We start from the raw sequence: 45923 nt of genomic DNA, 5'->3' as shown, positions 1-45923 counted from the left end.
TAGATCTCTTTCATAAATCAAAAAACGACCTTCTTTTTGGTTAATATTTGCACTCCGGATTTCTTGGCATTCGTGCATAATCTGCGGATGAAATACATCGATTCAAACAAGCTTTCTGATCCTCAGTTCAAGCGATACACAGGCATCTCATGGTCAACTTTCTATTTGATGGTTGAGCAATTGCAGAAGCATGTCTCTGCCAAAGGCAGACCGCCCAAGTTAAGCCTGGAGGATCAGGTTCTGCTCTGTCTGAGCTATTGGCGGGAATACCGAACCTTATTTCACGTTGCGACGAGTTACGGGGTTTCAGAGCCCACAGCCTCAAGAATTGTCCGTCATGTTGAAGACTGCCTGATTCGGTCCAATCTGTTTAATTTACCCAAAGATTTACCCGAGGGCGAAGGCATCGACTGGAATGTTGTGATCGTGGATGCCACGGAAATTCCAATCCAAAGACCTAAAAAAACAGAAGAAAAGCTATAGCGGCAAGAAAAAGACCTATACCTTTAAAGTACAGGCCATGATTCACTACAAAACTCAGCAAATTATGAGTTTATGTACCAGTCGCGGTGCAGTGCATGATTTCGAGTTGTTCAAACGCAATTTAAACCAGATTCCTTTTGGGGCTTTTATCCTTGCAGATAAAGGCTATCAGGGGATTTATGTGTTGTATCCGAATAGCCTGTTGCCATTAAAAGCCAAAAGACACTGTAAATTGGATCCTGAATTGAAAATCTATAATCAAGAAATCAATAAAAGAAGAATCGGAATTGAGCATGTATTTGGCAGCCTGAAAACCTTCAAAATTCTTGCTGAGCGTTATCGAAATAGAGGTAAAAGGCTTGGTTTGAGATTCAATTTAATCGCTGGAATCTACAACTTGGAGCTGAGTAAAAAATGATTTATGAAAGACATCTAATATAAGTGCTATCTGATTATAGTGGATTATCATAATAAATCACTAGGGTTATATTAATTTCATCGACCTAGTTCTTCTTTCGGAGAGAAGATGATGAAAACTGTAACTTTCAAAAATAAAAATATCGATGTTTCTGCAACTATTCGTTTTCCAAAAGATTTCGATGAAAACAAAACATATGCAGCAATTGTATGTGCGCATCCAATTAGTAGTTGTAAAGAGCAAACTGCAGGCGCAATCTATGGTGAAAAACTGACTGAAGCTGGTTTTATTACTTTAGCGTTTGATGCATCGTATCAAGGTGCTAGCGGTGGCGAACCTCGCTTTATTGAAGACCCTGCAACACGTGTAGAAGATTTCCGCTGTGCAGCCGACTATTTAACAACGCTTAGTTATGTTGATGAAAACCGTATTGGTGTATTAGGTGTATGTGGTGGCGGTGGTTATGCTGTCAATGCAGCTATGACTGAACGCCGTTTTAAAGCAGTCGCAACTGTTGTAGCAGCAAACTATGGCCGTTTAATGCGTGAAGGTGACCAAACGCCTGAAGCAGCTATTAAAACTTTAGAAGCAATTGCTGCGCAGCGAACAGCCGAAGCGCGTGGTGCGGAACCATTTATTACCCAGTACATTCCAAACTCACAACAAGAGCGTGAGCAAGCTGGAATCAATGATATTGATATCAAAGAAGCGATTGATTACTACAAAACCCCGCGCGGTCAGGCAGAAGGTTCACCAAATAAACTTCGCTTTTCAAGTTTAGCGGCTGCTGTTGGGTTTGATGCATTTCATTTGGCAGAACACTTACTCACTCAACCCTTGCAAATTGTGATTGGTGATATAGCGGGTGGATTCGGTTCTTATCGCGATGGTTATGAGCTATATAGCAAAGCGGCTTCTAAAGATAAGAACCTTTTTGTGGTTAAAGGTGCGAGCCATTATGACTTATATGATCAACCTGAACCTGTTGCTCACGCTTTAGAAAGAATTATTCCGTTCTTTCAAAAGTATCTTTAAACAAAATATTGGAAAGTTTCTCAATCGGGGAACTTTCCAAACCTTGTCATGAGTATTCAATTTCGCAAAAACAATTAATAAACTTATATATTGATTTTAAATTTCAATAGTTAGAGAATCACGCATACTTATAAATAACTACAATAGAGTTCTATATACTTCTTAAGAAGAAAAAGAATATAGTCCTTTCCTATATTCTTCCTTTGATTTTAGTTATTGGCTTCTTTGCCTTTTTCCGTGTATTTATTCTTCCTTATATTTATATCAAGCAAACAAAGCGATAACTTTTAGTCAGCAAAGCCTTATATCTTTATAAGGCTTTTTAAATTGACTCTAGTTTAGTAAAACAATAAATAAAGAACTTACTGAGGTAATTCCCTTTTTTTCATAGCAATATGAAGAAGAGCTGTCATAAAGGCCGCTAAGAAAAGGATACAACCCATAATCATAAATCCACTTGTGAAGGAACCCGTTGCTGTTTTTAAATAACCCATTAAATATGGACCAACAAATCCTAAACGAGTTAAATCAGCTTGTGCTGCCACTACGCCACTATGAGCTTCAGTAATTGAAGAGCGTGCAGACTTTTCATTTTGTTGTTGTACACCCAGCGCTGCCTCTTTTAAGCTGACTACTGAGCGGGCTTGGTCATAACGAGCTTGATAATCACGGTGATCTAATACTGCTAAAGTTTCCCCTTTTTTTACTACCTGATTATCGTTAATTAATAACTCCATCACTTCGCCCGAAATCTTTGGCATCACCCAAGTAACATCGGCTTGCACATAAGCATTATCAGTAGATTGATAGAAACGATATACAAAAAAATAATATAATATGCCAGCAAATAAAAATAACATCAGGACACTAAAAACACCCCAAGTTATTTTCTTTCGGCTTTGGAAATTAGTATCAGTTTCTAGCTGAGCTACGTTATCCATATTCATTCCGCTTATTTGTAATATTCGATTTTTTATTTAAGCCAATAAAATTATTGGTTTCTTTTTTACGTAACTTTTCACTTGGTTTTATTCAATGAATCGTGACAGCGTAAAATTTGGTGCAAATTATGGTTCTTAAGTTAATTAAATATCATTGACCTATTTACCAGATATTTTTTCTATTTATGTCAATAAAACATATTATATAAACTATATTAAAAAATTATGTAATTCTAATTTTTGGAGATTTTTGGTTAAAAAAATCACAAAAAACAAAGATAAGTATTTGTTAATAAATAATTTATAATAATAGCAATAAATAGAGATATATGTTTGAATAGAGTGATTTATTTCACTAATATTAAGAATAAGTTTTATTGTGTAATCATTAAGTATTATTAATTAAAATAATATTTAATTTAAAAATGAGTTAACAATCAAAGTTATTATACTTATAAATATAAAATATATATAAGTTATAAATATTATATTTTTCAAAAATAACAATATCCATAAAACAAATAAACGATATTTTTGATAAATAAGCCATCCTGATGACTAAAATGACCTATATTTTCCAGATAAAATAATTTCAAACTCTTTATTTAAACCTTTAAAAATAGTGATTTAAGTGATCTTTTACTTATATAAACCCTTAAAAATTTCTTCTAAAGTTATTCCAAATGAAAACCCACTCATTGAGTGGGTTTTTTATTACTAGCCGTTTTGCCTGAGGTGGTCTTGGAACTCTTGGTCGTGTATTTTGTCGTAATTAACAGGGTCGTAAACGCATCCAGTTAAAACAACAATTACAGTAAGTACAGCAACCAACTTTTTCATTGAGACAGCCTTTCCTTTAACGCAAAAGATTTGCTTTAAGTATACTCCTTGATAGCCATTTTGATTGGACATAATTAAGGCAAACAATTGTTATTTTTAAATTATCGCCGTGCTTTAGCATATCATTTGATTTTTTTAGCAAGATCAAATCAGCGGTTAATACAAAACTTAAGCCTCAGTCGCTAAATACCAGTTTTTCCAAGAACTGGTTCCTCTGGTTTCAATTGCTACTGTAGGAATCAATTTCTCTTTTAGTATTTCAGTTTGTGCAACTGCTTTTGCAAGTCTTGCTTTTACTGAGTGAATACATTCACGGTCACCAAATTCACAGCGGTCTAAAGTTGTTCCGCCACAGGGCCCATTGGCTAAACCTTTTGGACACGTTTCAGGGCAAATATATAAAGTATCGCTTAAGCGACACTGACCACAGCTTTCACAACCCACTAGGCTATGTTTACTTAATACTTCTGTTTTAATTAATACCTTAGCGACTAAAGCGTTTTCCCAAAAAGATGCTTTGAAAATAAAACGTCCGACGCCTTTAGCGATTTTTGATCCAAACATTGCTTCATGCATAACATGTAGCTGACGATATTTAATTAATTGTTTAGACGTTGGCTGACATGAAAAACGAGCAATCTCAGGGGTAAACTCGTTGCCTGACGTGACGTGCCAAAGTGAATTCCAAAGCTCTTCTAAGGCTTTAAGCTCCAAATGTCTGTATTGCTCAATGTAGCTCTCAAGCAACATTTGCTCTTCTGGCTTATGACAAGCAGATAAGTGAATTCCAGCAAATCCTAAATGTTTACATATTAAAATTTGTAAAGCACAGCGTACATAAACACGGTCTGTATGCCCTGCCTGTTTTTCATCTGCCAAAACTTTTAGCATATGCGGGGTAATCACAATACCTGCGACTTTATGCTTCACCATAAAATTGGCTCGGCCTAAAGTCAGAGGCATCACACAAGCCAGTATTTGCTGCGAATAATCATGCTTGGTTAAAAAGGATTTGGCTTGTTTTAAGGCTTCAATGTCATAGCCCAATTGGGTAATGATAAAGTCTGCACCTGCTTTAATCTTCTTATGCAGTTTTAAATACTGTGCATCACGCTCAGCTTCTACATATTTAAACGGATTAAAGGCAACGCCAATACGAAACCCGCCGTGTTGCTTGGCAGCCATTACGGCGTTTACTGACTCTAGGTAACGGCTACGAGGCTGCCCATCTCGACCATTATGGTGTTCTTTGAGTTTATCGCCTGTAAGCAATAACAAGTTTTGAATATTGGCTGTTTGAGCTTGCTCTAAAAAATGCTCAAAGTCTTGTATGTCTCTGGCCTTACCTGAAAAGTGTAAGACTTTATCAATTGTGTCAGGATAACTTTTGCTGGCCTCAAGCGGCGCAATATCATGATCTGAATGTACACGATCTGCCAATGTCATTGCAGCCGGATACCCTGCAAACTCATGTCTTACAGGATAAATTTCATGTAGTGAAGTGAGGTACTCCATCAACACAAAAAACTGGTTTTGCTGGAAGCAGGGAGAAACGTGTGACATAGGCAAAGCGCTTATCAAAACATGACATCAATCATAAGCGCGGCATTATAAATCAAAGTGCATCAAGATGCGCTAGTCAGAAAGCTCATTGTTTTGCTTGTCTTCACCCTCTTTATTTCTAGGTAATTCCAGTGAGCGAGGAAATATAAAATCAAAAGAATCGAGTGCATAGCGGTAAAGCTGAGCTGGTCGTTTGCCCACGATTTTACTGTGGTTGGTTTCTTCAACTGCACCCGCTTCTATCATACGGCGTCTAAACGCTTTTTTATCTAAAGATTGCCCAAGAATAATTTCATAAATGGTTTGCAGCTCAGTCAAAGTAAACAACTCAGGCATGAGACTGGCTGGCAATGCGGTATAGCGAGTTTTACTGGTTAAACGCTCCAAAGCTAAGCTGAGCAATTCATTATGATCAAACGCCAATGCTAAATCTTGTGCTTTTGCTACAGGCACCCATTCGCTGTATTCAGCCAAAGCTTGGTGTTGATAGGCATTAAAATCAATTAAAGCAAAATACAAAATAGTTACTGCCCAGCCACGCGGGTCACGTTTAGCATTACCTACAGAGGCAACTTGTTCCAAATAAGGTGAACTAATTCCTGTTTTTTCGACCAGCTTACGATAAGCCGTTGCCATCAAATCTTGATCGTGCTTTAAATCGGCAAAACCACCCGGTAAAGCCCATTGGTCTTTGGCTGGAAAGTTGGGTCGCTTAATGAGTAATACCTGCAACTGACCATTAAAAACCGAGAAAATAGCCATATCTACAGTGAGTAAAGGTGCGTCATAATCTCGGCGATCATAACTGGCAAGGAATTCTTGTTCAGTTTGAATAGTCACGTTCAGTCTCTCAATGAAAATGATGAGCCGATACTCATGCAACGGCTCATCTAAACTCAGTTATGCGATGGATAAACGCTCACGAATTTGATCCAAAGTACACTCATATTGAAGTTTACCATTTTCAAAGACAGTTTTAAGTGCTCCGCCTTGTTCTTGTTCGGCTGTTTGCTCATCAAACAAGGTAAAGCCATTTTCACTTTCTTCAATGCGTAATAGGCCTTTCGCCGATTTTTTTACACCTGAGTCAGTAATTGGGTCTTTAAACAACTCACGGCCTACACCATTCACTTGTCCCCAAGTTGCTTTCACAGCAAACCCAAAGGTATCGCGAGTTAAGTAGTTATAGGTAAAGCTGCCAATCCCAAACACCAAGTTGTTTGAAGCAAAGCTTTTAGCTTCAAGGCCCTCTAAAATACGCTGTGCACGGTCTAGGGTAATCGAGTCACCGTAAATTAAACCAACACGTTCATTCAGAACTTTATAGCCTTGGTCAGTTGTTGTACCGCCAAATACTTCCCATAAACATTCAACTGCACCTTTATATGCTGGGCTGCCGACTTCGGCGTCTGGGTCGCCGCAAATAATTTTGACAGGATCACCAGAGTCAGGACGGAAAACCAATTTAGCCAAGCCTAAAGCATTCAGTTGTCTTGCCAGAATTTCAGGTTTTAAAGCCACTGTAAACTCGGTAATCACTCGCCAAAAGTCCCAAGTATCAGACACGATGCTGACAACACCCGACGGATAAAGCTCACAAATTAAACGCTTAAATGTTTCTAGCTCGCTGTTTTCTGTGCCCATACACATCACACTGTGTTCGGTTGCTGGTACAGATACACCAATCACACCTGTTGCATTGTAATATTCTTCTGCATAGTCAATTGAAGCAACCGAGTCTGTTCCAATAAAACTAGTTAAGTGACCCACACCAGACTGAGCAGCATCATAAATTCCGCTCATGCCACGGCTACTAAAATCGTGTCCTTGCACAGGTACAAAATCAAGCGGTGCGCCAGTTTTTACAGCATATTGCGTTAATAAACGTTTGTACTCATAGGCAATTGTGGCCGTAGTACAGCTTTTCCAAAGTTCAGCACTTAACACAGTTTCAATATAATTCGTTAGCCAAAAGAAACGTGAATCGGTATTAATTACAGTAAGCACGGGTACACGCATATTGACACGGCTACCTTCTGGCAATGCTTTAATGCGTAATGGTAAATAGCCCAAGTCGTGTAATGCTTCAATGTGATCAACCGGCACAGCACCTTCACCTAATGAACTATCCATACGGCGTTTATAAGCAGCCACCACTTTGTCTTTAGGTTGCTTGAAAAAGCCTTCATTCCACGTATCGATTAAAAAGTGTTTGATAAAACCTTGTAGCCCAAAGAACACAACTTTATCGTCGAAGTCAGGCAACATTTTTGCGAGTCGAGATGAACGCGGCGTAAAGTTTGCGTACACGTACTCTGTGCCTGCTGGATACTGACGTCTGTGATCAGCTTTATAAAAATCGATAGCATTTAATGGATTAAGTTTAATCGTCATCTTTGTTCTCTTTATTTTGCTGCAAAAGCAATTACTGAAATTTTGTCTGATGGTTGTTGTGGAAAGCTGTCTGAGGTAAACAGTTGGTCAAGCAGTCCATCAAAAACCTCTATTCCTTTACTAAAAATACCGTGGGTCACATATAGAACGACCTTATGGCAATTGAGACGACGCAGTTCTTTGGCAATACCAATAAAGGTTGCACCGCCGTCGCAAATGTCATCGGTAATGACCGCTGTTAAACCTGATAAGTCATTCGCATGCACATGTGTCCCTAAAATTTTGCCAGTTACTGGATCACGTTTTTTATCACACTGAACAATAGTGATTGGTTGTTTACGCTCAAGATTAAAAGCGTCTGCAACCATTTGTGTACGTGCTTTCGCCCCTTTGTCTGGGCAAATCAGTACTGTTTTTTCATCTTTTAACAATGTGCTTAGCGCTGCACTCTTTTCGATGATGTCGACTGAACTGATGTTTACAACTTCACTAAAAGAAGTATTTGCAGCGAGCAAGGCTGTTGTTACTTCACTATGGCAGTCCCAAACAGTCACCTTGCCTTGTTTGCCCGCTTTTTTGTCAGCATTGATGTTAAGTAATTTAGTCATCACATCGAGTGAAAATGCTTGGCCTACTGCACAAATACGGTCCTGACGTGCATATGGAAAATACGGAATTTCTAGGTCAACGATTAAGCCCTGAGTCAGCAATATATTTTCAAGTAACAAATAGTCCATCACATCATGACTTGAGGTCATTTGTGCGCGGACCAATACGTTGCCAGATAGTGAATTCAATGTTTTCTCATCAATTTGAACATGACGCTCGCCACCAGAAAACTGCGTGAACTTCACTGGAATTTCATTTCTTGCCGCATCTAAAAGCTGGATAGCCATATCATCCTCTTTTTGTCTGATGACCTTCGATGAATATATAGTGGCATAAAGCCACTATATATTTCAAGTCTATTTTTCAAACTTTTTTCAAAGCCATTTAAGACATAAAATTTACAGTTTTAGAGTATTTAGAGATTCGATATTTCAGAGAAATTATTCTTCAGTTAATTGAAATAAAAAATTAATTTACAAAAAGCATGATGAGTAGAACTATTATTAAAAGTAGCGGATACAACTTTGCCCGCCATAAATCAGGTAGTTTTGAAATAAATTTTCTAACAAACTATAAAGATTTACTCATGTGAATGGTGTCATAGGTATCGATCCATTCCCATTTAATAATCTTAAAGCCTTGTAGTGTCCAAAACTCTTCAGCCGCAGGCAAAAATGGATGAGTATGCAAATATAAACTAGTAATAGCATGGTTTTTGGCATGGCTAAACAACATGTTGCATAGTTGAGTTGCGATGCCCTTACGGCGGTATTCAGGCAATACAAACAACTTAACGACTTCTACCGTATTAGACGGCAAATTTAAATCAAAACGATGGTCATAAGCTCGATATGCAATGGTGCCAATAATGCGGTTTTGGTGTCTTACCGTAATGAAACAACCCAATGGATCATGGACATAATATTGCCCAAAATTTTTTAAATCTTTGGGAATTTGCCCATGATAGATCTCTGGGAATAACAACTGTCTTGTATAAAGTGCAAACTCTACCGCAGATGCATAGTCTGATTTGTCTGCTAGATGATAGTGAAAAGTCATATTTATAGCCAAGAATGATCAGGGATAACAATGGTTTTGTCTTGAATCATGGCTTCATGGAACTCAACATCATAGACACTTTTTAAAAACTTCGGATCGGTTATTCGTGTTTTTGACTCAGGCTTAACCACCTCATGTTGGCGCATAAAAAACAAATGATCTGCAAATAAAAAAGCTAAATTGGGATCATGCATAATCGCAATCACCGTAAAATTTTGCCGCGACAACTGACGCAACTTTTTCATTAAATAAGACTGATAATAAACATCGAGATGATTGGTTGGCTCATCGAGCAAAATGACTTTTGGGGCTTGCACTAAAATACGCGCAATCATGACCAATTGTCTTTCGCCCCCCGATAACTCGGTATAAGGACGATCGCGTAAATGCTCAATATCTAAATCAAGCAAAGCTTGGTCTACACGTTCGCAGTCTGATTTTGAAGGACGATATCGACTAAAAGCGGCACGTCCCGTAATCACCACATCTTTAACCAAAAATGGAAATACGGTTTTATGAAACTGCGGTAAAAAGCCGAGCAATGCAGCCCGATCTTTTCCTTTAAAGTCCGATAATGGTTTTCCAGAGTAACGAATCAATCCATCTTTTACAGGTTCTAGGCCAGCCATCAATTTAAAAAGTGTCGATTTTCCGCAACCATTACGCCCTAAAATGACGGAAAACTGATTTTCAGGAAACTCCAGATGAATGTTTTTGAGAACCTGTTTGTGCCCATAGGCATAATTTAACTGATCAATTTGAATCATGCCCAATGAGTCCTCTGTGTTTTCATTAATAATAAGAAAAATGGTGCGCCAAGTAGCATGGTAAAAATACCAATCGGTATTTCAAACGTCAGTAAAACCCGAGAAAAGTTATCAATCATGAGTAGAAAACTACCGCCCAACACCATATTGGCAGGAATGCTGTAGCGATGATCTGGCCCAACCAACATTCGCACAATATGCGGCATAAAGAGTCCATATAGACTAATAATGCCTGCAGCAGCCACAGAAGTTGAGGTACATACAGTCACTAGTACAATTAAAAGAAGCTGTTCCCACCTTGGGTTAACACCCACTGCCTGCGCTTCTTCAGCACCAAGTGCCATTAAGTTTAAGCGCCAACGCATCGCAAATAATCCGGCAAGGCCAATACAAATAGGCAGCACGGCATATTGAACCTTTTGCCAAGACGCCTGATGTAAGTTGCCCATCGTCCATTGCACGATCGCTTGTAATTTAAATGGATCACTTAAATATTGAATAATCGTGAGACCTGCTAAAAACAGCCCCGAAACAATCATGCCCGATAAAATTACCATGACTAAAGACGTCTGGCTTTCATGTTTTTGATGCGCAAACAAATATGTTAAGCCAACAGCACAAACACCAAAAATAAAGGCTGATAGGTTTGGTGAAAGCCAACTTAAAGAAAGTGCCAAGGCTGCACCGAACGCAGCGCCAGATGAAATACCAAGTACATAAGAATCAACCAAGGGATTACGAAACAAGGCCTGTAAACCATTTCCCGCAGTTGCTAACGCAGCTCCCACCATAAAGGTCAGTAAAATTCTGGGTAATCTCACATTTACGAGAATGTTCTGCATCAGTCTAAATTGCTCAGCATCAAAATATGGCGTACCAAACACCGCTTGCACACCCCACCGCAAATAATCCCATGCACTCAATGTTTGAGTTGGCCCAATAAGCAGCGAGATAAAAATCATGAGGAAAGGTAAAGGGTAAAACCAATAATATTTCAGTTTTTCCATATTTATTGCACCAACGTTTTGGCAAGGTGCTCACCATACAACTTGGTTAAAATACGCTGTTGTAAAGCACTTACTGGTAAATCGGACTGTTCAGGATAAATACTGTGATTCAAATAAATCGCCGTAATAATGATTTTGATGGTATGGGGGTTATATATAAATGCAGGACTCAAATTAAATACCTTTCGGTTTTGTACGGCGCTTAAACCCTGTAATTCTTTTCGTTCATAAATCAGTTGGGGGTTGGTATTCCAAAGCACAATATTGTCAGGGTTCCATTCAATTAAAGTCTCGGGATTTACATTGGGTTGATTCGTATTGGTCTGAACAATGTTGTAAGCACCCGCCAGCTCAATAAAGTCATTGGTAATCGACTGACGTCCCGAGGTAGAAAAAATTCGTCCACCAGACCAAGCATAGTAAATCGATTGTTTATTTGGCTGACGTGCGGTTTTGGCTGCGACCTCCGCCACAATTTCATCAGAGAAATTTAAAATTTCTTGAGCTCGCTTTTGGGCACCGCTCAGAGTAGCAATTTCAGAAAGTTCTTCTTTTACTTGCTGGTAGGTACTGGACTCCATCACATATACAGCAATGCCGAACTGCCGTAACAGTTCAATTGTTTGAGTCTGCCCGCTCCCTACAATCACCAGATCAGGTTTTAACAACACAAGACTTTCAATATTGGTTGCATTTGCCCCTTGTGAAGGTGTTGCAAGTTGTTTATTGGCGATACGCTTATCTATTTTTGAATAGGCATTAAATAATAAAGGCTGGATGTATACTTCGGCTGGTATGCCAATCACTTTATGACCTTGCCCTAGCATATATAAGCCATCTAAACCCGACTCAAACAAAGAAACAATTCTTTGGGCGGGTTTGGCTACACAGACTTTTGTATTTGTACTATCAAAGACACATATCGAATGGGCTGCTAACTTTTCTTGCGCTTTACCACTTTGTTCAGATGAAGAACATCCACATAGAATGAGTAAAGTGAGTAATGAAGTGAATAACTTCATTACGGCATGCCTTGCACAAATACAGTGCATAATAAGAAGATGTGCCTATTTGGTGCATTTTTCATATGAAAAAACACCATAAGTGAGCAAGACGGTTTGAATCATGGGTAATACAGCGGTCAAATTAAATGAGATAGCTAAGATATTAAAGAGTAAGCAAAAAAAACGCCAAATTTACCAAGTAATAAAAACTATTTAATTATTAGGCCAAAAAGTTTACAAGGTGGCTAATCAAATAATTTAATAGTGGTTACCACTCGATCAACATTAAAATAAATAACTCGTTATAATCCAGCCCAAAATCTGATACATATTATCTTCCGATGCTGACCCAATCATCTTTCTGGCGTAGTCTTTACCGCTTAATTCATATTTATGCCGGTATTTTTATTGCACCATTTATCTTGTTCGCAGCAATCACTGGTTTACTCTATGCCATTACGCCACAACTCGAACAATCTATTTATAAAGATGTTCTATACGTTGAGCAACTGAATCAAACACCACATAAGCTGAGCCAGCAAATTGAAGCTGCAAAGCAAGTAATGCCTAAGTCTGCACAGGTGATTGAAGTTAGACCAGCCCCAAGCACTGATCAGACAACACGTGTAATTTTTTCAGACCCTATCCACGATTTTACAAGTGAAGCCGTTTTTATTGATCCTTTTACACTTAAAGCCAAAGGCCATCTAGCGGTTTATGGTACCAGTGGAGTTCTGCCATTTCGAACTACGCTCGACCAGTTACATAGCAATTTATTACTAGGAAAATGGGGGCGCTTTTATAGTGAACTGGCGGCAAGCTGGTTAGCCATTTTGACTTTAACTGGACTTTATAATTGGTGGAAGCGCCGTCAAAATCTTAAAATCAGGCAAACACAAAAAAATAGATTATTAAGATGGCATAGCTCGCTGGGCTTAAGTTTATTTCCACTTTTATTATTAATTGCTATTACGGGTCTTACGTGGTCCGAGTGGGCTGGCGATAATATTCGAGTTGCTCGTCAGTGGCTTAACTGGCAAACCCCAACATTAGCAACTTCCCTTCAAACAGATAATTTACCTACAGTGATGCATCATGAACATCACGAGATGCCTCATAGTGAAAATCTTAATTTAAATATTGTTTCGACTGAGTACGATACTGCTCTTTCAATCGCCAGAGCACATGGTATTGATGCAGCACAAATACAAATCAAACCACCAACCAGTGGAAATCAAGCCTGGACAGTGGCCGAAATTCAGCGCAAATGGCCAACTCAAGCAGACAGTATCGCCATTGATATGGAACAACACAAAGTTATAGATCAACTTGCGTTTAAAGACTACTCTTTAGTGGCAAAGCTCACCCGTTGGGGAGTAGATGCCCATATTGGAGTTTTATTTGGCTGGATAAATCAATTGGTACTGGCACTTTATGCCTTTCTACTGTGTATTATGATTATTTATGCATATAGGGCTGCGTTTAAAAACTCGAATTTAAAACTCATGACAACTCACTTCATTGGTCAAAGTCTATTAATTTGGAACCGCGCAACTGGCTCACAAAAAACATGGTTAATATTGGGGGGACTCGTGTTAGGTCTCAGCTTACCTGTTTTTGGTTTTAGTATTTTATTTACGCTGTTTATCTTTGCTATGCGTAAATATATTTCGTCTAAATCGTAAATAAAATTTCAATAACCACTAATTATTTTTCTTATTACAATATCTAAGCATCAACCATAAAAAAAGCGGTACTTGATTATGTCTATTCATCAAGTACCGCTAAATTTAAAGCAATATTACACTGGATTCATTCGCTCAAGTTCACGAATTAAACCAGAATGGTCAAGTTCACCGTCTCCAGCAGCAAGCATATTTTCAAATAACTGACTCACTTGTTGGGCAACAGGTAAATTTAACTCTAAGGATTTAGCATAGCTAACGGCTGTATGAATGTCTTTATGCTGGTTTCGAGCTGTACCTCCCGGTTTAAAATTTCGACTTAGCATACGCTCGCCATGTTGCTGTAAAATTGGAGAATCTGCAAAACCGCCTGTGAGCGCTTGTTTGAGCTTAATAGGATCAGCTCCAGCTTTACTGGCCAGTAATAAGCCCTCGCTTACAGTTGCAATGGTAGTTGCTACAATCATTTGATTCACAAGTTTTGCGAGCATTCCGCAGCCAACCCCACCTACTAAAATTGGTCGGCCCATTGCACTTAAAATAGTTTCAGCTTGTGAAAATGTTTTAGCTTCACCACCTACCATAATAGCAAGACTTGCATTTTGGGCACCTTTTTCGCCTCCAGAGACTGGAGCATCTAAATATTTAAATCCTCTTTCTCTGCATTTTTCACTTTGTGCTTTTGCAACATCAACGGGTATCGAACTCATGACAATAACCGTACTTTCAGGTTTTAGCTGTGAAATCGCGCCGTGTTCTTTAAACAGGATTTCATCGCAGGTTTTTCCATCGCTAAGCATACAGATCAGAAATTCTACATCTTTTCCGACTTGTTTAAGTTCAGAGCAAACTTGGGCACCAGCTTCTTTTAAACTATCTGCTTTAGATAAAGTTCTATTCCAAACCTTAATTTGATGGCCTTCTTTGAGTAAATGCATAGCCATCGGCAGTCCCATAATGCCTGTCCCCACAAATCCGATGGTCGCCATTATTTCATCTCCGTAGCAGTCCGAACTTTAAGTTGCTGCTGTTCTACTTTTAAGCTATTCGATTTTAACTTTGCTAATAACAACAAGCCCAAACCACCCATTGCTACAAAGCCAGCAATAGCAAGGAATGCCACTGTATAGGTGCCTGTGGTGGTATATAAATAGCCTGTTAAATATGGACCAGTAAAACCACTTAAATTACCTACCGAGTTAATTAACCCAATTCCAGCTGCGGCACCCACACCCGTTAGAGTTTGCCCAGGAATGGTCCAGAAAATGTTAATTGCGCTAAATACACCAATCGCAAGAAGAATAAAGCCCACAATAATTGCCCAAGGCTGATTCACAAGCAGTGCAATCGCAATAGCTAACGCCGCCATAAGTGCAGCACAAGCACCGTGTTTATAACGTTCTTGTTTACGGTCAGAACGGCGGCTCCATAAAACCATCCCAACAGCTGCAAATGCATATGGAATTGCGGTGAGTAAGCCATTTTGAATAAGGCTAATTTGCATACCAAATGTGTTACGGAATGACTCTAAAACACTTGGTAAGAAGAAGAACATCGCATTTGAACCAGAGGTAATTCCAAAATAAACAACCGCCATAATCCAAACCAAAGGATTTTTAAACACTTGTTTAATGAGTTCACCTTTAGTTAAAGCAGCATCGGCAGATTGCTCTTTTTCTCTTTCTTCACGCTCTAATGTGGTCATTAACCATTGACGCTGCTCAGCTGTTAACCACTCTGCTTCTTTTGGGTTATTGGTTAAATATTTAAGGCAAATTAGTCCTAAAATAATGGATGGGATCCCTTCCAGCACATACATCAAACGCCAGCCTTCATAGCCAATGGTATTGCCCCATTGCATGAGTCCGACTGAAATTGGTGCTCCAATAATTTGAGCAATTGGCAATCCAAGATAAAACGTGGCAAAAACACGGGCACGATATTTTGCAGGAAACCATAAGGTTAAATAAAAGATCACACCGGGAAAGAAACCTGCTTCAGCAATACCCAGTAAAAAACGTAAAACAATAAACTGCGTACCGCTATGAATAAAACCCATGAGTGCTGCAATGATTCCCCAAGTAATCATGATTCGGGCAATCCAGATTCGCGCTCCAAACCGATGAAGCAAGATATTACTCGGCACTTCTGCAATAAAATAACCTAGAAAAAATACACCTGCACCTAAACCAAAAATGGTTTGAGTAATTCCAAGTGCATCATTCATATGTAACGCAGCAAAACCAATATTGGTCCTGTCTAGGAATGCCATAATGAATAAAATAATGAGAAACGGGATAATTCTGTTTGAAATACGTTTAATTGTCTGCTCTTCGAGAGCAGTTACATTCTTGATATCTTCCATAATAAATCTCACATCAACTGGCGATCACTGCCATTAATTTTGGGTATCTTCTATATGTGCCTGAATCACGCTTTCAAAATTTTCGTCTGCTTGGAAACCTAAAGATTCGGCATATTCAGCTTTCACCTGAACAGGCCAACTTTGGACAATACGTTGAATGGTTTTATCTTCTTGCCATTGCACCAATTCAGTTGCTTGTTTGCCCGCAACTTTTTCAAGAGCCTCAAGCATTTCGTTAACGGTGACTGTTAATCCCGGTAGAGGAATAATTCGGTTATCTTGAAGTACATCTGAAGAAATTGACGCAGCTTTAATCATTGATTCAACACAACGTCGCGGTGAAGTAATAAAAACTGGAGTATCTGACTGGACTGGGCAAACGGCCGTTTCACCTTTTAACGGTTCGCGAATGATTGAACTAAAAAATGTCGATGCCGCTTTATTAGGTTTACCGGGACGAACCACAATAGTCGGTAGTCTTAAAATACGGCCATCAATAAAACCTTTTCTTGAGTAATCCGAGACCAGCAATTCTCCTACTGCTTTTTGCATACCGTAAGAAGACTTTGGTGTAACAACTGTCTCATCTGTCACAACCTCTGGTAATTGACCACCAAATACAGCACAGCCGCTGGCAAAAATGACTCGAGGCGTGGTTTGTTTCTTTCTTAATTCTTCTAATAAATTTAAGAGCCCATACAGATTAACATCCATACCTAAATCAAAATCAGCCTCCGCTGCTGAGCTCACCACAGCAGCCAAGTGCCAAACGACATCAATATTTTCTGTAATATGAGCAACTGTAGTTTTATCGGTAATATCACCGACAATCACTTCAACTCTTGGATCTTGTGGCACATCATCGCCAGCAAATGCATCAAACAGAATAATTTTATCGATGGACTGCGGTTTATTGTCATCTAAAGTCAAACTGCCAGCCTTTAAGATCTCTTTAGCAATTTGTTTTCCAATAAAACCAGTTCCACCGGTGATTAGTACATTCATACAGAGGTCCTTTCCTAGTTTTTATTCACTTAAAAACTTTTGTAATTGTCGTGAATTAAACGATAAGGACTCCTTTCAATAATTTCCAATGAATAATTTCTAAATATTGATAACTTTTTAATATCAGTTTTATATTTATAAATTTATAAAACAAAACAGGTTTTTTCTTTTTATTTTAAAGCCTCAGACGTAGTCATAGTTTGAGGCTGAATTGTTTATTTACGTTTTGCATTTTTAAGTAAGATATTAATAAATGCTGATGCAATATCAGACACTGGTTCATCTTTACGCGTCAAAATTCCATAATCCTGTGCATCTAAAATTAGATCTGTTTCTAAAATCTGTAGTTGCCCTTCTTTTACCTGATCGATCACCATAGCTTCGGGCAACATTCCTACCATAGGCGCACCTTTTAAGATCTGCAAAAAGGTCTGCATCGACATGGTATTTACCGTATTTAAGGGGATTTTGACTTTTGCTCGGGCAAATGCGCCTTCCATCCGTTGTCGAATTGGCGTGCCTTTAGGATAGAGTACCCACGGCCAATTTAATAATTCTTCTAATGTACAAAACCTCTTCTTAGCACATGGATGAGCATTATTAACAACAATACAAAACGGCTCTGGGCCTAAAGGTTGGAAATCAAAAAACTGGCTTTGCGTCACATCGGTAAAACGACCTATGGCTAAATCTAAAGTATGCTCACTTAGCATTTCCATTAAATGGTCACTGGTTTGCTCAACAACATCGATAGAAAGTAAGGGCCATTGTTTTTTAATCTCAATAATTGAGTTTGGAATCACCACTGCGGTTGCGGCAAAGATACCACCAACTTTTAAAAAACCGTGACCACCTAATCGTAAAATTTCAATGTCTTCGACAAAATGCTTTGCATCATTTAACACACGCTGCGCATATCGAATTACATGTTCACCCAAGGCTGTTACTGGCATATTTCGGGGTAACCGTTCAAAAACAGGAAAGCCCAGTAATCCTTCTATTTCCTTTAGCATTTTACTCACCGCAGGCTGACTTAGGTTCATCTGCTCGGCGGCCAAATGCATGTTATTGGTTCTAGCCAAAGTTTCTAATAGCACTAAATGTTTAAATTTCAACCAATTATTTAAGCTTGTGTAAGTCAAATCAGCCATTTTCAAAAATCCCTTTCGATAACTTTTCGTTATTAATAATTAAATTATTACGATTGGTGTTTATTAAATAAGAAACATATCATGATTTCAAATAAAAGAAGGATGCTTTAAATGAACTTTACGTTAAATTCCCAGAACTCATTACCAGACGACGCTACCCAAGGATGTTTAATTGGTCGCGCGTGGATTCCAAATCAAATTTCCGGTCCATCTCCGATTCTTTTAAAAGGTGATCAGGTTTTTGATATTTCTGAAAAGTTCCACACTATTTCCAAGTTACTTGAGAGTTCAGATCCTTTAAAAGCTTTAGCTGAAATTGAAGGAAAATTAGTTGGCTCAATTGATGAGTTGTTTGCCAATACAGTCGCCGAGCCAGATACAAACAAGGCATATTTTTTAGCCCCTATTGATCTACAAGTGATTAAAGCAGCTGGTGTTACCTTTGCAGCAAGTATGTTAGAGCGCGTGATTGAAGAACAAGCGGGCGGCGATGCACAAAAAGCTCAATCAATCCGTGAAGTGGTACAAGGGGTAATCGGCGATAATTTAAAAACAATTGAACCCGGTTCTGAAAAAGCGCTGCAACTCAAAGAATATTTAATTGAACAAAAAATGTGGTCTCAATATCTGGAGGTGGGTATTGGTACCGACGCTGAAATTTTTACCAAAGCACCTGTTTTAGCAGCTGTGGGAACTGGACAAAATATTGGTATTCACCCAAAGTCTGAGTGGAATAACCCAGAACCAGAAGTTGTATTGGTTGCAAATAGCCACGGAAAAGTTTTAGGCGCGACTTTAGGTAATGACGTTAATTTACGGGACTTTGAAGGTCGTAGCGCCCTACTGTTGAGTAAAGCCAAAGATAACAATGCATCTTGTGCAATTGGTCCATTTATTCGTCTTTTTGACTCTACCTTTAGTTTAAATGATATCCGCGCTTGTGATGTTGAACTGCAAATTCAGGGTACAGATAACTTTGTGCTCAATGGCATTAGTTCTATGTCTCAAATTAGTCGTGATCCCGAAGATTTAATTCAACAAACCCTCAATGAAAACCACCAATATCCAGATGGTTTTGTTTTGTTTTTGGGTACTTTATTTGCGCCTACCCAAGACCGTGAACAAGCTGGTGCAGGCTTTACCCATAAAGTCGGTGATGTCGTTCGTATCCATTCACCAAAGCTCGGCACTTTATACAACACAGTCATGACCAGTGATAAAGCGATGCCGTGGAATTTTGGCATAAATGCTTTGATGCACAATTTAAAACAACGCGAATTACTATAAATTTCACGTATTATCGACCGGTTCAATCGTAATATTCATCACTTGAAAAATTAAATTGCTGAGCGAGATCAGTAGAAGGATCTAAAAATGAATGATCAAGATAAACGGATTTTTTTACGCAGCCAAGAATGGTTTGATGATCCTACACATGCTGACATGACTGCACTCTATGTCGAGCGTTACATGAATTATGGCCTGACCCGTGCCGAGCTACAATCAGGCCGGCCTATTATTGGTATCGCACAAACTGGTAGTGATTTGACCCCATGTAACCGTCACCACAAAGAGCTTGCTGAACGTGTGAAAGCAGGCATTCGTGATGCTGGCGGTATTCCTATGGAATTTCCCGTTCATCCAATTGCTGAACAGTCTCGACGCCCTACAGCTGCACTCGATAGAAATTTAGCCTACTTAGGTTTAGTTGAAATCTTACATGGTTATCCACTCGATGGTGTAGTGCTAACAACTGGCTGCGATAAAACTACTCCTGCTTGTTTAATGGCGGCAGCAACAACAGATTTACCAGCTATTGTTTTATCTGGCGGTCCAATGTTAGATGGTCACTTTAAAGGTGAGTTAATTGGCTCGGGTACAGTACTTTGGCATGCAAGAAATTTACTTGCCACAGGTGAAATCGACTATGAAGGCTTCATGGAAATGACGACTTCCGCCTCACCTTCAGTTGGGCATTGCAACACCATGGGTACTGCACTTTCAATGAATGCATTATCAGAAGCTTTAGGTATGTCTTTACCGACATGTGCAAGTATTCCAGCGCCTTATCGCGAACGCGGGCAAATGGCCTATATGACCGGCAAAAGAATATGTGAAATGGTTCTAGAAGATTTACGACCATCTAAAATCATGAATAAAAAATCATTTGAAAACGCCATTGCTGTAGCCTCAGCATTAGGTGCATCAAGTAACTGCCCTCCTCACCTCATTGCGATTGCCCGACATATGGGGATTGAGCTGAGTTTAGAAGACTGGCAACGTGTGGGTGAAAACATTCCGCTTATTGTGAACTGCATGCCGGCGGGCAAATATTTGGGTGAAGGTTTCCACCGTGCCGGTGGTGTTCCTGCTGTTTTGCATGAATTACAAAAAGCGGGCGTTTTACATGAAGACTGTGCATCAGTCAGCGGTAAAACAATTGGGGAAATTGCTAAAAATGCAAAAACCTCAAATGCAGATGTCATCTTCCCTTATGAACAACCATTGAAACATGGCGCAGGTTTTATCGTGCTGAGTGGTAATTTCTTTGACAGCGCCATTATGAAAATGTCTGTAGTGGGTGAAGCATTTAAGAAAACCTATTTATCTGACCCAAGTAGTGAAAATAGCTTTGAAGCTAGGGCGATCGTTTTTGAAGGACCAGAGGATTACCACGCCCGAATTAATGATCCAGCCTTAGATATTGATGAACATTGTATTTTGGTCATTCGTGGCGCAGGTACGGTAGGTTATCCGGGCAGTGCTGAAGTCGTCAATATGGCTCCACCCGCAGAGTTAATTAAAAAAGGCATCGATTCACTGCCTTGCTTAGGAGATGGCCGTCAAAGCGGTACGTCTGCCAGCCCTTCAATTTTAAATATGTCACCCGAAGCGGCGGTAGGAGGTGGAATTGCTTTATTAAAAACCAATGACCGTTTGCGCATTGATCTAAATAAACGTTCTGTCAACGTGCTTATTTCTGAAGAAGAGTTAGAACAACGCCGCCGTGAATGGAAACCGACGGTCTCTGCCTCTCAAACACCTTGGCAAGAAATGTATCGCAACATGGTGGGGCAATTATCAACAGGTGGCTGTTTAGAGCCTGCAACTTTATATATGCGAGTCGTAAATCAAGACAACCTTCCAAGACACTCTCATTAATTTCAGGATATTTGTTATGACCATTATCGGACACAACTTTATTGGCGGTTCACGTAGTGCACAAAGTTCCACTTTACTAAAAAGTATTCATGCTACGACTGGTGAAGCCCTGCCTTATGAGTTTCACCATGCAACCGAGCAAGAAGTTAATCAGGCCTGTGAAGCAGCCAGTCAAGCTTTTAAAACTTATCGCCATACTTCACCTGAACAGCGTGCTGTTTTTTTAGAAAATATTGCCGATGAACTCGATGCATTAGGTACAGATTTTCTTGAAATTGTCTCACAGGAAACCGCTTTGCCACTTGCACGTTTACAAGGCGAGCGTGGCCGTACCAGTGGGCAAATGCGTTTGTTTGCCAAAGTGTTGCGCCGTGGCGACTTTTTAGGTGCCCGTATTGATACCGCTTTACCGGAGCGTCAGCCTTTACCTCGTCCAGATCTACGCCAGATTAAAATCGGTGTTGGCCCTGTTGCAGTCTTTGGGGCAAGTAACTTTCCTTTAGCTTTCTCAACTGCGGGTGGCGACACTGCTTCTGCACTCGCTGCTGGTTGTTCGGTTGTAGTCAAAGCCCATAGCGGACATATGGCGACAGCAGACTTCGTGGCTCAGGCAATCGAACGTGCTGTAGAAAAATCAAATATGCCTAAAGGCGTATTTAACATGATCTACGGTAATGGCGTGGGTGAACCACTAGTGAAACATCCTTTAATACAGGCTGTAGGTTTTACAGGTTCACTTCGTGGTGGTCGCGCTTTATGTGACATGGCCGCAGCCCGTCCACAGCCGATTCCGGTGTTTGCTGAAATGAGCAGCATTAACCCGATGCTGATGTTGCCAGAAGCATTAAAAAACCGTGGTGAAAAAATTGCACAGGACTTGGCAGATTCAGTTGTTTTAGGCTGTGGTCAGTTCTGTACCAATCCGGGTTTAATTTTGGGAATTAAATCAGCCGAGTTTAGTCAGCTCATTAGTAACCTAACCGAAATTATGGGTGGAAAACCTGCACAGACTATGCTGAATGCCGGAACCTTAAAAAGTTATACCGCTGGTCTTGAGCATTTAAGCGAGCATCAAGGTATTGAACACTTGGCTGGCAATACTCAACAAGGCAATCAGGCACAGCCGCAACTGTTTAAAGCGGATGTTGAGTTGTTACTGGCGAGTGACCAACTTCTCCAAGAAGAAATCTTTGGACCAACTACTGTCATCATTGAAGTTGAAGGTAAAGCCCAACTCATTCAGGCCTTACAAAGCATGAATGGTCAGCTGACTGCGACTTTAATTGCCGACGAAGCAGACTTAACCGAGTTTGCAGATGTGGTTCCTGTGTTAGAAGAAAAAGCTGGTCGATTACTTTTAAACGGTTACCCAACGGGTGTGGAAGTGTGTGATGCGATGGTGCACGGCGGGCCATATCCAGCCACTTCAGATGCACGAGGCACCTCAGTTGGAACCTTAGCAATTGACCGTTACTTAAGACCTGTGTGTTATCAAAACTATCCGCAAAGCTTATTGCCAGAGGCTTTAAAAGACAGCAACCCGTTGCAGATTTTAAGACTCGTGAATGGTGAGATGACCAGAGAAGCGATCTAATAAATTAAAAAGAGACCACAAACTGGTCTCTTTTTAATTTCTACATCCAGAGCTTATAGATAGAATAAAATTTCCTAAATTAATTTGGTTTGTAATTGATATTTTTTAAAAACAAATCAACCGCATACTCAACCCAAGTACTAATTTCATTCTCTGATATTAAATAATCAGGATGCGTCAAACATTTTAGATGAGCATCACTTCTTAATAACGATAAAAATATATTCGCAGCAACTTCTGAAGAAGAGCTTAATTCAATTTCGCCCTGTTTAACGGATTTTTCTAGATATCCTGCAATGATATTTGCTAGACGCTGTGGACCCAATTCAAAGAATTTTTCAGATAACTCTGGGAACCTTACCGCTTCTGCAATACAAACTCTAAAAAAAGCCAAGCCTGAATGCGATAATATAAAACACAGATAGGTCTTCCCAATTTCAGTTAGTGCTGATCGTAAATTATCGGCTTTTGTCTCAACTAAAATAATTTGTTTTTGCATGTTGGTACATTGACGTTCAATCACCGCTGCAAACATCGCTTCTTTATTCTTATAGCAACCATACATCGTTGCTTTTGAAACCCCTGCTTCCTTTTGAATCATGTCTGTCGTTGTGCCACTAAAACCGTGGATCAAAAAAAACTTTGTTGCTGCATCCAGAATTTTTTGATCTTTTTCATGAGCTTTCGTTAAACCAGACATATTGACCTTATAAAAATTTTAGCGATTTCGTTCTAAGTGTAACTCATCGAAAAGTTCAAAATCGAGAATTGACGGAAATTTAATTAAAGAGTAGAGTACCGATCGGTACAGTACAGTAAATATCTACTCCGTGCAATGAATTGATGTTTAAGATTTAAGGTAAAAGATGAATACAAAGCCACTCATCGGTTTAGCAGGTGCAATATTTGCTGCAATGACTGTTGAATTTAATAACCGAATTACCAGCATTACTTTAGTCGACATTCGAGGTGCGATGGGCATTAGTGTCGACTCGGGTTATTGGGTTAACAGTATTTACGCAAGTGCAATGATTATTGGAATGATCCTGTCTACGAGTTGGGCAGTCATTTTCTCTATGCGCAGAGTTCTTCTTTTTGCCATAGGACTTTGCCTTTTTTCTAGCGTTTTAATCCCTTTTAGCCCAAATATCGAAATCTTTTATCTATTACGTGGCTTACAAGGGCTCGCCAATGGTTTAACCATTCCTTTGCTCATGGCCTGTGCGCTTAGATTTTTAGGACCTGATATTCGACTATGGGGTCTCGCCTGCTACGCATTAACTGCGACGTTCTTTCCCAACTTAAGTGCTGCACTCTCAGCTTTTTACTTAGATGTAATTGGATGGAAAATGATATTTTTCCAAACCATTCCTTTTTGTGCGCTAAGCGCTGCACTGGTGTATTTTGGTATTCCCCAAGATCCATTGAATTACTCAAGAATAAAAACTTACGATTGGATGGGTGCCATTTTAGCGATTATTAGCTTAGCGAGCCTGAGCACCATGTTATTGCATGGCAACCATTTAGACTGGTTCCATTCTCAATTAATTTGTGTATTAGCCTTAATTAGTGCAATAACTTTACCTTGGTTTTTCATACATGAATGGCGTTATCCGTCACCATTAATTAAACCGCAAATGCTCGAAATCCGAAATTTTGCTTATGCTGTTTTCGCACTCTTTTGCTTTGTCATTATTGGTATGTCCACCAGCACATTACCACTAAATTACCTTAGTGCTGTACATGGCTATAAACCCACTCAGACCATGTGGATTGGCTTACAAATCGCAGCATTGCAATTTATCTATATTCCTATTGTTGTGAAGCTTTTAAATCAAGCTTGGGTGGATAGCCGATATGTACACGGGTTTGGTTTACTTCTGGTCATTGCGGGTTGCCTAGGTGCAAGTCAACTTGATACCACATGGAATCAAGATCAATTTTATTTTTGGCATGCAATCTCATGTCTGGGGCAAACCTGTGTCGTGCTCTCGCTCTTAATGATGGGGACAAACAGTGTTCACCCAACTATGGCAATTTATGCATCCCCTATGATTAATACCCCGCGTGCTATTAGCGGTGTACTGGGTGTTTGTATTTTGGATTGGATCAATCGAGTGCGCGGTGAATACCATTCAACACGGCTGATTGAAAATACCGCCCAACATGTTTTCCAAAATATTCAAGGCCCTGTCATTAATCCACTTACTCCCCCTGTTCTGAACGCAAATGGTGCAGATCGTGTTTCAGGTGGTTTGTCTGCCCTAAATTCTGCGATTCAAGCACAACAATCTGTTTTAGTTATTAGCGATCAATATCTCATCTTAGCTGGCCTTACCGCTATTTTGTTTATTGTGATGTTGATTTTGCCAGTTCGAACTTATCCGCCACGTATTGCTCTCATTAAGTTAATGAATAGTCATAACTCAGGAAAATCTTTATGAGTACTCTCGAAGCCCAAGACACCACCCATACCGAACCGCCCAAGTTAACCAAGGTGCAATTTCTCAAAAAGCATTGGGTTATGGCTATTGCGTTTATTATTGTCTTAGCATCTATTTTTTGGGTTTTAAAACTTATATTTTTACCGTCTTCAGTTGTTGAAACAGACGATGCACGTGTAGATGTAGAGTACTCAACCATTGCCCCTAAAGTGTCGGGCAATATTGAGGAAATTTACATTAAAGATCACCAGACCGTAAAAAAAGGCCAACTTTTAGCGCGGATTGATGCACGTGATTATCAAGCTGCTTTGGCTGAGGCTGAATCTAATTATGCCAAAGCGCAAGCTGACCTGAGTGAAGCAATGCTCGCAGTGGATAGACAACCCACTGTTATTCGAGAAACTGAAGCACAGCTGAGAAAAGTAGAAGCCGGAATTAAACTCACAAAAGATAATACGGCGCGTTATGAGCAACTACAGGCACTTGGGGCCGAGTCTAGATTAATTACACAGCAATCTAAGACTACATTGACTGAACAATATGCTGACTTAGACAGCAGTAAAGAAAAAGTGATTGATGCACAGTATCAGCTCAACCAATACAAGATTCAGGTACAAGCCAAACAAGCGGCTCTTAAACAAGCACAAGCGGCGCTTGATAAAGCAAAACTGAATTTGAGCTATACAGAAGTACGTGCACCTATTGATGGCATGATTGGTCAAAAGTCAGCTAACGTAGGTAACTTTGTTGGCGCAGGTAATCCACTCATGGTGGTTGTTCCTTTAGATCAGGTTTATGTAGAAGCTAACTTCCGTGAAATTGAGTTAAAAAAGATCAAGATCGGACAACCAGTTAATGTCTATGTAGATGCTTATAACGTTGAGCTAAAAGGTGTGGTAGACAGCTTCTCTCCATCTACTGGCGCATTTTTCTCTCCGATCTCGGCGACCAATGCAACAGGTAACTTTACCAAGATTGTTCAGCGTCTACCTTTACGAATCAAGCTTATTGAAAATCAAAAAGACGTTAAATTATTACGCCCAGGTTTATCTGTTTTAGTCTCTATTGATACGACTAAATAATTAGTCTAAACCTTGGAATATGAGAGAAAAAAGAGACCTTTTACGGTCTCTTTTTTAATGATGAGTGTTAAAAAGTCTTTAAAACTTTTTGGTGTAGTTGACAAATAGACGATCTTCACCAAAGTCATTGCCATGTTTAACGTTGTAATCAATACGAATATATTGCAGAGCAACGCCTTTTAAGAACGGCTGTTGAAATGCATAGTTTAAAATCACATTCGATTCGGTTTCATGGTTTTTTTCACCATTGGCTGCTTTAAAGTCATGGCCGTAAACATATTTCACCATCGCATTTAAACCTGGTACATAATCTTTAAAGTCGTAGCCATACATCACATGATAAGACTTTTCATCTTCTTTAAAGAATCCAGTAGCGTTCCAGTTAATGAAATATGTCTCTGGTAAGAAGCCATCCGGTAATGGATAAGCCGACTCACCGATAATCTGTTGATAACCCAAACCAAAGGTATGGTTTTTTACTTTAAGAGTCTCTAGCACCCCGATGTTTTGCGCATCAATATCAAAAGTGTTGCCATCATCTTTTGCATTGAAGTACTTAAACTTAGAAGTAAGAGCGAAATTAGGTTGTTTCCAATTATGCTCAAGCCCTACATAGTGTTTGTTGTAGAGGTCTTCCAAATTACCAAAATAGTATTCACCCTTGAGTGACGGCGTAAATTGATAGCGCAGATCTATGTAATTTAAACCATCAGATTCTTTGGTAATGCCGTTCGCTGTAAAAGAAAACTTTTTAAAATCGTCTTCATTTCGTGGAGAGACTTTTTCAACCCGTCCAATTTCGGCATAGAGTTGATCTGAAAGTTGCGACTTAAGATTGGTTCCCCAATAAGAAGCAAGCAATTGTCGGCTGGCATCCACAGCCGTTACAGGCAGGTCTAACCAGAGTTCACCGACACTTAAGAGGGTTTTGTCATATCCTAGTTTTAAAGTTGCGCCGTATTTTAAGAAGTCAGAGGCTTGTGACTGAGTTTCTTTATTAAAAGGCAAAACTGTGTCCGCAACGTGTTTATCTGAGCTCAAGCGAATGGCATATTGAACAGAAGCATCGGCCCCAATCGTAATGGGCTTATCTGCAATTTGCAGAGGGGTGTCATGCATTTTCGATTTATAAAATAGTGATGCTGCCTGAGACCAACTACCCGTGTCTTTAAGTGCATCATTATCAAAATTACGGTTGATATAGGCATTCTTTAGCGTGAACTTCCATTCATCTTCGCTTTGTTGAGAGGTATCTGCTGCCCACAACAAGGAATGACCACTACAGATAAATAAAAGAGTAGAAAACTTTAAATATTCGATTTTTAAATATTTCATGAAATAAATCATCCTTTAATTATTGTCTGCGCCATCCTTTGGCACAGACATATATTTGTTCAGTGGAATCGTGTTGACTCAATTCGAAGCGACTAAAACTTGAGACCGATTTTTCTTTAAACGTTTAATGAGTAACAACGAAACCGCGGCACAAAATGCAGGTATCGCTAAAATACTTAAAATTTCAAAACTGGAGAGATTTAATGACATTAACCAGCCGCCCATAATTGACCCCACAATCGACCCTGAGCGCCCTACTGCGTTGGCCCAACTTACCCCTGTTGCACGGCAATGTGTTGGATAAAAACTAGATGCAAAAGCGTTTGCTCCCACTTGCGAACCACTAATTCCTGCACCTACCCCAAACATGGCAAACATCAATAAAGCCGTGTTTGCCTGTTCAATTCCAAACCCTAAACAAATCAGGAAGAATCCGCCAAAAACATAAGCCGTACTTAAAATTTTGGTTGCATCCATCTTATCCATTAGTAGGCCTAAGACAATCGCACCAATGGTTCCACCTATTTGGAAAATTGAAGTCAGCCATGATGCGTTGGATAAATTAAAGCCCTCATTGGTTAATAAAGTAGGCATCCAACTTGAAATCATATAAATAATGAGAAGGCTCATAAAAAAGGTAAACCAAATCAAAAAAGTGCCTAGAGCAAAGCCTTTATTAAACAAATCTTTCAAACTTGATTTTTCAACTTCATTGACTGTTGGAACCAAAGTTGGTGTGCTATTTAAATGCGGTGCGATACGATGAATAATCTTTTCAATTTTCTCGGTGCTCTTCTTTTTAAGCACTAAAAATCGAATAGATTCAGGTAATAAAAAATATAAGAAAGGTACGGTCGCTAAAGGCAACACTCCCCCAATGAGCAAAATACCGTGCCAACCAATATGAGGAAGTAGCTGAGCTGAAAAAATGCCACCAAGAGCAGAACCAATGGTAAAACCACAGAACATCATAGTCACTAAATTAGAACGGCGAGATGTAGGCGCATATTCAGAGGTCAAAGTAATTGCATTGGGTAAAGCCCCACCTAGACCCAAACCAGTGAGAAATCTCCAAATAATTAGGGTTTGTAAATCTGCTGAAAAAGAGGCAAAAACACTGGCAATTCCAAACATAATGACCGACCCAATCAAAATCGGTTTACGGCCTAATTTATCGGATAACGGTCCGAAAATGAGTGCGCCTGCCATCAGTCCAAACAAGCCAGCACCAAATAAAGGTGCCAAATCGGTTGCTTGCAACCCCCATTCTGCCTTTAAAGCAGGTGCAATAAATCCAACTGCTGCGGTATCAAAACCATCAATCGCAACAATTAAAAAACACAACCACATGATTAATTTTTGCAAAGACGATAGCGGTATTTCATCAATGAAACTTTGTACGTCTATAGAGTTTTGAGACATGAGAGCTCCTTTCGCCAATACATTGGCGTATATGCAATCCTTAGCAAAGGTGCCCAACTGTATTTTTTATTTAGGTTGAGCACCTATTTCAATAAATCAGATCAATTTGATTTATTTCACATTCACCGTAATTCCAGTCAGTCCAGTAATGTCTGCACGCATAACGTCACCTTTCACTACCGCACCCACGCCTTCTGGAGTTCCTGTAAAAATCAAATCACCTGCTTTTAGTTCAAATAGCGTAGACAAATTGGCAATCGTTTCGGCCACAGACCAAATCAGATGACTGACATCGCTGTGCTGTTCGGTTTTACCATTTACCGTTAAATGAATATCGGCACTATTGATTTCACCCGTTTGAGTAATCGGATGAATTGGGCCAACTGGTGCAGAAAAATCAAAAGCCTTACCGATTTCCCATGGTCGACCTTTTTCACGCATTGCCATCTGTAAATCACGGCGTGTCATATCTAAACCAACTGCATAGCCATAGATATAGTTCACTGCCTCCTCAACCGAGACATTTTTGGCATCTTTACCAATTGCAACAACCAACTCGATTTCATAATGAAAATTTGAAGTTTCAGATGGATATGGAATATCAACCGCAGCTGTATTTACCGGAACAATCGATTCAAGGTCATTTGGTTTACAAAAGAAAAATGGGGGTTCACGGTCTGGATCATACCCCATTTCACGGGCATGAGCAGCATAGTTACGGCCAACACAATACACACGGCGTACTGGAAATTTATGCGCTGAGCCGTGAATAAATAGACCCGCAGTGGTCATTGGTTCAAAAATAAATGACATATATGAATTCCTTCTATTAAGTTAATCACGACTCAAAATGCATCGGCCTGCTGTTCAGGTGCTGCTTTTTGAAATGCTTCTAAGGTCATGCAATGTTGGTAAATTTCATTAATGTTTGGATAAGCCGACAAATCGACTTTAAAACGCTCGGCAGAAACTACTTGTGGAACTAAATAGGCATCTGCAATGGTCGGTTGCTTGCCATAGCAGAACTTTTCGCGATTCTGGTCTTGTTCCAAAATATGTTCTAAAGCAGCAAATCCATCTTGAATCCACTTGGCACACCATGCATTGATTTGTGCATCATCCAGCCCTAAATACTGGCGTAAATATTCAAGAACACGCTTGTTGTTTAAGGGGTGAACATCACATCCAACTAAAGCAGCAATGGCACGAACTTTTTCACGACCCAATGCATCTGTAGGCAATAAAGCGGGTTCGGGATATTGTTCTTCTAGCCATTCGATAATGGCTGGACTTTGCAATAAGTTTCCAGATTCAGTTTCAAGTATCGGTACAAATCCTTGCGGATTTAAAGCTTTAAAAGCAGCTTGATGGTGTTCATTTTTAGCGAGTGAGATATAAGCTGCTTCATAAACCAAACCTTTAAGGTTCAACACAATGCGGGTTCGATGCGATGTACCGCTACGGAAAAAGCTATAAAGTTTCATGCCACATTCCCTTGATAGTTTTTCACTGCATCAAGGCAGTTATTGACATTCCAGCCATATAACCATTCCATTGCATCATAAAAACGTTCAGTAGGACGCCCACGCCACAAATCATTGCGAACCAAGCGTTGCACACCTTTGGCATGGTAAATTTTGCCCATTTCACGTGAAGACAAAACAATACGTGCTGTACGTGCCACACGTGCTTTTTGATAAATATCAAAAGCTTTTAAAATGTCATGGTCGGTAACACGTAACGCTTCACCTAAAGTGACGGCGTCTTCCATCGCCATACATGCACCCTGCGCCATATATTGCGTGGTTGGATGTGCTGCATCACCAAGTAATGTCACACGGCCAAAAGTCCATGTTTCAATCGGTTCACGGTCTGCAGTTGCCCAGCGGCGCCAGCTTTTAGGTAACTCAATCAATTGGCGAGCTTTCGGGCAAATTCCTTGAAAATAAGACAGCACTTCTTCTTTAGAACCATCGGTTACCCCCCACTGTTCTTGCTCACGGCTATGGAACGTCACTACAACGTTATATTCCTTTCCACCGCGCAGTGGATAATGCACAAGGTGGCAATTTGGCCCGACCCAAATACTTGCTGCATTCCATTTCAAATCTTCAGGAAACTCGCTTTCAGGTACTACAGCACGGTAAACCACATGACCTGTAACCAATGCTGGGTCACCCACATAGGTATCACGCACAACGGATTTAACACCGTCAGCACCGATAAGTGCCTGACCATGATATTGCGTACCGTTTTGATCAGTAATCGTTACGCCAGCATCACCTTGGTCAACTTTTTGAATATGACAATTAGTGATAATTTCCAAGTTGCCGTATTTTTTAGCACCTTCCACTAATGAACCATGAATATCGGCACGGTGAATCACCGCATATGGGTTACCAAAACGTTCACGGAATTTTTCATCGGTTGGAATTTTGCCGACCTGATATTCATCAATCGCATCATGCATGACCATATAGTCGGTATAGACCGCTTTACTGCGAGCAATTTCACCAATTCCCAGCGCATCAAAGGCATGAAATGCGTTCGGACCTAATTGAATTCCAGCACCAATTTCACCAATTTCAGGGGCTTGTTCAAAAACCTGTACCTTAAAACCTTGTTTTGCTAAAGCGAGTGCAGCTGCAAACCCGCCAATGCCGCCACCAGCAATTAATATCGGTTGTTGAGTATTTGACATGATTTATATCCTTATAAAATATTCTATTTACTGGCGCTCACGCACAGAGTACAGACCCAATTTCCGTTGTAAGGGCGCTTCATCTGCAATAAACAAATAGCATGGTTGATCTGAGGTATTGATTAAATCAATATGTGAAAAACATGGTGCACATGCCGTATCAGCTTTATTTAAATTGAAATCTTTCTGATCAATTTTGACTTGGAGCTGACCGTCAATCACATGAAAAATTTGGGCAGTAGAGCGTGGTTGGAGCTGTAAAGTTTCATTTGATCTGAGCATTAAAGCGGAGTAACCAATAATATTTTGGCAGTCATTACCAGTTTCAGGATTGATGTAAGTCACCTGAATTGGGGCTTGATGGTTTTTATCATCGGCAAGCGCATGCAAAACTTTTTTGGTTTCTTTCCAAGAGTAGCGCATGATCGGATACGAGGCATTTTCACGGGTAAAATGTGCTGTTGGTACAATGCCCGTTCCATAATGATGAGCATTTCCAGCACTGGTCACTTTTTGAATTTCACCCGGTTGTACATAAGAAGCTTCCATGTAATAAACCAAAGGTAAATCCAGTACATCTAACCAGATCACAGGCTCATCGCCATCATGTCCATGTTCATGCCAAAGCCCTGATGGTGTAAGGATTAAATCCCCATGCTCCATCATGCATTTTTGACCTTCAACAGTCGTATACGCACCTTTACCCTCAACAATCAGACGTACTGCATTTGGGGTATGTCGATGTGATGGTGCCCACTCTTTTGGCAATAAAAGTTGCATGCCAAGATACATGACCGAACTGGCTTTCATATTTTCCAGACCATGTCCGGGATTAGCTAAAACCAATACACGGCGTTCAGCTTTTTCAATTGGTGTTAACTCACCTGCTTCGAGCAATAAAGGTTTAATATTCTGAAAATACCAAGCGGTTGCTACGGTCTGCGGCATCGGTTTATGCGGAGGTAATACATTGCGTAAACTTGGCCATAAAGGGACTAAATTTGATCCTTCAAGTTGACCAAGATAACGTTTCGGTAAGTCATCTAGCGTTGCTAACTGTTCCATTTCAGATCCTCTATTTAAGGCCAATTTGCACAAGAATGCTTTGTACTTTTACGGCCTATTCTTCCTTGATCATCAATGTAACAATCGAAAATTGTTGAATCCATGCACAAAAAACAATAGTCTGTATTGATAAAATCAATACAAGGATATTAAAAAGTGTTTGATCTTGATACTCGGCTTTTACAAATTTTCTTTGAAATTTATAAACATAATAGTGTGTCTAAAGCTGCCGAACAGCTTGAAATTGGACAACCAACTTTAAGTATTGCTTTAAATAAATTACGTGAGCACTTTCAAGACCCACTTTTTGTCCGTATTGAAAATAAGATGCAACCTACTGAGTTATCTAAACAAATATATCCGCTGGTTGTAGAAATTCTGAACCGACTAAAACTGGTTCAAAACTACAATATTGAATTTGATCCACAGACCTCAAATTATCAGTTTAAAATCAGCATGACAGATATTAGCCATCTGGTTTTATTACCTAAACTGATCAATTATTTACGTGCCCATGCGCCTAACATTCGCCTAGAAATTGTTCCCATTGATGCCAATACACCAATCATGATGTCAAATGGTGATATTGATTTAGCCATTGGTTTTTTGCCTCAGCTTGAAGCAGGTTTTTATCAGCAAACACTTTTCCAGCAACGTTATATTTGCATTGCCAGTAAAGAACACCCGAGGCTTATAAGCACAACGCTTTCAGACCAAGAATTTCGCCAAGAACTACATGTTGATATTTTCGCAACGGGTGGGCACTACGTGCTGGAGCATGAGTTACAAAAACTGGGAGTAAACCGAAATATTCTAGTTCGCTTGCCAAGCTATTTAGGGGTTGGCTTGGTTGTTCAAGACACAGACGCGATTGCGACTATTCCTCATTATTTAAGTCAGGTGCTTTTAGTCAGAGGTGGTCTAAAAGTTTTAGAACCGCCTTATCATTTTCCGACTTATAGCGTAAAGCAGCATTGGCATGCACGAGTTCATCAAACACCAAGCAACCAATGGTTAAGGAGAGTATGTTTTGAACTTTTTTCTGAATAGAATATTTAATCAGACACTATTAAAATCTAATAAAAATAAAAAGACTTTGAGTAGAGGGATAAATTGCTCCACACAAAGTCTTTATAAAATCTTTTTTAATTAATCCAAATTCATGGCAACCGCTCTGGTTGCTTTACGCTTTCGCGTGACGAACAACCCACAAACAACCACAAGCGAAGTTACACCTAAAGATAAAGTGGTTTCATAACTATATGCTGGCGATAAGAACATATAAGCTAACACACTTAAAATAATAATAATCACAAACCAAGTAAGCCATGGGAATAACCACATTTTAAATGGTATTTCGGCTCCAGCTGCTTCTAACTTATGTCTTAAACGTAGTTGTGAGAACGCAATAACTAAGTACACCAGTAAAGCAATTGACCCTGTGCTTGAAAGCAATAAGCCAAATACTTTTCCAGGGAATACATAGTTAATAACACAACATACTAAACCAATAAAAGTTGAAGAAAACACAGCTATTGCAGGTACACCCGTATAATTGATTTTAGTTACGGCTTGTGGCGCTTCACTACGAGTGCCCAAACGAAATAGCATACGAGAGGACGTATAAATCGCAGCATTCATACAACTCGCAACGGCGATAAACACGACCGTATCAATGATGAGTTTAGTGCCCGGTACGTTCAAGCTCATTAAAACGTATTGGAATGTCCCGTATTTCTGTAAGTCCGGTGAACGCCAATCGACAAGTGAAACGGCAATAAACATTGAGACCACGAAGAAAAGAATAATGCGGTACAACACGAGGTTCGTTGCACGTCTAATTTTCTGTTTAGGGTTTGATGATTCTGCTGCGGCAATTGAGACAATTTCTACGCCAAAGAATGAAAATGCCGTAATTATAATTGCCGATAAAATGCCTCCCATACCGTGCGGCATAAAACCAGCATTATTGTATAAATTGGCAACACCGCTAACATTTTTAGCTAAAGGCCAAATACCTGAAATTGCCAAAATACCAATAATAATGAAACCGATAATGGCAACCACTTTAACTAAGGAAAACCAGAACTCAAACTCACCAAAACTTTTGGTACTAAAAAAGTTGGCTAAGCTTAGGAACACAATAAAACAGAACGCATAGATAGAAACTGAAACGTTCGGAAACCACGAATGTAAAATTTCAGCACCTGCAATGGCTTCTACAGGAATCGCAAGCACCCAAAACCACCAATATAACCAACCAATGGTAAAGCCTGCCCAAGGGCCAATCGCTTTACGAGCATATGTAGAAAATGAACCAGTGTCTGGTTCTAAAACGGCCATCTCACCTAACATTCGCATGACCAGAAATACCATAATGCTGGTAATCAGGTATGCAAGAATCACTGCTGGTCCGGCCTTGGCAATTGCAGAAGATGAGCCTACAAATAAACCTGCACCAATAACACCGCCAATACTAATCATTGTGATATGGCGATTTGAAAGTCCTTCGCCTAATTTTTTTGTTGTATCATTATTCATATTTCAATCCTTAAAAATATATCTATAAAAACAATCTATTACATGTTTAAAATCCTACGGTAATGAAAAAGGGAAAACTTATTGTTTTCCCCCTTGTTGCAATAATTAATTTAAAGTTGGCATTGAAAATTGTTTTGCTTCACGGACCTGAGCAGACGGCCAACGTTGCGTAATGGTTTTACGGCGTGTGTAAAAACGGACACCATCTGGACCATAAGCATGTAAATCACCAAACAATGAACGCTTCCAACCACCAAAACTATGATAAGCAACAGGTACCGGTAAAGGCACATTAATACCCACCATACCAACTTGAATATGGCTACTAAAATAGCGTGCTGCTTCCCCATCACGGGTATAGATACAAGTACCGTTGCCATATTCGTGGTCATTAATGAGTTGCATGGCTTCTTGCATAGTATTCACACGCATAACTTGCAGTACAGGACCAAAAATTTCTTGTTGGTAGCTGGTCATGTTCGGCGTGACTTGGTCAATTAAAGTCGGTCCAACGAAGAAACCTTTTTCATAGCCTGCCGGTTTTGCATCACGACCATCTACCACAATTTTAGCGCCTTGCTGTTCTGCACTTTGAATATAGGCTTGTACCTTGTCTTTATGTGCTTGGGTAATAAGTGGCCCAAAGTCGTTGCTTGCATCTGCATAGTTGCCGAACTTCAATTTTTTCATTTCTTGAGTCAGCTTATCAATCACGACATCGGCAACTTCATCACCAATCGCAACTGCTACTGACAATGCCATACAACGTTCACCTGAAGAACCAAAAGCTGCACCTAACAATGAAGTGACTACGTTATCAATATCGGCATCAGGCATAATAATCGCGTGGTTTTTTGCCCCACCTAATGCTTGGCAACGTTTGCCCGTGGATGTTGCAGTACGGTAAATATATTCAGCAATTGGTGTTGAACCCACAAAGCTAACCGCCTGAATACGAGGATGATGCAATAAGGCATCTACCGCTTCTTTATCACCATTCACCACGTTAAACACGCCGTCAGGTAAACCCGCCTGCTTTAATAATTCTGCAAGGTATAAAACCACAGAAGGCGCTTTTTCAGAAGGTTTTAAAATAAAGCAGTTACCGCAAACCAGTGCCATTGGGAACATCCACAAAGCCACCATGGCCGGGAAGTTAAACGGTGTGATCCCAGCCACAACACCTAAAGGTTGGAACTCGCTCCATGAGTCGATATCTGGACCGACATTTTTTGAATATTCCCCTTTTAAAAGCTCTGGTGCACCGCAAGCGTATTCAACATTTTCAATACCACGTTGTAATTCGCCTTGAGCATCATGAGAAATTTTACCGTGCTCTTGTCCAATCAAAGCGCAAATCTTTTCAGCATTTTGTTCTAATAATTGTTTGAACTTAAACATGACACGCGCACGTTTAATGACTGGTGTATCTCGCCATGCAGGAAATGCTTGTTCGGCTACCTGAACTGCTTCATTTACCGTTTGAGCATCTGCAATTTCGACTTCTTTACTAATTTCACCCGTCGCAGGATTGTAAACTGGCTGTTTTCTTGCCGTTTTAGATACAATTCTTCCTTGAATGAAATGCCCTAGCACTTTTTTGGCTTGTTCACTATGCGTACTATTTTCAGTTGAAACTTCTTCATAGCTAAAATCTTCTAGGCCATTTGTCATTGTTGTTACTCCTTACTACAATTAATTTTCAGATCAAACTGTATTTTTCATTTAGATTTTGAAGATGGGTCTGTTGGCATTACAGACCTCGGTAAAATGCCTAATAAACCTTAATTCACTTGATAAAGTGCATCGCCAACAGCATTCAATAAGCGGTCAATATCTGCTTCTGTACTGTTAAACATTGGGCCGAACTGAAGCGTGTCGCCTCCAAAGCGAACATAGAACCCTTCTTTCCAAAGTTTCATACCAAGCTCGAAGCCTCGGATTGTGGCATCGCCATCACGTGGTGCTAACTGCAAAGCACCTATCAAACCACAATTACGAATATCTAAAATGTGCGGCGCGCCTTTTAAACCATGCAGCATTTTTTCAAAAGTTGGCGCTAATGCCGCAGATTGAGCTAATAAGTTTTTCTTCTCTAAAACTTCAAGCGTAGCTAAAGCAGCCGCACAAGCGACTGGATGCGCCGAATAGGTATAGCCGTGGGTAAATTCAATGGCATGTTCAGGTAAGTCTTGCTGCATAAAGGCTGAGTAAATTTCATGGCTCGCCACCACACCACCTAAAGGAATGGCACCATTGGTTACTTGTTTCGCAAAGTTCAAAATATCTGGTGTTACCCCAAAATATTCTGCGGCAGTCCATGTTCCTAGACGGCCAAAACCAGTAATCACCTCATCAAAAATTAACAAGATGTCATGCTGATCACAGATCTCTCTTAAACGTTGTAAATAGCCCGTTGGCGGTACAATACAGCCCGCCGAACCAGAAATAGGTTCAACAATTACGGCTGCAATATTTGAAGCATCGTGTAGCTCAATTAACTTAAGCATTTCATTGGCAAGTTCTATCCCACCTGTTTCTGCACAACCTTTGGTAAAAGTTAAATTCGGCTGCAAGGTATGCGGTAAATGGTCTACATCCATAAGCTGACCAAACATTTTACGGTTGCCACCAATACCGCCTAAGCTTGTTCCCGCAACGTTTACACCATGATAGCCACGTGCACGACCAATCAATTTGGTTTTACTTGGTTTACCTTTAATACGCCAATACGCACGTGCCATTTTGATCGCCGTATCTGCCGACTCTGAGCCCGAGTTGGTAAAGAAAACATGTTGTAATTTTTCAGGCATGTGTTGAACAATTTTATCTGCCAGCTTAAAAGACAATGGATGACCAAACTGAAAAGCTGGTGAGTAATCGAGCTGACCTAATTGTGCACTTACCGCTTGTTGAATTTCAGGAAGCGTATGACCTGCACCACAGGTCCATAGACCTGAGAGTGAGTCATAAATTTCACGACCAGAATCATCAATTAGGTATGATCCTTTTGCGCCCACAATCATGCGCGGATCTTTAGCAAAGTTCCGATTTGCAGAGAAAGGCATCCAGTGTGCCTGATAATTTATGTGCATATTATTATTAGTTTGAACCGCATCCAATGTATGCTCTGAGTCGCTGAATTTATCCGTATCAAACATAACCATTCCTGTTTATTTTCAAATTATGGTTTTGAGTGTACATAGCGTGATAAGTTTGATAAATTCAAATTATCTTGAGTTTAGATTTAAAAAAACAAAACTAAATGAAACCTAAAAAATTAAATCAAGTCACTGATTTTGATATTAAATTACTTAAAATATTTAAAACGGTTTGCGACTGTCATAGTTTTACATCTGCAGAAAGCATTCTTGGCATTAGCCGTTCTGCAATTAGTTTGCATATGAGTGATTTAGAAAATCGTTTAGGTATTCGGCTATGTCAGCGAGGCCGTGCCGGATTTGCCCTGACCGATGAAGGACGGAAAATTTTAGAATATATAGAAGTGCTTACGGCAGCCATTGAAGACTTCCGCTCTAAAGTCAACCAAATGCATAACCGCCTTAAGGGTGAGTTTAATATCGGTATTATTAACAATCTTGTGACTATGCCTAGAGGCTATATCACCAATACGTTGACCCAACTTGCAGAGGAACATGCCGAAGTGATTATTAACATTAGTATGAGCACCCTTTCAGATATTGAATGCCGTGTGCTCGATAACCGTTTGCACGCAGGCGTTATCCCCCTTGTGACGCCATTGTCTGGTCTAGACTATTTCGATTTATATAGCGAGAGTTCATTTTTATATTGCGGCAAAAATCATCCGTTGTTCAGCCAGTGCAGCAACATAAATCTAGATGAGTTAAAAACATGGCAAGCAGTCCTTCCTAATTATGCCATCACACCAGAAGCAGCAAAGTTGCACCAACTTTTAGACTGTAAAGCGACGGCAAGTGACCGTGAAGGAATTGCATTTCTGATTTTAACTGGAAAATTCTTGGGTTTTTTACCCGACCACTATGCAAAAAAATGGGTTGAAGATGGTTTTATGCAAGCTGTTTCAAAAGAAAAAATGCATTACAGCACCCCCATTTGTTTAATTACTCACAAAGGCAAAAACCATAATATTATTTTAAAAACTTTTATGGAGATGCTTGAGAAGCGGATTGTTGCGGGTTAAAAATCTTTGTTTTTTAATTTATTGAGCTCAAACATTGCATTTTTATATTCAAGGTATGCTTTTTCACTAATTAGAACCACAGCATCTTTCTCTTTTCGTGTAATTTTTACGGCGTAACCTAACAGCACTCTTTCCATGACCTTTGAAAATTGTGATCTTGCATTAGCATAATTAATTTGTTCCACAATATTAGTCCTTCTCAAATAAAAGAAAGCCACTTCTGATATTAAAGTGGCTGTGATTACATTAAAAATTGTATCGACCTAATAAGTTGATTCGAGATAGTTTCCCTTCTAAATCTGAAAATGTTTCTCTCTTCCCATAGGTGTATTCAACACCGAGATCGACTTTCTCAACAGGCGTCCAAAATAAATTGACGCTTGCATTGATTAGCCTTTTATTTTGATCAGGATTATTTTCTGAAAAATTTGAATCTTTATAGATAAGACTACCAGCAGACAAAGAAGAGCGTAAATTTTCATTCCATTTGCGTAGATACCCTAACTCAATAGAATCAAATTCACTTAAATACATCCGATTTTGATCAAAGTAGAAGGCATCATTATCTTTTGAATAAAGCATGTAACGGTTATCGCCAGCGATGTGATAGTAATTAAACACAACTGAGTCATTTTCGGAAAGCTTATACTTTGTGCCTAATCCAGCACCCCAAGCAAGTTTAGTTTGCTCTTCATTCGTGTCAGAAACTGCTCGATTTTCATGAAGCATGCCATGCAATTGAACCAAAAAATCTGGATTTTTAAATTCATATCGCATGGTTAATGCAGGAAAACGGCTTCCACCTTCTACATTTTTATTTTCAACATCACCGCCTTCCAAAGCGAATAATAATTTTTGTTTGGCATCAACGATGTGCTGATAACGGATTTGAATATTACGCTGAGTTCCTGTGCCCATCGCACCTGTAAAATCAACCAAACTTGGAGCTGTATCACTATTCACAAAAGGTGAAGTCGTCTGACCAATTAACCAATTTCCTAGTGAAATATAAGCGTGTCTAACCCGAACCGAACCATTACCGTTATCTCCACCACTTCCCATGAAGTCGGCTTCTAGCTTTCCAACCAAATCTCCTTTCGAGGTGGGCTTAACAATATCCACCCCTACACGTGAAGTCGCGGCAGAAACATTTAATGATTTGCTTGTTGAGTTTGAATTATCTAATGGTATTGATCCTGTCTTATTCGCAATTGAACGCGTTGAACCTTCAAAATCATATGCAGCATCAACACGTATATTTCCATAAAATTTAATTTTAGTCTGTTCAGCCGAAACAGGCTTGTCAGTGTTTGATGTTTTGTTTTGACTCAATTCAGGTGCTTTATTCAATCCGCTATTTTGATTTAAATTCTGCCTCTCCATGAGATAATCTATTTGCTGTTGTAGTTTAATTATTTTTTCATTTAGCGCTGAGTTATCTTCGCTTTCAGCTTTGGCTTGCTGCAAAGTAATACTCATTAATAATGATAAAGAAATTATCCCTTTATATTTCATGTCCTTTTCCTTTAGACGAAATCACATAGACCGAATTGAAATTTCCTATTTTTCAATCAGTAAAATAATGATTATTGAATTAACTTTAGATAGGCTAACGAAGCTCAATCATTGACTTCGCTAGTTCCCTTTGTGTTTGAATGGTTTTGAATAACCTTATTCCGGTAATTCACATCCTTTTTGTTTTAAGCTGTTAATCACCCAACTACGATCATTTTCACCTACGGCGATTTGCTCTAATTGCTTTTGTTCAGCGGCATGTTTGGCGCTTGCTTTCAGATAAACTTCTTCAACTTCTGCATAAGGCACGCTTAAAAGCCCATCTTCATCACCTAAAATTAAGTCTCCCGGTTCAATTACCATTCCATTGATTGCGATAGGGACATTAATTTCCCCCGGTCCGTCTTTATAAGGTCCTCGATGTGATACTCCTGCTGCAAAAAGTGGAAAATCTCCCTCTCCAATGACAACTGAATCACGAATAGCGCCATTAATAACGATGCCAGCTATACCTTTCTTAATAGCATACGCAACCATCATCTCTCCAATTAATGCATTGGTTAGATCGCCACCAGCATCAACCACAATGACGTCTCCCGGTTGGGCGATATCAATAGCATAGTGCAACATCAAGTTGTCACCCGGACGAGCCTTAACTGTAATGGCAGGCCCACAAAGATATCCCTTTTTATGCATTGGTCTTAATTGAGCCCCACCTGAAGTCATCCGGTTCATTGAATCACTTACATTAGCGACTGGTAGATCTCGATATTGCTCAATCCATTTTTGCTCAACTTTTCTGTCGTTTTTTAGCACTCTAAAACCAATTGCCATAACTTTTCCCTTACATCAGTTTTCTTGTGCAAATTAATATGACAGTATTTTTTTGAAATGTCATTTCATTTTTAATTAAATTTAAACTAAATTTGAGCTGAATTTCACTCAATTTTTAAATTTAGTTTTTACTATTGACTATTTTTTTGAAATGACGTTTTAATAATGTGGATTATTAAGGACGTATTTTGCTCAAAATACTTAAATGGAGTGCAAGTCAAAATGAAACGTAAAGTTCTTATCACGGGGCCAACATTAACTTCAGATGCGTTACTGTATGCTCAGTCCCATGATATTCAGTTGATTCCAACTGAACCCTACATGGCAAAAGATGAAATGGAAAAACTCATCCATGATGAACAACCTGATGCAATCATTGTTCGAACAGGCAAACTTTCTAGAGATATGATTTTTGCTTCTGATAATTTAAAAGTGATTGCAAAACATGGTGTTGGGTTTGACACAATTGACACTCAAGCTGCTGCTGAACGAAAAATTCCTGTCACTATTGCAGTAGGCGCAAATGCACAATCTGTTGCCGAACACGCTTTTGCACTCATGTTTAATGTTGCGCGACAAGTCACATGGTTAGACCAACGTATTCGAGAAGGTCATTGGGACAAAGCAAGTGCAAATGGCGTGGAGTTATATGGTAAAACACTGGGCTTAATTGGTTTAGGGGCAATCGGTAGCATACTCATGAAGTTAGTGGCTCCCTTAAACATGAAAGTAAAAGTATATGATCCGTTTTTACAAAATTTGCCAGAGCTCGATTATGTAGAACAGGAACACGACTTTGAAAAACTTTTAGAAACCAGTGACATTATTAGCCTACATTGCCCACTTACAGCAGAGAATAGACACTTATTTTCTCATGCCCAATTTGAAAAGATGAAACGCTCAAGCATCTTAATCAATACCGCACGTGGTGAATTAATTGATCAAGCTGCATTAGTTGATGCATTAAAAAATAATAAAATTGCTGGTGCAGGTTTAGATACCTTTTCTTCAGAACCACCAGAAAAAGATAATCCACTATGGGAATTACCTAACTTGGTTGTGACTCCCCACATAGGAGCAAACACAACAGATTCACGTAATCGCGTCGGTCTTTTAGCACTTGAACAGATTGTGAGTATTTGGGATGGCCAATTACTAAACCCACGAGCTATCGCTAACTGGAAGTTACTCAATAGCTAATCATGGAACTCAATTGTTTCTAAGCTTTTAGATGCGAGAACAATTAAAATACTGAATATAAAAAAGGATTTTTTTATGTCTACAGAATATTCTCAAGTAAGTGCGATTGAACGCGAAACGATGCGCAAGGTGGCGTGGCGATTACTGCCTTTTTTAACACTTTGTTATGTCATCGCTATTATTGATCGTGGCAATATTGGTATGGCTTCATTACAAATGAATGAAGACCTTGGATTAACAGCTACTGCTTTTGGTTTTGCCAGTAGCTTATTTTTCTTTGCATATTTTCTATTTGAAGTACCCAGCAACCTCGCCATGCAAAAATTTGGAGCAAAAGTATGGATTGCTCGAATTATGGTGACGTGGGGAGTGATTACAGCCGCAACAGCATTCGTTGAAAGCTCTACATCATTATATATTATGCGATTCTTACTCGGTGCTGCCGAAGCAGGCTTTTTCCCTGGTGTAATTTTATATTTAACCTATTGGTTGCCTGCAAACTATAGAGCCAGAATGGTTGCAATATTTATGGTGGCAATTCCAGGTGCAAACTTTATCGGTTCACCACTATCTGGACTTTTATTATCGCTAGATGGCTGGATGGGCATGCGTGGGTGGCATTGGCTATTTATTTTAGAAGGTATCCCTGCCATTTTATTAGGTATTGCCTGCCTATTTGCACTCACAGATCGACCAGAACAAGCAAAATGGCTCAATAGCGAACAAAAAGCTTGGTTAGTTGAAAGATTACAGTTTGAACGCCAACAAAAAACCCCAATTGGCCATATTTCACTATGGCAACTTTTAAAGAATAAATATATTTGGTCTATGATCATTATTTATTCTGGTGCTTCTGCTGCTGGAAGTACAATGAGTGTTTGGGCACCACAATTAATTAAATCATTTGGTTTGAGTAATTTAGAAATCGGTTTAGTAAATGCGATTCCTTATGGCTTAGCTTCTATTGCAATGATTTTTTGGGGTCGTAGTTCTGATCGTAAAAATGAACGCCGTTGGCATACAGCAATCACACTATTGATGATCTCATTTGGTTTATTAATTGCTTTGTTCACGTCTTCACTTATTGGCACAATCTTTTTACTCAGTATCGTATTAATTGGTGCTTATTCTATGAAAGGTCCTTTCTGGGCTTTAGCATCCTCATGGATGTCACCGACTACAACGGCGGCAGGTCTAGCAGCCATTGGTGCATGTGCTAATTTAATTGGTGGCGGCATGATGGTGAATATCTATGGCGCAATTCATGATGCAACAGGAAGCCACGCTATTGCCTTACTTCCACTTGCAGCCTTAAATCTCGTGTCGGCTATCATGGTTTTTGTTATGTCTAGAAAGAAAGCTGTTTTGTTTAGCCAACCACAAAGTACTTCGTAAATAGCATACATAAAAAAGGGGCTAAATCATTAGCCCCTTTTTTATATCTACAATATTAGAATTAATTACGAATACTCTTACCACCTAAACTTTTGGTCAAATCATCTGCAATTTTGAAGAAAAAATCCCCCACAGATTTTGCAATTTCCGCAGTAAAACGACTTGATGGCCCCGAAACGACTAATGCTCCAACCACATCATTTTGAGCGTCAAATACTGGCAATGCCATTGAAGCAGCATGTGGTTCCGTTACACCCGTTGAATAAAAAGGTTCAGTTCTCGCTAAAACTTGTTCGTGTGTTGATCGCAATGCTTGAGCGCCTGCCGCCCCATCCATTGGTCGAACTTCGCCCGGCTGAATATGAACACGCAGTCGATGGGTAGAGTTCACTCTATATTGGCAAAGACGATATGCCCCATGTTTAACGTAAAATGAAGCAGTTTCACCAGTTTCATCAACAAGTTGCTGTAAACACGGCACCACATGTCTTTCTAGATCTAAAGCATCTTGATAAATTGTATTTAAACGCATAACTTCGCTGGCAAGCGTATATCTGCCATCCGAAAGACGGTTAACAAAACCAAAATCTTCTAGCGAAACGATTAAGCGCATGATGGTTGCTTTATTTAATTCTGTTCGTTCTGCGAGTTCTGCTAGGGTTAAAGATTTATCACCTATTCTAAAAGCAGTTAACAAAGTTAAAAGGCGATCAGCCGATGCATTTCCGCTTGTTGCTGGGTGAGGTTTAATTTTAACCATGTTTTTCCTACAATAGCTTGATATCAATTTTAATGTATTGAATTAGGTTTTTAACTTTACCATATTTCTTATATTTTAATTCTATCTCTAGACAGCAACTTCTTTCATTTATCAAAGTACTTAAAATATGAAGTATAGCCTCATTATTAGTATGCTTTACGACTAACAATGAGAGCTATATTAATTTCAATTTTAAGCGTGTATTACGCCTCTATCTTTTTGTTTTTACTACTTGACTTGAATAGATAAAATATAAAGCAATCCCTAGGCAGATTAGCGCTCCTAATCGATACGGTGAAAAAGAGAGCATTTCATTACCAAACCAGCCAAAGTTATCAATCAAGATACTCATCAAAAGTTGTCC

41 protein-coding genes and 4 pseudogenes (1 of these 45 only partly in view) are annotated in these 45923 nt (G+C 39.5%); 14 read left to right on the top strand and 31 right to left on the bottom strand.

The genetic code is table 11. The features are described from left to right. Positions 1-72: 72 nt before the first annotated feature. The 4 genes and pseudogenes from MKL51_RS02445 to MKL51_RS20955 all read left to right on the top strand — a co-directional run. Complete coding sequence (locus tag MKL51_RS02445; protein WP_171054439.1) at positions 73-483, top strand: transposase family protein; 411 nt, start codon at positions 73-75, stop codon at positions 481-483. After that, positions 431-901: an IS5/IS1182 family transposase gene (locus MKL51_RS02440; RefSeq protein WP_017482311.1), complete on the top strand. Its 471-nt coding sequence runs from the start codon at positions 431-433 to the stop codon at positions 899-901. Before MKL51_RS02445 ends, MKL51_RS02440 begins: the two co-directional genes overlap by 53 nt. A gap of 111 nt (positions 902-1012) precedes the next feature. Continuing rightward, the gene (locus tag MKL51_RS02435) at positions 1013-1936 is read left to right on the top strand and encodes an alpha/beta hydrolase (protein WP_171073761.1); all 924 of its coding nucleotides are present in this window, start codon (positions 1013-1015) and stop codon (positions 1934-1936) included. Between the two features lie 155 nt (positions 1937-2091). Further along, positions 2092-2214, top strand: a pseudogene (locus MKL51_RS20955) (alpha/beta hydrolase family protein); the annotation flags it as partial. Positions 2215-2298: 84 nt separating this feature from the next. Here MKL51_RS20955 and MKL51_RS02430 read toward each other — a convergent pair. The 12 genes and pseudogenes from MKL51_RS02430 to MKL51_RS02375 all read right to left on the bottom strand — a co-directional run. Then, positions 2299-2451, bottom strand: a pseudogene (locus MKL51_RS02430) (MFS transporter); the annotation flags it as partial. Then, positions 2452-2877, bottom strand: a pseudogene (locus tag MKL51_RS02425) (HlyD family secretion protein); the annotation flags it as partial. Positions 2878-3594: 717 nt separating this feature from the next. Then, entirely contained in the window at positions 3595-3717 is a 123-nt protein-coding gene (locus MKL51_RS02420; protein ID WP_000737386.1) for a hypothetical protein, read from the bottom strand. A gap of 168 nt (positions 3718-3885) precedes the next feature. Then, a complete protein-coding gene (locus tag MKL51_RS02415; protein ID WP_270904168.1) occupies positions 3886-5280 on the bottom strand; it encodes a methylenetetrahydrofolate reductase C-terminal domain-containing protein in 1395 nt (464 codons plus the stop codon). Between the two features lie 72 nt (positions 5281-5352). Continuing rightward, on the bottom strand, positions 5353-6120 hold the full coding sequence (gene ntrR, locus MKL51_RS02410) for an ADPR responsive transcriptional repressor NtrR (RefSeq protein ID WP_000155298.1): 768 nt from the start codon (positions 6118-6120) through the stop codon (positions 5353-5355). Between the two features lie 60 nt (positions 6121-6180). Then, the gene (locus MKL51_RS02405; protein ID WP_032052094.1) at positions 6181-7674 is read right to left on the bottom strand and encodes a nicotinate phosphoribosyltransferase; all 1494 of its coding nucleotides are present in this window, start codon (positions 7672-7674) and stop codon (positions 6181-6183) included. A gap of 11 nt (positions 7675-7685) precedes the next feature. Beyond that, positions 7686-8570, bottom strand: a complete 885-nt coding sequence (locus tag MKL51_RS02400) for a phosphoribosyltransferase family protein (protein WP_032006210.1) — start codon at positions 8568-8570, stop codon at positions 7686-7688. A gap of 181 nt (positions 8571-8751) precedes the next feature. After that, a pseudogene (locus MKL51_RS02395) lies at positions 8752-8853 on the bottom strand (sulfite exporter TauE/SafE family protein); the annotation flags it as partial. Further along, positions 8854-9342, bottom strand: a complete 489-nt coding sequence (locus MKL51_RS02390) for a GNAT family N-acetyltransferase (protein ID WP_032052093.1) — start codon at positions 9340-9342, stop codon at positions 8854-8856. It abuts the pseudogene before it with no gap. A 2-nt stretch (positions 9343-9344) separates the two neighbouring features. Continuing rightward, positions 9345-10109, bottom strand: coding sequence for an ABC transporter ATP-binding protein (locus MKL51_RS02385; protein WP_032006213.1), 765 nt, complete (start codon positions 10107-10109; stop codon positions 9345-9347). Then, positions 10106-11116: a FecCD family ABC transporter permease gene (locus MKL51_RS02380; RefSeq protein ID WP_080973424.1), complete on the bottom strand. Its 1011-nt coding sequence runs from the start codon at positions 11114-11116 to the stop codon at positions 10106-10108. Before MKL51_RS02380 ends, MKL51_RS02385 begins: the two co-directional genes overlap by 4 nt. Positions 11117-11118: 2 nt before the next feature. Beyond that, a complete protein-coding gene (locus tag MKL51_RS02375) occupies positions 11119-12138 on the bottom strand; it encodes an ABC transporter substrate-binding protein (protein ID WP_032006216.1) in 1020 nt (339 codons plus the stop codon). A gap of 323 nt (positions 12139-12461) precedes the next feature. Between MKL51_RS02375 and MKL51_RS02370 the strand changes: the two genes are divergently transcribed. Next, the gene (locus MKL51_RS02370; RefSeq protein WP_032006218.1) at positions 12462-13805 is read left to right on the top strand and encodes a PepSY-associated TM helix domain-containing protein; all 1344 of its coding nucleotides are present in this window, start codon (positions 12462-12464) and stop codon (positions 13803-13805) included. Between the two features lie 116 nt (positions 13806-13921). Here the strand turns inward: MKL51_RS02370 and MKL51_RS02365 are convergent, their stop codons facing one another. From MKL51_RS02365 to MKL51_RS02350, 4 genes are all read right to left on the bottom strand, one after another. Next, positions 13922-14794 carry an NAD(P)-dependent oxidoreductase gene (locus tag MKL51_RS02365; RefSeq protein ID WP_032006220.1) on the bottom strand — a complete coding sequence of 291 codons (873 nt, stop codon included), beginning with the start codon at positions 14792-14794 and terminating at the stop codon, positions 13922-13924. Continuing rightward, positions 14794-16170 carry an MFS transporter gene (locus MKL51_RS02360; protein ID WP_032006221.1) on the bottom strand — a complete coding sequence of 459 codons (1377 nt, stop codon included), beginning with the start codon at positions 16168-16170 and terminating at the stop codon, positions 14794-14796. Before MKL51_RS02360 ends, MKL51_RS02365 begins: the two co-directional genes overlap by 1 nt. A gap of 33 nt (positions 16171-16203) precedes the next feature. Then, the gene (gene denD, locus MKL51_RS02355) at positions 16204-17175 is read right to left on the bottom strand and encodes a D-erythronate dehydrogenase (protein WP_032006222.1); all 972 of its coding nucleotides are present in this window, start codon (positions 17173-17175) and stop codon (positions 16204-16206) included. Positions 17176-17390: 215 nt separating this feature from the next. Continuing rightward, complete coding sequence (locus tag MKL51_RS02350; protein ID WP_032006223.1) at positions 17391-18326, bottom strand: LysR family transcriptional regulator; 936 nt, start codon at positions 18324-18326, stop codon at positions 17391-17393. Positions 18327-18437: 111 nt separating this feature from the next. Here MKL51_RS02350 and MKL51_RS02345 point away from each other — a divergent pair, with 111 nt between their 5' ends. The 3 genes from MKL51_RS02345 to MKL51_RS02335 all read left to right on the top strand — a co-directional run bounded on the left by MKL51_RS02345 (position 18438) and on the right by MKL51_RS02335 (position 23082). Next, positions 18438-19613 carry a fumarylacetoacetate hydrolase family protein gene (locus MKL51_RS02345; RefSeq protein ID WP_032006224.1) on the top strand — a complete coding sequence of 392 codons (1176 nt, stop codon included), beginning with the start codon at positions 18438-18440 and terminating at the stop codon, positions 19611-19613. Positions 19614-19700: 87 nt separating this feature from the next. Then, a complete protein-coding gene (locus tag MKL51_RS02340; RefSeq protein ID WP_032052091.1) occupies positions 19701-21488 on the top strand; it encodes an IlvD/Edd family dehydratase in 1788 nt (595 codons plus the stop codon). A gap of 16 nt (positions 21489-21504) precedes the next feature. Continuing rightward, positions 21505-23082, top strand: coding sequence for an aldehyde dehydrogenase (NADP(+)) (locus MKL51_RS02335; RefSeq protein WP_017481090.1), 1578 nt, complete (start codon positions 21505-21507; stop codon positions 23080-23082). Positions 23083-23161: 79 nt separating this feature from the next. Here MKL51_RS02335 and MKL51_RS02330 read toward each other — a convergent pair whose 3' ends face one another. Then, on the bottom strand, positions 23162-23782 hold the full coding sequence (locus MKL51_RS02330) for a TetR/AcrR family transcriptional regulator (RefSeq protein WP_014206840.1): 621 nt from the start codon (positions 23780-23782) through the stop codon (positions 23162-23164). Positions 23783-23948: 166 nt separating this feature from the next. Between MKL51_RS02330 and MKL51_RS02325 the strand changes: the two genes are divergently transcribed. Continuing rightward, the gene (locus tag MKL51_RS02325; protein WP_032006231.1) at positions 23949-25526 is read left to right on the top strand and encodes an MFS transporter; all 1578 of its coding nucleotides are present in this window, start codon (positions 23949-23951) and stop codon (positions 25524-25526) included. After that, complete coding sequence (locus MKL51_RS02320) at positions 25523-26608, top strand: HlyD family secretion protein (RefSeq protein WP_017481088.1); 1086 nt, start codon at positions 25523-25525, stop codon at positions 26606-26608. Before MKL51_RS02325 ends, MKL51_RS02320 begins: the two co-directional genes overlap by 4 nt. 78 nt (positions 26609-26686) lie before the next feature. Here the strand turns inward: MKL51_RS02320 and MKL51_RS02315 are convergent, their stop codons facing one another. From MKL51_RS02315 to MKL51_RS02290, 6 genes are all read right to left on the bottom strand, one after another. Beyond that, entirely contained in the window at positions 26687-27943 is a 1257-nt protein-coding gene (locus MKL51_RS02315) for an OprD family outer membrane porin (RefSeq protein ID WP_032006232.1), read from the bottom strand. Positions 27944-28021: 78 nt separating this feature from the next. Continuing rightward, complete coding sequence (locus tag MKL51_RS02310) at positions 28022-29365, bottom strand: MFS transporter (RefSeq protein ID WP_032006233.1); 1344 nt, start codon at positions 29363-29365, stop codon at positions 28022-28024. A 111-nt stretch (positions 29366-29476) separates the two neighbouring features. After that, the gene (locus MKL51_RS02305; protein ID WP_270904167.1) at positions 29477-30178 is read right to left on the bottom strand and encodes a fumarylacetoacetate hydrolase family protein; all 702 of its coding nucleotides are present in this window, start codon (positions 30176-30178) and stop codon (positions 29477-29479) included. Positions 30179-30210: 32 nt separating this feature from the next. Then, on the bottom strand, positions 30211-30849 hold the full coding sequence (gene maiA / locus MKL51_RS02300; protein ID WP_032006235.1) for a maleylacetoacetate isomerase: 639 nt from the start codon (positions 30847-30849) through the stop codon (positions 30211-30213). After that, complete coding sequence (locus MKL51_RS02295; RefSeq protein WP_017481084.1) at positions 30846-32066, bottom strand: 3-hydroxybenzoate 6-monooxygenase; 1221 nt, start codon at positions 32064-32066, stop codon at positions 30846-30848. The genes maiA and MKL51_RS02295 overlap by 4 nt, the downstream gene beginning before the upstream one ends. Positions 32067-32093: 27 nt before the next feature. Continuing rightward, on the bottom strand, positions 32094-33131 hold the full coding sequence (locus tag MKL51_RS02290) for a cupin domain-containing protein (protein ID WP_032052089.1): 1038 nt from the start codon (positions 33129-33131) through the stop codon (positions 32094-32096). Positions 33132-33287: 156 nt separating this feature from the next. Here MKL51_RS02290 and MKL51_RS02285 point away from each other — a divergent pair, with 156 nt between their 5' ends. After that, on the top strand, positions 33288-34181 hold the full coding sequence (locus MKL51_RS02285) for a LysR family transcriptional regulator (protein WP_017481082.1): 894 nt from the start codon (positions 33288-33290) through the stop codon (positions 34179-34181). 99 nt (positions 34182-34280) lie between these two features. Here MKL51_RS02285 and MKL51_RS02280 read toward each other — a convergent pair whose 3' ends face one another. The 3 genes from MKL51_RS02280 to MKL51_RS02270 all read right to left on the bottom strand — a co-directional run bounded on the left by MKL51_RS02280 (position 34281) and on the right by MKL51_RS02270 (position 38839). After that, positions 34281-35672 carry an amino acid permease gene (locus MKL51_RS02280; protein WP_270904166.1) on the bottom strand — a complete coding sequence of 464 codons (1392 nt, stop codon included), beginning with the start codon at positions 35670-35672 and terminating at the stop codon, positions 34281-34283. A gap of 105 nt (positions 35673-35777) precedes the next feature. Beyond that, positions 35778-37346, bottom strand: coding sequence for a CoA-acylating methylmalonate-semialdehyde dehydrogenase (locus MKL51_RS02275; protein WP_000181286.1), 1569 nt, complete (start codon positions 37344-37346; stop codon positions 35778-35780). Between the two features lie 110 nt (positions 37347-37456). Beyond that, entirely contained in the window at positions 37457-38839 is a 1383-nt protein-coding gene (locus MKL51_RS02270) for an aspartate aminotransferase family protein (RefSeq protein WP_080973470.1), read from the bottom strand. Between the two features lie 98 nt (positions 38840-38937). Between MKL51_RS02270 and MKL51_RS02265 the strand changes: the two genes are divergently transcribed. Continuing rightward, positions 38938-39855: a LysR family transcriptional regulator gene (locus MKL51_RS02265; protein ID WP_032006240.1), complete on the top strand. Its 918-nt coding sequence runs from the start codon at positions 38938-38940 to the stop codon at positions 39853-39855. On the opposite strand, the gene MKL51_RS02260 is transcribed toward MKL51_RS02265, so the two are convergent. The 3 genes from MKL51_RS02260 to MKL51_RS02250 form a co-directional block, all read right to left on the bottom strand. Continuing rightward, positions 39852-40040, bottom strand: coding sequence for a type II toxin-antitoxin system Phd/YefM family antitoxin (locus MKL51_RS02260; RefSeq protein WP_000435195.1), 189 nt, complete (start codon positions 40038-40040; stop codon positions 39852-39854). The two genes, MKL51_RS02265 and MKL51_RS02260, sit on opposite strands and share 4 nt — an antisense overlap. Positions 40041-40101: 61 nt before the next feature. Beyond that, positions 40102-41370: a DcaP family trimeric outer membrane transporter gene (locus tag MKL51_RS02255; RefSeq protein WP_032006242.1), complete on the bottom strand. Its 1269-nt coding sequence runs from the start codon at positions 41368-41370 to the stop codon at positions 40102-40104. A 156-nt stretch (positions 41371-41526) separates the two neighbouring features. Next, a complete protein-coding gene (locus tag MKL51_RS02250) occupies positions 41527-42204 on the bottom strand; it encodes an RraA family protein (protein WP_005074259.1) in 678 nt (225 codons plus the stop codon). A gap of 210 nt (positions 42205-42414) precedes the next feature. Between MKL51_RS02250 and MKL51_RS02245 the strand changes: the two genes are divergently transcribed. Together MKL51_RS02245 and MKL51_RS02240 are read left to right on the top strand one after the other, a co-directional pair. Continuing rightward, positions 42415-43404 (top strand): hydroxyacid dehydrogenase, encoded by a 990-nt coding sequence (locus MKL51_RS02245; protein ID WP_080973570.1) that lies wholly within the window; start codon positions 42415-42417, stop codon positions 43402-43404. A 75-nt stretch (positions 43405-43479) separates the two neighbouring features. Beyond that, a complete protein-coding gene (locus MKL51_RS02240; protein ID WP_032006243.1) occupies positions 43480-44799 on the top strand; it encodes an MFS transporter in 1320 nt (439 codons plus the stop codon). A 61-nt stretch (positions 44800-44860) separates the two neighbouring features. Here MKL51_RS02240 and MKL51_RS02235 read toward each other — a convergent pair whose 3' ends face one another. After that, positions 44861-45559 (bottom strand): IclR family transcriptional regulator, encoded by a 699-nt coding sequence (locus tag MKL51_RS02235; protein ID WP_002113797.1) that lies wholly within the window; start codon positions 45557-45559, stop codon positions 44861-44863. A 211-nt stretch (positions 45560-45770) separates the two neighbouring features. Next, a protein-coding gene (locus tag MKL51_RS02230; RefSeq protein ID WP_119026717.1) for a DMT family transporter crosses the window boundary here: on the bottom strand, positions 45771-45923 show its 3' portion. Its footprint extends 303 nt past the window's final position; 153 of the gene's 456 nt are visible here — the last part of the coding sequence; its start codon lies beyond the right edge, outside the window; it ends in the stop codon at positions 45771-45773.

The organism is Acinetobacter sp. AOR18_HL, assembly GCF_027855145.1.
Classification (GTDB): domain Bacteria; phylum Pseudomonadota; class Gammaproteobacteria; order Pseudomonadales; family Moraxellaceae; genus Acinetobacter; species Acinetobacter pittii.
This window is presented reverse-complemented; position numbering and strand designations above follow the sequence as displayed.

Coding starts and splice junctions, on each gene's coding strand:
- MKL51_RS02440 (WP_017482311.1), top strand. CDS start 431: ATGCCACGGAAATTCCAATCCAAAGACCTAAAAAAACAGAAGAAAAGC.
- MKL51_RS02435 (WP_171073761.1), top strand. CDS start 1,013: ATGAAAACTGTAACTTTCAAAAATAAAAATATCGATGTTTCTGCAACT.
- MKL51_RS02420 (WP_000737386.1), bottom strand. CDS start 3,717: ATGAAAAAGTTGGTTGCTGTACTTACTGTAATTGTTGTTTTAACTGGA.
- MKL51_RS02415 (WP_270904168.1), bottom strand. CDS start 5,280: ATGTCACACGTTTCTCCCTGCTTCCAGCAAAACCAGTTTTTTGTGTTG.
- MKL51_RS02405 (WP_032052094.1), bottom strand. CDS start 7,674: ATGACGATTAAACTTAATCCATTAAATGCTATCGATTTTTATAAAGCT.
- MKL51_RS02400 (WP_032006210.1), bottom strand. CDS start 8,570: ATGGCTATCCAGCTTTTAGATGCGGCAAGAAATGAAATTCCAGTGAAG.
- MKL51_RS02390 (WP_032052093.1), bottom strand. CDS start 9,342: ATGACTTTTCACTATCATCTAGCAGACAAATCAGACTATGCATCTGCG.
- MKL51_RS02385 (WP_032006213.1), bottom strand. CDS start 10,109: ATGATTCAAATTGATCAGTTAAATTATGCCTATGGGCACAAACAGGTT.
- MKL51_RS02380 (WP_080973424.1), bottom strand. CDS start 11,116: ATGGAAAAACTGAAATATTATTGGTTTTACCCTTTACCTTTCCTCATG.
- MKL51_RS02375 (WP_032006216.1), bottom strand. CDS start 12,138: ATGAAGTTATTCACTTCATTACTCACTTTACTCATTCTATGTGGATGT.
- MKL51_RS02370 (WP_032006218.1), top strand. CDS start 12,462: ATGCTGACCCAATCATCTTTCTGGCGTAGTCTTTACCGCTTAATTCAT.
- MKL51_RS02365 (WP_032006220.1), bottom strand. CDS start 14,794: ATGGCGACCATCGGATTTGTGGGGACAGGCATTATGGGACTGCCGATG.
- MKL51_RS02360 (WP_032006221.1), bottom strand. CDS start 16,170: ATGGAAGATATCAAGAATGTAACTGCTCTCGAAGAGCAGACAATTAAA.
- denD (WP_032006222.1), bottom strand. CDS start 17,175: ATGAATGTACTAATCACCGGTGGAACTGGTTTTATTGGAAAACAAATT.
- MKL51_RS02350 (WP_032006223.1), bottom strand. CDS start 18,326: ATGGCTGATTTGACTTACACAAGCTTAAATAATTGGTTGAAATTTAAA.
- MKL51_RS02345 (WP_032006224.1), top strand. CDS start 18,438: ATGAACTTTACGTTAAATTCCCAGAACTCATTACCAGACGACGCTACC.
- MKL51_RS02340 (WP_032052091.1), top strand. CDS start 19,701: ATGAATGATCAAGATAAACGGATTTTTTTACGCAGCCAAGAATGGTTT.
- MKL51_RS02335 (WP_017481090.1), top strand. CDS start 21,505: ATGACCATTATCGGACACAACTTTATTGGCGGTTCACGTAGTGCACAA.
- MKL51_RS02330 (WP_014206840.1), bottom strand. CDS start 23,782: ATGTCTGGTTTAACGAAAGCTCATGAAAAAGATCAAAAAATTCTGGAT.
- MKL51_RS02325 (WP_032006231.1), top strand. CDS start 23,949: ATGAATACAAAGCCACTCATCGGTTTAGCAGGTGCAATATTTGCTGCA.
- MKL51_RS02320 (WP_017481088.1), top strand. CDS start 25,523: ATGAGTACTCTCGAAGCCCAAGACACCACCCATACCGAACCGCCCAAG.
- MKL51_RS02315 (WP_032006232.1), bottom strand. CDS start 27,943: ATGAAATATTTAAAAATCGAATATTTAAAGTTTTCTACTCTTTTATTT.
- MKL51_RS02310 (WP_032006233.1), bottom strand. CDS start 29,365: ATGTCTCAAAACTCTATAGACGTACAAAGTTTCATTGATGAAATACCG.
- MKL51_RS02305 (WP_270904167.1), bottom strand. CDS start 30,178: ATGTCATTTATTTTTGAACCAATGACCACTGCGGGTCTATTTATTCAC.
- maiA (WP_032006235.1), bottom strand. CDS start 30,849: ATGAAACTTTATAGCTTTTTCCGTAGCGGTACATCGCATCGAACCCGC.
- MKL51_RS02295 (WP_017481084.1), bottom strand. CDS start 32,066: ATGTCAAATACTCAACAACCGATATTAATTGCTGGTGGCGGCATTGGC.
- MKL51_RS02290 (WP_032052089.1), bottom strand. CDS start 33,131: ATGGAACAGTTAGCAACGCTAGATGACTTACCGAAACGTTATCTTGGT.
- MKL51_RS02280 (WP_270904166.1), bottom strand. CDS start 35,672: ATGAATAATGATACAACAAAAAAATTAGGCGAAGGACTTTCAAATCGC.
- MKL51_RS02275 (WP_000181286.1), bottom strand. CDS start 37,346: ATGACAAATGGCCTAGAAGATTTTAGCTATGAAGAAGTTTCAACTGAA.
- MKL51_RS02270 (WP_080973470.1), bottom strand. CDS start 38,839: ATGGTTATGTTTGATACGGATAAATTCAGCGACTCAGAGCATACATTG.
- MKL51_RS02265 (WP_032006240.1), top strand. CDS start 38,938: ATGAAACCTAAAAAATTAAATCAAGTCACTGATTTTGATATTAAATTA.
- MKL51_RS02255 (WP_032006242.1), bottom strand. CDS start 41,370: ATGAAATATAAAGGGATAATTTCTTTATCATTATTAATGAGTATTACT.
- MKL51_RS02250 (WP_005074259.1), bottom strand. CDS start 42,204: ATGGCAATTGGTTTTAGAGTGCTAAAAAACGACAGAAAAGTTGAGCAA.
- MKL51_RS02240 (WP_032006243.1), top strand. CDS start 43,480: ATGTCTACAGAATATTCTCAAGTAAGTGCGATTGAACGCGAAACGATG.
- MKL51_RS02235 (WP_002113797.1), bottom strand. CDS start 45,559: ATGGTTAAAATTAAACCTCACCCAGCAACAAGCGGAAATGCATCGGCT.